At 27.3% G+C, this 57671-nt stretch carries 50 protein-coding genes and 1 riboswitch (1 of these 51 running past the window's edge); of the genes, 4 read left to right on the top strand and 46 right to left on the bottom strand.

Going from position 1 to position 57671, the window contains the following annotated elements:
* Window positions 1–35: 35 nt before the first annotated feature.
* Window positions 36–1070, bottom strand: a complete 1035-nt coding sequence (locus H8891_RS01665) for a P1 family peptidase (protein WP_187004918.1) — start codon at window positions 1068–1070, stop codon at window positions 36–38.
* Window positions 1071–1248: 178 nt separating this feature from the next.
* Between H8891_RS01665 and H8891_RS01660 the strand changes: the two genes are divergently transcribed.
* Entirely contained in the window at window positions 1249–2106 is an 858-nt protein-coding gene (locus tag H8891_RS01660) for a potassium channel family protein (RefSeq protein ID WP_243207790.1), read from the top strand.
* Between the two features lie 189 nt (window positions 2107–2295).
* On the opposite strand, the gene H8891_RS01655 is transcribed toward H8891_RS01660, so the two are convergent.
* The 20 genes from H8891_RS01655 to H8891_RS01560 form a co-directional block, all read right to left on the bottom strand.
* Window positions 2296–3219 (bottom strand): LCP family glycopolymer transferase, encoded by a 924-nt coding sequence (locus H8891_RS01655; RefSeq protein WP_187004916.1) that lies wholly within the window; start codon window positions 3217–3219, stop codon window positions 2296–2298.
* Window positions 3220–3316: 97 nt separating this feature from the next.
* On the bottom strand, window positions 3317–4192 hold the full coding sequence (locus H8891_RS01650; RefSeq protein ID WP_187004915.1) for an FUSC family protein: 876 nt from the start codon (window positions 4190–4192) through the stop codon (window positions 3317–3319).
* Window positions 4193–4425: 233 nt separating this feature from the next.
* Window positions 4426–5616 carry a methionine adenosyltransferase gene (metK, locus tag H8891_RS01645; RefSeq protein WP_187004914.1) on the bottom strand — a complete coding sequence of 397 codons (1191 nt, stop codon included), beginning with the start codon at window positions 5614–5616 and terminating at the stop codon, window positions 4426–4428.
* A 19-nt stretch (window positions 5617–5635) separates the two neighbouring features.
* A complete protein-coding gene (speB, locus tag H8891_RS01640) occupies window positions 5636–6517 on the bottom strand; it encodes an agmatinase (protein ID WP_057554467.1) in 882 nt (293 codons plus the stop codon).
* Entirely contained in the window at window positions 6507–7358 is an 852-nt protein-coding gene (gene speE / locus H8891_RS01635; protein ID WP_055334767.1) for a polyamine aminopropyltransferase, read from the bottom strand. Before speE ends, speB begins: the two co-directional genes overlap by 11 nt.
* 167 nt (window positions 7359–7525) lie before the next feature.
* A complete protein-coding gene (gene speD, locus H8891_RS01630; RefSeq protein WP_021128823.1) occupies window positions 7526–7951 on the bottom strand; it encodes an adenosylmethionine decarboxylase in 426 nt (141 codons plus the stop codon).
* A gap of 31 nt (window positions 7952–7982) precedes the next feature.
* Window positions 7983–9482, bottom strand: coding sequence for an aminotransferase class I/II-fold pyridoxal phosphate-dependent enzyme (locus H8891_RS01625; protein ID WP_187004913.1), 1500 nt, complete (start codon window positions 9480–9482; stop codon window positions 7983–7985).
* Window positions 9483–9933: 451 nt separating this feature from the next.
* Window positions 9934–10701 (bottom strand): ABC transporter ATP-binding protein, encoded by a 768-nt coding sequence (locus tag H8891_RS01620; protein WP_187004912.1) that lies wholly within the window; start codon window positions 10699–10701, stop codon window positions 9934–9936.
* Window positions 10701–11801, bottom strand: a complete 1101-nt coding sequence (locus tag H8891_RS01615) for a FecCD family ABC transporter permease (protein ID WP_330604945.1) — start codon at window positions 11799–11801, stop codon at window positions 10701–10703. Before H8891_RS01615 ends, H8891_RS01620 begins: the two co-directional genes overlap by 1 nt.
* A gap of 18 nt (window positions 11802–11819) precedes the next feature.
* Window positions 11820–12842, bottom strand: a complete 1023-nt coding sequence (locus H8891_RS01610) for an ABC transporter substrate-binding protein (RefSeq protein WP_187004911.1) — start codon at window positions 12840–12842, stop codon at window positions 11820–11822.
* Between the two features lie 14 nt (window positions 12843–12856).
* A riboswitch (cobalamin riboswitch) is annotated at window positions 12857–13033 on the bottom strand.
* A 133-nt stretch (window positions 13034–13166) separates the two neighbouring features.
* The gene (gene deoD / locus H8891_RS01605; protein WP_147546071.1) at window positions 13167–13877 is read right to left on the bottom strand and encodes a purine-nucleoside phosphorylase; all 711 of its coding nucleotides are present in this window, start codon (window positions 13875–13877) and stop codon (window positions 13167–13169) included.
* A gap of 344 nt (window positions 13878–14221) precedes the next feature.
* Window positions 14222–15847 (bottom strand): Na/Pi symporter, encoded by a 1626-nt coding sequence (locus H8891_RS01600; protein WP_187004910.1) that lies wholly within the window; start codon window positions 15845–15847, stop codon window positions 14222–14224.
* 278 nt (window positions 15848–16125) lie between these two features.
* Window positions 16126–17058, bottom strand: coding sequence for a carbamate kinase (gene arcC, locus H8891_RS01595; protein WP_207723525.1), 933 nt, complete (start codon window positions 17056–17058; stop codon window positions 16126–16128).
* Between the two features lie 3 nt (window positions 17059–17061).
* Window positions 17062–18054, bottom strand: a complete 993-nt coding sequence (argF, locus tag H8891_RS01590) for an ornithine carbamoyltransferase (protein ID WP_187004909.1) — start codon at window positions 18052–18054, stop codon at window positions 17062–17064.
* 23 nt (window positions 18055–18077) lie between these two features.
* On the bottom strand, window positions 18078–19310 hold the full coding sequence (gene arcA / locus H8891_RS01585) for an arginine deiminase (RefSeq protein ID WP_187004908.1): 1233 nt from the start codon (window positions 19308–19310) through the stop codon (window positions 18078–18080).
* A gap of 194 nt (window positions 19311–19504) precedes the next feature.
* Window positions 19505–19693, bottom strand: a complete 189-nt coding sequence (locus H8891_RS01580) for a hypothetical protein (protein WP_147545762.1) — start codon at window positions 19691–19693, stop codon at window positions 19505–19507.
* A 96-nt stretch (window positions 19694–19789) separates the two neighbouring features.
* Entirely contained in the window at window positions 19790–21166 is a 1377-nt protein-coding gene (locus H8891_RS01575) for an aldehyde dehydrogenase family protein (RefSeq protein WP_187004907.1), read from the bottom strand.
* Between the two features lie 120 nt (window positions 21167–21286).
* Window positions 21287–22669 carry a tryptophanase gene (locus H8891_RS01570; RefSeq protein WP_187004906.1) on the bottom strand — a complete coding sequence of 461 codons (1383 nt, stop codon included), beginning with the start codon at window positions 22667–22669 and terminating at the stop codon, window positions 21287–21289.
* A 188-nt stretch (window positions 22670–22857) separates the two neighbouring features.
* Window positions 22858–24417: an oligosaccharide flippase family protein gene (locus H8891_RS01565; protein ID WP_243207741.1), complete on the bottom strand. Its 1560-nt coding sequence runs from the start codon at window positions 24415–24417 to the stop codon at window positions 22858–22860.
* Between the two features lie 73 nt (window positions 24418–24490).
* The gene (locus H8891_RS01560) at window positions 24491–26059 is read right to left on the bottom strand and encodes a ClC family H(+)/Cl(-) exchange transporter (protein ID WP_187004905.1); all 1569 of its coding nucleotides are present in this window, start codon (window positions 26057–26059) and stop codon (window positions 24491–24493) included.
* A 186-nt stretch (window positions 26060–26245) separates the two neighbouring features.
* Here H8891_RS01560 and H8891_RS01555 point away from each other — a divergent pair, with 186 nt between their 5' ends.
* The gene (locus tag H8891_RS01555) at window positions 26246–26794 is read left to right on the top strand and encodes a metal-dependent hydrolase (protein ID WP_187004904.1); all 549 of its coding nucleotides are present in this window, start codon (window positions 26246–26248) and stop codon (window positions 26792–26794) included.
* 26 nt (window positions 26795–26820) lie between these two features.
* Here the strand turns inward: H8891_RS01555 and H8891_RS01550 are convergent, their stop codons facing one another.
* The 3 genes from H8891_RS01550 to H8891_RS01540 form a co-directional block, all read right to left on the bottom strand.
* Window positions 26821–28368: a PAS domain-containing sensor histidine kinase gene (locus tag H8891_RS01550; RefSeq protein ID WP_195366024.1), complete on the bottom strand. Its 1548-nt coding sequence runs from the start codon at window positions 28366–28368 to the stop codon at window positions 26821–26823.
* Complete coding sequence (locus tag H8891_RS01545; RefSeq protein WP_187004902.1) at window positions 28349–28690, bottom strand: hypothetical protein; 342 nt, start codon at window positions 28688–28690, stop codon at window positions 28349–28351. The genes H8891_RS01550 and H8891_RS01545 overlap by 20 nt, the downstream gene beginning before the upstream one ends.
* A gap of 96 nt (window positions 28691–28786) precedes the next feature.
* A complete protein-coding gene (locus tag H8891_RS01540) occupies window positions 28787–29932 on the bottom strand; it encodes a sensor histidine kinase (RefSeq protein WP_207723211.1) in 1146 nt (381 codons plus the stop codon).
* 315 nt (window positions 29933–30247) lie between these two features.
* Between H8891_RS01540 and aspD the strand changes: the two genes are divergently transcribed.
* Complete coding sequence (gene aspD / locus H8891_RS01535) at window positions 30248–31879, top strand: aspartate 4-decarboxylase (RefSeq protein ID WP_187004901.1); 1632 nt, start codon at window positions 30248–30250, stop codon at window positions 31877–31879.
* Window positions 31880–31942: 63 nt separating this feature from the next.
* On the opposite strand, the gene H8891_RS01530 is transcribed toward aspD, so the two are convergent.
* The 4 genes from H8891_RS01530 to H8891_RS01515 all read right to left on the bottom strand — a co-directional run bounded on the left by H8891_RS01530 (window position 31943) and on the right by H8891_RS01515 (window position 37219).
* On the bottom strand, window positions 31943–32770 hold the full coding sequence (locus H8891_RS01530; RefSeq protein WP_187004900.1) for a hypothetical protein: 828 nt from the start codon (window positions 32768–32770) through the stop codon (window positions 31943–31945).
* Between the two features lie 177 nt (window positions 32771–32947).
* Window positions 32948–34489, bottom strand: a complete 1542-nt coding sequence (yjeM, locus tag H8891_RS01525) for a glutamate/gamma-aminobutyrate family transporter YjeM (protein ID WP_147545785.1) — start codon at window positions 34487–34489, stop codon at window positions 32948–32950.
* Window positions 34490–34795: 306 nt separating this feature from the next.
* Window positions 34796–36238: an adenylosuccinate lyase gene (purB, locus tag H8891_RS01520; RefSeq protein ID WP_187004899.1), complete on the bottom strand. Its 1443-nt coding sequence runs from the start codon at window positions 36236–36238 to the stop codon at window positions 34796–34798.
* A 72-nt stretch (window positions 36239–36310) separates the two neighbouring features.
* Complete coding sequence (locus tag H8891_RS01515) at window positions 36311–37219, bottom strand: tyrosine-type recombinase/integrase (protein WP_147545791.1); 909 nt, start codon at window positions 37217–37219, stop codon at window positions 36311–36313.
* Window positions 37220–37353: 134 nt separating this feature from the next.
* Between H8891_RS01515 and H8891_RS01510 the strand changes: the two genes are divergently transcribed.
* Window positions 37354–38166, top strand: coding sequence for an undecaprenyl-diphosphate phosphatase (locus tag H8891_RS01510; protein WP_147545794.1), 813 nt, complete (start codon window positions 37354–37356; stop codon window positions 38164–38166).
* Window positions 38167–38196: 30 nt separating this feature from the next.
* Here H8891_RS01510 and H8891_RS01505 read toward each other — a convergent pair whose 3' ends face one another.
* The 18 genes from H8891_RS01505 to H8891_RS01420 form a co-directional block, all read right to left on the bottom strand.
* Window positions 38197–39978 (bottom strand): DEAD/DEAH box helicase, encoded by a 1782-nt coding sequence (locus tag H8891_RS01505; RefSeq protein WP_187004898.1) that lies wholly within the window; start codon window positions 39976–39978, stop codon window positions 38197–38199.
* Between the two features lie 157 nt (window positions 39979–40135).
* Complete coding sequence (locus H8891_RS01500) at window positions 40136–40417, bottom strand: hypothetical protein (RefSeq protein WP_147545800.1); 282 nt, start codon at window positions 40415–40417, stop codon at window positions 40136–40138.
* A gap of 126 nt (window positions 40418–40543) precedes the next feature.
* Entirely contained in the window at window positions 40544–42085 is a 1542-nt protein-coding gene (gene rny / locus H8891_RS01495) for a ribonuclease Y (RefSeq protein WP_187004897.1), read from the bottom strand.
* A gap of 136 nt (window positions 42086–42221) precedes the next feature.
* Window positions 42222–43274, bottom strand: a complete 1053-nt coding sequence (gene recA, locus H8891_RS01490; RefSeq protein WP_187004896.1) for a recombinase RecA — start codon at window positions 43272–43274, stop codon at window positions 42222–42224.
* 225 nt (window positions 43275–43499) lie between these two features.
* The gene (gene pgsA / locus H8891_RS01485; RefSeq protein ID WP_187004895.1) at window positions 43500–44042 is read right to left on the bottom strand and encodes a CDP-diacylglycerol--glycerol-3-phosphate 3-phosphatidyltransferase; all 543 of its coding nucleotides are present in this window, start codon (window positions 44040–44042) and stop codon (window positions 43500–43502) included.
* A complete protein-coding gene (gene rimO / locus H8891_RS01480) occupies window positions 44029–45363 on the bottom strand; it encodes a 30S ribosomal protein S12 methylthiotransferase RimO (protein WP_187004894.1) in 1335 nt (444 codons plus the stop codon). The genes pgsA and rimO overlap by 14 nt, the downstream gene beginning before the upstream one ends.
* A complete protein-coding gene (mnmH, locus tag H8891_RS01475) occupies window positions 45364–46413 on the bottom strand; it encodes a tRNA 2-selenouridine(34) synthase MnmH (protein WP_187004893.1) in 1050 nt (349 codons plus the stop codon). It lies immediately after the preceding gene.
* 2 nt (window positions 46414–46415) lie between these two features.
* Window positions 46416–48767: a DNA translocase FtsK gene (locus tag H8891_RS01470; RefSeq protein WP_187004892.1), complete on the bottom strand. Its 2352-nt coding sequence runs from the start codon at window positions 48765–48767 to the stop codon at window positions 46416–46418.
* 136 nt (window positions 48768–48903) lie between these two features.
* Window positions 48904–49665, bottom strand: a complete 762-nt coding sequence (locus H8891_RS01465) for an ATP-dependent Clp protease proteolytic subunit (RefSeq protein WP_187004891.1) — start codon at window positions 49663–49665, stop codon at window positions 48904–48906.
* A gap of 30 nt (window positions 49666–49695) precedes the next feature.
* The gene (locus H8891_RS01460; RefSeq protein ID WP_187004890.1) at window positions 49696–49854 is read right to left on the bottom strand and encodes a hypothetical protein; all 159 of its coding nucleotides are present in this window, start codon (window positions 49852–49854) and stop codon (window positions 49696–49698) included.
* Between the two features lie 61 nt (window positions 49855–49915).
* On the bottom strand, window positions 49916–51127 hold the full coding sequence (gene dapG, locus H8891_RS01455) for an aspartate kinase (protein WP_187004889.1): 1212 nt from the start codon (window positions 51125–51127) through the stop codon (window positions 49916–49918).
* Between the two features lie 9 nt (window positions 51128–51136).
* The gene (locus H8891_RS01450; protein WP_147545824.1) at window positions 51137–51382 is read right to left on the bottom strand and encodes a YlmC/YmxH family sporulation protein; all 246 of its coding nucleotides are present in this window, start codon (window positions 51380–51382) and stop codon (window positions 51137–51139) included.
* A 66-nt stretch (window positions 51383–51448) separates the two neighbouring features.
* Window positions 51449–52693 carry a M16 family metallopeptidase gene (locus tag H8891_RS01445; RefSeq protein ID WP_187004888.1) on the bottom strand — a complete coding sequence of 415 codons (1245 nt, stop codon included), beginning with the start codon at window positions 52691–52693 and terminating at the stop codon, window positions 51449–51451.
* A 132-nt stretch (window positions 52694–52825) separates the two neighbouring features.
* Complete coding sequence (locus tag H8891_RS01440) at window positions 52826–53569, bottom strand: polysaccharide deacetylase family protein (RefSeq protein ID WP_187004887.1); 744 nt, start codon at window positions 53567–53569, stop codon at window positions 52826–52828.
* A gap of 206 nt (window positions 53570–53775) precedes the next feature.
* The gene (gene pnp / locus H8891_RS01435; RefSeq protein WP_187004886.1) at window positions 53776–55905 is read right to left on the bottom strand and encodes a polyribonucleotide nucleotidyltransferase; all 2130 of its coding nucleotides are present in this window, start codon (window positions 55903–55905) and stop codon (window positions 53776–53778) included.
* Window positions 55906–56096: 191 nt separating this feature from the next.
* Complete coding sequence (locus H8891_RS01430) at window positions 56097–56792, bottom strand: DegV family protein (protein WP_187004885.1); 696 nt, start codon at window positions 56790–56792, stop codon at window positions 56097–56099.
* A gap of 179 nt (window positions 56793–56971) precedes the next feature.
* On the bottom strand, window positions 56972–57226 hold the full coding sequence (gene rpsO, locus H8891_RS01425; protein WP_147545838.1) for a 30S ribosomal protein S15: 255 nt from the start codon (window positions 57224–57226) through the stop codon (window positions 56972–56974).
* Between the two features lie 107 nt (window positions 57227–57333).
* Window positions 57334–57671, bottom strand: partial view of a bifunctional riboflavin kinase/FAD synthetase gene (locus tag H8891_RS01420; protein WP_187004884.1) — the final stretch only. Its footprint extends 586 nt past the window's final position; the window shows 338 of its 924 coding nt (coding positions 587–924); the start codon falls outside the window, past its right edge; the stop codon is at window positions 57334–57336.

Below are 57671 nucleotides of genomic sequence, written 5' to 3'. Positions count from 1 at the left end.
TTATGATATTATATATATAACCAACCTAAGTATTTTTAAACAGTTTTATTTAAATATTCCAGTATACTTTTTCTTGTATTATTTTTTCTTCCTATAGTTTCTTTTGAGTTTATCATTGAACTAATAATAGATTCTTCAACAGATTCTATTAAAGCTCTAAATACTAAATCTATTTTATTTTCATTTATTATGTTAATGTCTACTATATCTCTTTTTTCATAATGATTTATTTTATTTCGTGTTGTAAATGTAACAACTATATCACCACTTCCATTTCCTAAATGAGATCCTGTTCTTCCAAGTGATATACTAGCTCTTTTTGATAATCTCTTTAATTGCCTTTCACTTAGTGGTATATCTGTTGCTATTATAATTATTATAGATCCTTTTTCAAGTTCTAAAATTTCATTGTCAAATGTCTCTTTTATTAATTTTTCTCCATTTATCATTAAATCTTCTTTAAGTCCAAAATTTGATAATACTAAACTACCTAATGTATATTCTTTTTCATCTAATTTTATAATTCTTGAAGATGACCCTATGCCTCCTTTAAGTTGATAACAACTCATTCCTGTTCCAGCCCCTACTGATCCCTCATCAAATATTTCTTTTGCATTTTTTATAGCATCTAATACATGCTCTTCTTTTAAAGAAAATCTTCTTATATTATTTAAAAATCCATCATTACATTCTAGTACTATAGGATTTACAGTACCAGTTGTATCACCTATATCTTCATTTTCACTTAGCATATACTTAATAAGTCCATTACAAGCTGTCCCTATACTTAAAGTATTAGTTAGTATAATAGGAGTTTCTATATTTCCTAATTCCTCTATCTGTATAAGTCCCATACTTTTTCCAAAACCATTTATTACATAAGAAGATGCCATTACTTTTTCTTTAAATATATTTTCACTATGAGGAAGTATAGCCGTTACTCCAGTTTTTATATCTCCTTTATCCAGTGTAACATGACCTACTTTAACTCCATCTATATCTGTTATTAAGTTATTTTTACCTTTTTTAAAGTTACCTATTTTTATATTGTATTTACTATCAATTCCCACATCTATCACCTCTATATAGTCTTTATATTCCTTAATTTTAAATACTTTTATATAAATGTATATTATTTGAAAAACATATAATTCCTTCTTTTGACAGTCTACATATTTTAATTTAAAATATGTAGTATATATTATTTAAAATTAAGTAGATAGAATGGAGATATGAATTTTGATAGTTATGACGAGAAAAAAACGCATTATTTATAATATAACTATGGCGTTTCTTTCACTGGCAATTGCTACTATTTTAATAGTTCAATTAACACTAAAATTAGGTTATAATTCGGAAATAATTTTAACAAATATAGCCTATACAATTTGGGCAATATTCGTTATAGATTTTGTAATTCGCTTTTTTATAAGTACTGATAAAAAAATATTTATTAAGAATAATATAATAGATTTAATCTCTATTATACCTTTTCATACATTTTTTATACTACTATCTAATTTAGGAGTTTTTCATTTAGATAGTAAATATATAATTTTATTAAAGTTAGTTATGGTGTTGAGGATAGTAGCTATAGTAAAAAGAAGTAATAGTAATTTTTATAGATTTATGAGAACAAATAATTTTAGTTATACTTTATTTATAGCTTTGATTATAATATTTTTAAGTTCTATTGCTATGAGTTATTTTGAAAAATGGAATATAGGTGATTCCCTTTGGTGGAGTATAGTTACTGTCACTACAGTTGGATATGGATATATTTGCCCAAAGACTTTTTCTGGCAGAATTGTTGCATCTATTCTTATGATATTTGGTATTGGCTTTATAGGCTCTTTGACTTCTACTTTATCTACATATTTTATAAAGAAAGAAAATATAAGGCATCATCACCATAAAAAGAAAAATAATTATTCTATCTTAGAAGATAGTATAAAAGATGTATTTATTGGTGCTAGATTTAGTAAAGATGAATATAAAGATATGGTTATACTTGATATCGTAAATAGATTAGAAAACTTTGATGATTTAAGCAAGGATGAAATAAGTACAATGTGTAATGTGCTTAATTCATTAAAAGATAATTAGAATCATATAGATATACTTAAATTTAAATATTAAAATACATTTATTATTTATAGAAAATTTTTTGTATATAAATATAATAATTGTCTATAATGTTAATATAATTTCAAATAAATTTTTAATTATATCACTAAATATACTATACTTATTTCTCCTTTGGAAAAGACGAGTGCTCCACTGACACTCGTCTTTTTATTTTAGATATTCATGAATTTGTTTGATATTTTCTTGCATATTTGCATCTATTACCCATTTTTCATCTATAATTTTAGTTTCAAAACTTCCTTCAAATGGTATCATATGTTGATTTATAGTAAAATCTTTGTCATTTAAGATTTTACTTTGTAGCTCTTTTATATCATTTATAGGTATATTAGTAGTTACTTGAGACATCATCTCCATACTTACTTCAAACCTTTTACCTGAATCTAACTTTTCATATTTTACAAGTATAGCTTTTAATACATTTCTTTGTCTTTGAGTTCTTTCGTAATCTCCATTACCTACTTTTCTTATTCTACAATAAGCCACAGCTTGTCTACCGTTTAAAGTTTTTAAGCCACTCCCTTGTATATAATCAGTTCCCGCTGGTAATTTTTCTATGTTATTTATTTCATTTAAGTTTTGATTTATTTGATTTGCTTCATAATCTTTTAAATCTATATCTACTCCACCTATTATATCAATTACCTTTGCTAAACTAAAAAAGTCTACACTTACATATTTATTTATATCTAAGTCAAAATTTAAATTTATAGTTTCCATTGAAAGTTCAGGTCCTCCATAAGCATATGAATGATTTAACTTATCTCTTCCATGACCTTTTATATCTACTAAGGTATCTCTAAGTATGGATACTAGGTTTATTGTTTTTGTTTCAAAGTTTATATTTGCAACCATTATAGAGTCTGCTCTTGATTTTTCTTCTTTACTTCTTCTATCTAGTCCAAATAAAGCAATATTCATAGATTTTTCATTTTTTAAAGCTTCTTGTTTTGCTTCTTTCTTTGAGATTTGTTCTTTTTTATGATTTTCTTTTATCATAAATGTTAATATTCCTACTGGAATAAATATAATTAGTAATAAGATTACTATAATTTTTTTATTAATTTTCACAAATTCACTTCCTTACATTTTATTTATGCTCGCTATAATTATTAACAATTTATTATTATAACATAAAAATTCCTAAGCTTTTAAAAGCTTAGGAGTTTTATTCAATAGATTTATTAAATTCTTTTAAGGTTTTAATTTCTTCTATTATTTTGCTTAGATGATAATTAAATACAGGACTTTTATTTTCTTCAACATCAAAACTTATTTCTTCTGTATTGTATAACTCTCTTAATGCATTATAGTTATCTTTATTTAAATACAGTTTACTTTCTAGTAATTCTATTGATTGCATGTGAAAATAAATTTCTCTACATATATTTATTGATTTTTCTAAATTTTCTATATCCGCATCATGCTTTCCACCATAATCTAGTTCATCTGTTAATTTTGAATATATTTTATCAAGTTGTTGTATATTTTTCTTAAATAAGTTTATGTCTAAATCTTCCTCGTTTACGATTTTAGATTCTATAAGTTGTATTGCAGATTTTTCTATATTTTTAAATTCAGCTATTGTTTTTGCTAAATAATTGGGTCTGGCTATTAAGTAGTTTGTTACAACACCTATAATTACTCCCACTGAAGTATCTATAACCCTGTGAACTGAGTAATATGCCGGATTATATGTACCAACACCTAAATGTATTGCTAAAAATGTTACACAAGATACTACTACTGAACTTATTTTTAACATATTACAAGTATAAATTGTAAGCATTATACCTATACCACATAAAATAGGCTCTCCTGGTTGAATTAAAGCAAATAAAAATCCGATTATCCCACCTACAATTGTTCCTTTTACTCTATTTAATCCTACTTTCATAGAACCCTTTACTGTGTCTTGAACCGAAATTACACAAGCTATTGCACAGTAAAATAATTTTTGAACAAGGAACTTTCCTAATAACAGACATATCATTATTGCTATACCTGTTTTTATAGTCCGCATCCCCATTTTTTTTAACTTCAATGTCTTTACCTCCTAGTATATATCCGATTAGTCTAATTTTTATGTAATGTATATTTATATAGTATAATTTATTCTTTAAAATTTTGGTATACTTAAATTTTTTTATTTTACAATTTATTTCTATCCTATTTATATATATGTAATCATTTCATAATATTATTCAGCAAATCTCAAAATTCAAGTAAAAAAGGATGTCAAATTTAATGACATCCTTTTTTATCTAAATTCTATAATTATATTCCAGCTTGTTCTTTTAAAAAGTTAGCTTTATCAGTTCTCTCCCAAGGTAAATCCAAGTCACATCTTCCAAAATGTCCATATGCTGCAACATTTTTATACATAGGCTTTCTTAAGCCTAAATCTCTTATTATTGCTCCTGGTCTTAAATCAAAGTTTTTATTAACTAAATCAACTAAAACTTCATCACTAACTTTTCCAGTTCCAAAAGTATCTATAAATATAGATAAAGGTCTAGCAACACCTATAGCATAAGCAAGTTCTATTTCACACTTATCTGCAAGTCCTGCAGCAACTATATTTTTAGCAGCATATCTGGCAGCATAAGCCGCTGATCTATCAACCTTTGTAGGGTCTTTTCCAGAGAAAGCTCCTCCACCGTGTCTAGAATATCCACCGTAAGTATCTATTATTATTTTTCTCCCAGTAAGTCCTGTATCCCCTTGAGGTCCACCTATAACAAATCTTCCTGTTGGATTTATGTATATTTTAGTTTCCTCATCTAATAAATCACTTGGTATAACTTCTTTTATAACTTTTTCTATTAAATCTCTTCTTATTGTATCATTGTCTACATCTTCTCCATGTTGAGTAGATATTAATACAGTATGAACTCTAATAGCTTTATCTTTATCATATTCAACTGTAACTTGAGTTTTTCCATCTGGTCTTAAATAACTTAACTCTCCATTTTTTCTAACTTCAGTTAATCTTCTTGCTAACTTATGAGCTAAAGATATTGGAAGTGGCATTAATTCTTCAGTTTCATTACATGCAAACCCAAACATTATTCCTTGGTCTCCCGCACCTATTTTCTCTATCTCATCTTCACTTAATTCTCCACTTCTATTTTCTAAAGCTTCATCAACGCCCATAGCTATATCTCCTGATTGTTCATCGATAGAAGTTATAACTGCACAAGTATCTCCATCAAATCCAAACTTTGCTCTAGTATACCCTATACCTTTAACTGTTTCTCTAACTAATTTAGGTATGTCAACGTAAGTATTAGTACTTATTTCTCCCGCTACTAGTACTAATCCTGTTGTAACTGTAGTCTCACAAGCAACTCTTGCTAGTGGGTCTTTTTCTAAAAGTGCATCTAATATTGCATCTGATATTTGATCACATATTTTATCTGGATGCCCTTCTGTAACTGATTCCGATGTAAATAAGTGTCTTGCCATTTTTAAATTCCTCCTAAGTTTATCTATTTATTTTATCGCTTACTATAAGTGCTAATTCTCTTAAAATCTTGCATGCAACAACTGTGGATACATTTGTATTATCATAATCTGGGCTAAGTTCTACAATATCTAATCCTACTAAATTTATATTTGAATTTTTAAGTACCTTAAATACCTCTTCAAATTCTCTATAACTTATACCTCCCGGCTCTGGGGTTCCAGTACCTGGAAATATCGATGGATCTAATACATCTAAATCAATAGTTAAATATACATTCTTACCTTCTAAAGATTTAACTATATCTAAAAAAGTATTTATTGTATGAGTTTCCATGTATGTATGCTTTTCTTTTAAAGCAAAATCAAACTCTTTTTTAGTTCCAGATCTTATTCCAAACTGAAATATTTTTTCATCTCCTACAATGTCCCAAATACGCTTTATAACTGTAGCATGAGAATTTTTGTTATTATTATACTCGTCTCTTAAATCTGTATGCGCATCAAAATGAAGTACATATATATCCTTGTATTTTTCATAAACTGCTTTAAATGATGGTAAAGTTACTAAATGTTCTCCACCGATCATAAAAGGAACTTTCCCATCATCCACAATAGCTTTCGTTCCTTTATATATTTCATCTAAAACCTTATCCGTATTTCCTATACTAAGTTCTAAATCTCCAATATCACAAATTTTATAATCATCCATATCTAAATCAAGAATTGGGCTATATGTTTCAAGTCCGTAAAATTCAGGTCTCATAGAAGATGATGCAAATCTAGTTCCTGGTCTATTTGAAGTAGTTCCATCAAAACCTGCTCCAAATACTATAAGTTTACTTTCATTGTAATCATCTTCCATAGACATAAATGTTGGTGTATTATAAAACTTATTTTTCATTTAACATATCCACTACATATTGAGGTAACATAAATGCTCCACTATGGATGTTACTGTTGTAATATTTAGTTTTTAAACCTAGTTTTTCCCAATCTTCTTTATTTTGATCATTTATCGGATCGTATTTCTTAGATGCAAATCCAAATAACCAATGTCCTGATGGATAAGTTGGTATATGAGCTTGGTAAACCTTAACTATAGGGAATAAATTTTTAATTTTTTCATTTGCTCTTTTCATTTCTTTAGCATTAAAGTCAAAGTATGGACTTTCATTTTGATTTACAAGTATTCCTTCATCACTTAGTACTCTGTAGCAGTCTTTATAAAAGTCAACTGAAAATAATCCTTCTCCAGGTCCTATAGGATCTGTTGAATCAACTATTATTAAATCATAAGATTTATCTTTTGAATTTTTTACAAAAGCTACTCCATCTTCAAAATATAAATTAACTCTAGGATCATCTAACTTGCAAGCACATATATCTATATACTCTTTAGATGCATCTACTACCATTTTATCTATTTCAACCATATCTATTTTTTCTATTTGAGGATATCTAGTAAGTTCTCTTACAGTACCACCATCACCGCCACCTATAACTAATACTTTTTTTATATTCATATTAGTAGCCATAGGAACATGAACTATCATATCGTGATATATAAATTCGTCTTTATAATTTACCATCATTAACCCATCTAATGTTAAAAACTTTCCAAATTCCTTACTATCAAATACATCTACTCTTTGAAAGTTTGATTGTTCACTAAATAAGTGTTTATCTACCTTTATTGAAAAACGTACATTATCTGTCCATTCTTCTGTATACCAAAGTTCCATAACCTAAGTCCTCCAAATTTTTGAATTTAATTTTTTATTTTATTTATATTTATGTTTTTATTTGTCTATTTTACTGGTCTTTTGACCATATTTTATTTGTATGTTATAATTTAATTTGAATTTAATTTTTTATTTGTTTATTTTTATTTAATTTAGGTGATTTTTATTTATATAGCTTCTTGATCTTCTTGTGGCTTATGAGTAATATTGCCTAAATCTTTTTTTGCAAATTTCTGTATTTTAGAAGTTAAACCTCTTGGTATCTCTGTTGATTCACTTCTTTCTGCTTGTAACAATTCTTCTAATAGTTCAAAACTTTTCCAAGGATCTATATCTCCACAAGTGAAAAAATCAGCTGATGCATATCCGTATTCTGGCCATGTGTGTATAGTTAAATGAGATTCAGCTATTATAACAGCTCCTGAAACCCCCCATGGATTAAAGTGATGAAATACCGAATCAACTATTGTAGCTTTTGCATTTAGCGCCGAATCGTTCATGAATTTTTCTATAAGCTTTGGATCTCTTAATATATCCTCATTACAGTTGTAATACTCTACTAATATATGTCTTCCTAAAGTTTCAAATTTCATAGTTGCACTCTCCTTATTCAGTTTTTTGAATTTAATTTTTTGTAACTAATATATAATCTAAGTTTTTATCTTTCATATCACATAAATATGCATTATTTTTCTTTAGTAATTTTATGTAATCAATTATTTCTTTTGTAATTTCTTCTCCAGGCGTTACTATTGGTATTCCTGGTGGATAAGCCATTATAGATTCACCTGAAATCCTACCTACACATTCATCAATTAAAATCATTTCTTTATCTTTATAAAAAGCATCTCTTGGATTTAATTTCTGTATTGGATTTATTTGCTTAGTTTTTATAACTTTCATTTTTTCTTCTTTTTTATAAATATTAGATATTGCTTCTAAAGAATCAATCAGTTTATCAACATCCTCTTTTGTAGTCCCAATAGATATAAGTGCAAGTATATTATATAAATCTCCAAGTTCTACTTGAACTGAAAACTCTTGATAAAGCAAATCATATACTTCATGACCTGTTAAATTAAGTTTTGATACATTTATGCAAAGCTTAGTTTCATCTATAAACTTAACTCCATCATTTCCTAAATTTTCAGTAGTAACAACTTTAATTCCTTTTATTTTATTTATTCTTGCTTTTGCATATCTTGATAAATTAAGTGCTTTTGATAATTGAGCATCTCCATTTAAAACTAAGTTGGATCTTGCTCCATCAATACTTGCCATTAACAAGTATGATGCCGATGTAGATTGAATCATATTTATACTTTGCAATACCTTACTTGATTCTATACGTTCATTATTTAAAAGTAATGCAGAGGCTTGAGTTAAAGCTCCTCCAGTTTTATGAATACTTATAGCTGACATATCAGCTCCTAAGCTTATACTTGGAGGTGGTAAGTCTTTATGAAATGGAAAATGTGCTCCGTGTGCTTCATCAACTAAAACTAAAACATTTTCCTCATGACACAACTCAATTATAGCTTCTAAATCACTACATGCTCCATAGTAAGTTGGATTTAGTAAAAATAAAGCTTTTATATCTTTATGATTCTTAAGTTCATTTTTTATATCTTCATAAGCTACATTTAAACTTATTCCAAGTTCATCATCAAATCCTGGTTGTATAAATACAGGTTTTCCACCAGTAAGTATTAAAGCATTAATAACCGATTTGTGAATGTTTCTTGGAAGAAGTATCTTATCTCCTGGATTTATAGTGCTTAAAATCATAGCATGTATAGCCGATGTAGTCCCATTTGTTATGAAAAAAGCATCGTCTGCATTATAAGCATTTGCTAATAAATCTTGAGCTTTTTTTATAATTCCACTTGGATTTGAAACATTATCCATAAGAGGCGATGAATTTATATCCATTTTCATAATATTCTTACCAAAATACTCATTTAAAACTTCTACTCCTTGATGTCTAACATGACCAGGAACATCAAAACAAGCTATATCTTTATTAGAATAATCTTTCAGAGAAGTAAGTAATGGAGTTTGTCTATGACTTAATGTAGAGTCACTAAAAAAATTAGCTTCTAACTTTTCTCCAATAGCTTCCATTTTAATCCTCCTTTCTATATTTTAAAATCAAATCTAAAAGTAAAGATTATTATTTCTATTCATAAAATTTAGTTTTATTAAACTTACAATATTTATTATATTAAGTTTTTATTTTTTTGCAAGCAATTTTTTTTATATTTTTTAACTTTTTTATTTTTTTTGTTTTTAGTATTTTCAATAGTTTTATATCTAACTTTATATTTTTGTTTATATTAATTTTTCTTAAGTTTAGTATTTATTAACTTTTGTTTATATTAATTTTTCTTAAGTTTAGTATAACTAACTCATTTTTTAAGTTTTATCAATAGTTTTATTTTGATAATATATATTTTTGAGTATATCATTGCTAAACTTTTGAAAATAAACATATTTTACCTTTTTTATAGAAACGTCATAATCTTTTCATTTTTAAGACAAAAAGAGGTGATTAAATTTAATCACCTCTTTTTTACTATCTACAACCTTTATATATAATATTTATAGAATCATCATCTTCATCTTTTATAACTTTTGCATCAACATCATAAACTTCTTTTATAAACTCTTTTGTCAAAACATCTTTCGGAGTTCCATAAGCTACTATTTCTCCACCTTTTAAAACGTAAATTTTATCACAGTACATAGCTGCTATATTCAAGTCATGTATAGCTGCTATAACTTCAATACCTAAATTTTTTACAATTTCCATTAACTGCAATTGATATTTTATATCTAAATGATTTGTAGGTTCATCTAAAATTAGACACTTAGTTTTTTGTACCAAAGCTCTTGCAAGAATCACCCTTTGTTGTTCTCCTCCAGATAAGCTATTAAAACTTCTATTTGCTAAATGTCTTATATTTACTTTATCAATAGCTTCATAAACAATATCATAATCTTCTTTTGTATCTCTATCCATAAGTTTTTTATATGGGCTTCTCCCCATTAAAACCATATCAAGTACTGTAAAATCAAAACTATGATGATTATGTTGTGCTAAAACTCCTATTTTTTTAGCACTTTCTCTAGTAGATATTTTTCCAATTTCTATCTTATCTATATATATACTTCCACTACTTGGACTTAAATTTCTGTATAAACACTTTAGCAAAGTAGACTTGCCACTTCCATTTGGTCCTATAACTCCTATAAATTCTTTATTTCCTAATTCTATATCAATACCTTTTAAAATTTCATTTTTATTTAATAAGACTTTAAGGTCTTTAGTTTCCAAATTCATTAATTACAACCTCCAAAACCATAACTTTTTCTTATCATTAGATATACGAAAAATGGAGCACCTACCATAGATATTAAAATACCTATTGGAAGTTCTGCATTTTCTATTATAATTCTAGAAAGTACATCTGCCCATACTAAAAATATAGCACCTAAAAGAGCTGATATCGGGATAAGTTTTTTATGGTCAGTTCCAAAGAAAATCCTAACAATATGAGGTATAATAAGTCCAACAAAGCCTATCATTCCCGCTGAATAAACTACTAATCCAACCATCAAAGATGTTATAACTAAATAAATCTGTCTATAGATATGTAAATCAGTTCCTAGAGTTATAGAAACTTCATCTCCTAATAACATTAAATTTAAAATTCTATATTGACTCATAAAAAATAATAATCCAATTATTATAAGTGGAAGTATAAAAACTATCTCTTCCCACTTAGCTCCACCTAAGCTTCCCATAAGCCAAAATGTAATACTTTTCATTCCTTCAGCATCATTTTTTATATAAACAATAAAACTTGAAAATGCACTACAAACCGAACTTAAAGCCATACCTGCTAACAATAATTTAGTAGAGTTTGGCCTACCTCCAGCATTAGAAATTACCAAAACTAACATAGAAACTACAAAGGCTCCTATAAATGCAAATACCCCTATAGCATTTCCATTTAAAAATGTAGTTAATCCTAGCATTATAGCTAACGTTGCTCCCAAAGAAGCTCCTGATGAAACCCCTAAAATATATGGGTCTGCCAATGGGTTTTTAACTATGGCCTGCATAACAACTCCAGTTACAGAAAGACCTATTCCCACACATAACGCTAGAATTATTCTAGGTAATCTTATAAGCCAAACCACATCATGAATTGCTCCACTTGATAGACTTTTATCTGCTATATTAAATAATCTAAATACAATCACATCATATACTTGTTTTATAGATATATCACTTGACCCTATAGTTACAGCTATTAATATAGACATTATAACTAAAAATATCAATAACATTATAACTAAAATATATAAAGGCTTTGATTTAACAAAGCCTTTCTTTTCCTTCATATCATAATTTTCTAAGCTTTTAATTGAATGCATCTGTAAATATCCTTCTTTCTATTTTTGATCTGGATAAAGTCCATTTGCAAATGTTTCAATTCCATCTATAGTTCTTACCCCACTACAATACATTTGTCCAAGTTCAATTGGGTAAACTCTATCATTTTTTACAGCATTTAAACTTTGTAATGCTTTATCTTTCATTACTAAATCTTTTGTTTCACTTGCTTTATTATCGTCTTCTCTATTCATGTAAACAACAAATATACTATCTGGATTTAATTTTACTAAATCTTCTTTACTTAATGAATTTCCATCTTCATTTAAAAGTTTAGCACCTAACTTAGTAACCATATCTCCACCTAAAGTTGTTTTTCCATATCCACTAATTTTACCATCAATTAACTCTATTATTAACGTTGTTTGTTGTTTTTTACCTTTTTCTGATTCTACAATTTTATTTACTTTGTTATTTATATTATCAACTATTTTTTTAGCTTTATCTTCAACATTAAATATTTTACCTATATTTAATATATCGTCACACTCATTTTGTATAGTTTTTGGTTCAACTGCACCACTGTTTAGTGCCATATATGTATTTACACCTTTATCTTGCCAATAACTTACATCACCGATTGCTTTATCTGAAAATAATGAATACCAACCTAATATTAAATCTGGTTGTAACATTGTAACAGTTTCTTTAGAAGGTGTAAATTCATCTAAGTATTTAACCTTTTTAAAGCTTTCTTTATACTCATCTTTAACCTTGTGATCAAGCCCTGCTGCAGCTACCATATTATCTTCAAGTCCTAATGCAAGCATAGTTTCAATAGAATCTTGATATACAGCTAATACTTTCTTAGGTTTTTCTTTAAAAGTAACTTTTATTGCTTCTTTTTTGCTGTTATGAGAAGTTATTGTAACTGGATAATATCCATCATTTTTCTCAGTGTTACTTTCAACCTTTGTGTTTTTAGCTTCTTCTTTTTTTGTTTCAGTTTTTGCACAACCGGCTATACTTAGTCCTACCACTAAACTAAGTAATCCTACTTTAATTTTTTTTGAAATTTTCATTTTTCCTCTCCCTCCGAAAGTTTGTAATTTAGGCAGGTCTCCTGGCTCATACTTCATCCTAATCTTTTCCTTCCCAAAGAATAATCTTTAGTGGTTTTATAAAGACTCGTCCATATTTACAGTAGCGGGGGCTGCTAGTGATTTACACACTATTCCCTTTTAATATTAAAACCTAAATTTTTCATATTTATCATTATAATATTAGCATAATTTTATATACAATTCTAGAAAATAAGAGTTACTACAATAAAAAAAGCTCGTATTTGTAAAATATCTTTCAAATTCGAGCTTTTTATCTTATTTTATATAACTTTTAAATATATATTAAGCTAATTCTAAAGCTATATTCATCATTCTTGTAAATGCTGTTTGTCTTTCCATAGCAGTTGTAGCTTCACCTTTAAATGGACAATCTGATATTGTTAATATGCAAAGTGCATTAACACCAGCTCTAGCAGCATTCATGTAAAGTGCAGCCGATTCCATTTCTACAGCTAATACTCCCATTTTAGTCCATTTTGCTAAACCTTCTAATCCGTCATCTCCGTAGAATACATCACTACATAATATATTTCCTACTTTAGGCTCAACACCTTGACTCTTAGCTACATCTACAGCTTTGCTAAGTAACTCATAACTTGCTATCGGTGCATAAGTACCTGGTAAGTTATATTGTGATGCGTAATTAGAGTCTGTACATGATCCCATACCTATAACTATATCATGCATTTTTAAATCTTCATGTAAAGCTCCTGCTGAACCTATTCTTATAAGATTTTTTACTCCATAAAAATGTATTAACTCATATGTATATATTCCTATAGATGGACATCCCATACCTGTTCCTTGTACAGATATTCTTCTTCCTTTATAGTAACCTGTATAACCATTCATTCCCCTTACAGTATTGTATTGAACTACATCTTCTAAAAATGTCTCTGCTATAAACTTAGCTCTTAGAGGATCTCCTGGTAATAATACTGTTTCTGCTATATCTCCTAATTTTCCGTTATTATGTGGTGTTGGTGCTCCCATTGCCATAATCTTTTTCTCCTTTTAAATTTATTTTCTTAAAACTAATATTTTAATAATATATTATCTTCTTTTTTAATTAAATAATTCATTTACATTTGAAACTGATATACTATTTAACTTTTATTAAATTTTATGAAGAAAAATACATATATATACATATGTTATCACTTCAATTATTCTACACTTTTTTAATTTATTATACACTATATCATATATATATTTTACATTTTTTTACTTAATAATACAATACTTTAATTTAATTTTTAGAATTTTTATAATATAATTTTATTTTTTAATTTAAATAAATTAAAACCTTGCATCTTGGCAAGGTTCTATTATTTACTTTATGCTAAATTTTTATTACTTTCTTTTATAACTTGTTGAGCTATATTCGCTGAGTGATCTGCAACTCTTTCTAAGTTACTTAATAAATCTAAGAAAATAACCCCAGCATCTATATTACAAGAATTTTCATTTAATCTTCTCATGTGATTTAATCTACAAGTTTTTTCCATTATATCCACTTGTTCTTCTAGTTTTATAACTCTACAAGCTAAATCTGTATCAGATTTTTCCATACACTCTAGTGCTGTATTATAAGTTTCTATAACTTTTTCATATAAATCTTTTAATTCTTTCTCTCCATCTTTAGATACATTTAAGTTATTTTCTATAGTAGATATTGCAAGTTCAGCTATGTTCTCAGCATGATCTCCAACTCTTTCTATATCATTTACAGTGTTAAATAATAAATCCACACTTTCTCTTGAATCATAATTTAGTGAAGTTTTAGATAATTTTAATAAAAAATTTAATATACTCTTTTGCAATTTATTTATAAGCTTTTCTTCTTCAAAAGAAGCATCTACCTTAGATTTTGACTTTTCTAAAAATCCTTCCATTGCATTATTTAAACTTAATTTAGCTTTTTCACCCATTCTTAAAGTTTCTTTTACAGTGTTTGATAAAGCTATCGATGGAGTTTCCATCATTCTTTCATCTATATAAAACACAGTTTTATCTTTTTCTTTTTCACATTCTTTTTCTGGCATAAGTTTCATAGTAAGTTTAACTATATATTTTGAAAACGGTAATAATAATATAACATTTATTACGTTAAATAATGTATGAGCATTTGCTATTTGTCTACTAACATCTTCTGGATTTAAATACTGAACCATCATAGTTATTGGCTTAGTTAATATTAACATAAATACAATCGTTCCTATTACATTAAATACCAAATGCATTAGCGCTGCTCTTCTAGCATTTATACTAGCACCTATACTAGATATTAATGAAGTAACACAAGTTCCTATGTTTTCTCCATATAATATAGGAAGCGCTGCAGCTAAAGGTATTAACCCTTGAGATGCAAGTGCTAATAACATACCCATAGATGCACTTGAACTTTGAACTATTGCAGTTATACCAAATCCTAATAATATACCTAATATTGGTTTATTACCAAAAGCTACTAATGCATCAGTAAACCCTTTGTACTCAGCTAATGGCTTTACTGCTTCTTTCATAAAGTCCATACCAGTAAATAATATACCAAATCCAATTAATATTTCTGCCATTGTCTTAGTCTTTTGATTTTTAGAGAATAAGTATATAACAATACCTATACCTAATGCTAAAGGTGCTATTCCAACTAAATCAAGTGATACTAATTGTGCTGTTATAGTTGTACCTATATTTGCACCCATTATAACCCCTATAGCTTGGGGTAATGTCATAATTCCTGCATTAACAAATCCTACTACCATAACTGTAGTTGCACTACTACTTTGTATAATTGCTGTAACCAAAGCTCCAACTAGAACCCCCATTAATACATTGCTAGTTAAAAGCTCAACTATTCTTTTTAATTTTTCTCCTGCCGATTTTTGAAGCCCATCTGCCATAAGGTTCATACCATATAAGAAAAGCCCCAGTCCTCCCATTAAACTTATTGCTATTTGCACTTAATTTTTTCCTCCTTGATATATAAATATAAAAATTTAATTTACCTCTTTCGTTATTTTAATTTTACCAAATATTTTGTCAATTTTAGTTAAGTTAATGTTAAGAAAAACAACCATCTGTTAACTAAGTGTTAATATATTGTTAAGAGAATGTTAACTATTAAAAAACAATTAAACTTTAGTTAAAAATCAAACTTTTACAGTTAAAAAATCGTTAATTTTGTTAAAAAACAACAATAAAAGCGAGTAAATTGTTAATTTACTCGCTTTTTATCTATTTATCTATTGATTATTCTTGTTCCTGTACATCCGCTCAATGCTTCTTTTGCCTTTTCTAAGGAAGTTATTATAGCTTTAGCATTTTTATTATTTTCTACAAATTCTATACAAGCTTCAATTTTTGGAAGCATAGATCCTTTTGCAAAGTATCCTTCTTTTATATATTCCTTTGCTAAATCTATATCCATAGTATCTATAGCCTTTTGATTTTCTTTGTTGTAGTTTATATATACCTTCTCAACAGCTGTTAATATTAAAAGCGTATCCGCCCCTAAATCTGTTGCTAGTTTACAACTCGATTTATCTTTATCAATTACAGCATCTACTCCTATATAAGAATTTTCTTCTTTTATTACAGGTATACCTCCTCCACCTACAGCTATAACTATACATTCTTTTGATAGTTTTTTTATTACATCAACTTCTAAAATTTCCTGTGGTTTAGGAGAAGGTACTACTCTTCTATAGCCTCTATTACTATCCTCTATAAATTTATATCCTTTTTCATCGCTTATTTTTTTAGCTTCTTCTTTACTATAAAACATACCTACTGGCTTTGTTGGATTAAAAAAAGCTTCATCCTTTTTATCAACAATAACTTGTGTTATTAAACTTACAATATCCATTTTAATACTTCTTTTATTTAACTCTTCCTTTATAGATTGTTGAAGATGATACCCAATATAACCTTGACTCATAGCTCCACATTCAGCAAAAGGAAAATTAGGCGTATTCCCTCCATTATTCGAAGAAAAATCCATAGCGAAATTTATAACGCCTACTTGAGGTCCATTTCCATGACTTATAATTACTTTATATCCTTCTTCAACTAAATCCACAATTATTTTAGAAGTATTTTTCACTAATTCTAGTTGTTCTTTAGGATCTTTTCCTAAAGCATTTCCTCCAAGTGCTATAACTAAATTTTTCATAATCTAAACTCCAAGTGTAGCTAATATCAAAGCTTTTATAGTATGCATTCTATTTTCTGCCTCATCAAATACAACAGAATTTTCAGATTCAAATACTTCATTTGTTACTTCCATTTCCGATATGCCAAATTTTTCATATATTTCTTTTCCAACTTTTGTATTTAAATCATGAAATGCTGGTAGGCAGTGCATAAATATAGCATTTTCTTTAGCATTTTCCATGACTTCTACATTAACTTGATATCTTTTAAGCTTATTAATTCTTTCTTTCCATACTTCATCTGGCTCTCCCATAGACACCCAAACATCAGTATATATTACATCAGCATTTTTACTTCCTAAATATATATCATCTGTTAAAGTTATAATAGATCCACTTTCTTTTCCTATTTCCCTACATTTATCTACTAATTCTTTTGAAGGGAATAAATCTTTCGGAGCACAAGCAGTAAAGTTTAATCCCATTTTTGCACAACCTATCATCAATGTGTTAGCCACATTATTTCTTGCATCTCCCATATATACAAAATTTACTCCCCTTAGCTTACCTATTTTTTCTTCTATAGTTAATAAATCAGCTAATACTTGTGTAGGATGAAATTCATCTGTTAATCCATTCCAAACAGGAACCTTTGAAAATTCACTAAGTTCATTCACTATTTCTTGAGAAAACCCTCTATATTCGATACCATCATAAAGTTTTCCAAGTACTCTGGCTGTATCTTTTATTGATTCTTTTTTCCCCATTTGAGATCCACTAGGACCTATATAAGTTACCCCTATTCCCAAATCCATAGCAGCTACTTCAAAAGCACATCTAGTTCTAGTTGAATCTTTTTCAAATAATATTGCTATATTTTTCCCTTCTAATTCTTTATGCGGTTTTCCCATTTTTTTAGCAGTTTTATAAAGTTTGGCCAAATCTAATAAATATCTTATTTCCTCTTCTGTATAATCCAATAAAGTTAAAAGTGATCTTCCATTTAGATTAGTCATTTTAATACCCCCTAAATTTATGTCTATTCTTCTCTGATTAATGGCATCGACATACATCTTGGACCTCCTCGCCCCCTTGATAACTCTGTTGATGATATTTTGTGAACTTTAATCCCATGTTCTTGCAATAACTTATTAGTTATATAATTTCTTGAATAAACTACAACCTCACCTGGTTTAATGCATAAAGTATTTGATCCATCATTCCATTGTTCTCTTTTAGAAATTATTTCATCTCCTCCACCGCAAGGTATAAGAGTTACTTTTTCTAAATTTAAATAATTTTCAAGTACTTTATCAAGTTCCATACTAATTTTTTTAATATTTAAAGTCATATTGTCATTCTTTTTTATTTCATATATATTAAGTGGTCCTTGTATTTGAGGATGTACTGTAAATTTATCATAATCAACTTGAGTAAATACTGTATCTAAGTGCATAAATGCTCTACATTTTGGTATATCAAAGGCTAAAATTGTATTTACTTCACAATCTGAGCTTGAATAAAATAATTCTTTAGCTATTTTTTCAATAGCCTCAGGCGTAGTTCTTTGAGATATTCCTATTGCAACCACTTCATTATTTAAGTTTAAAATATCTCCGCCTTCTATTGAAAATTCAAAACTTCTATCGTACCACTTTTTTATATTTTTAAAATCTTTATGGTATTTGAATATATATTCTGAGTATATAGTTTCTCGATTTCTTGTTTTTGAATACATTTTATTCATACTTATCCCATTTGAAATACTCGAAAATGGATCTCTGGTAAAATATAGGTTTGGCATTGGATCTGTTAAAAATGGATAATCATATTCTATATGATTTCTAAGACTTAAACCTTTTATTTCATTTTTTCTTATACCTGCCATAGTTTTTCTTATTAAAACTTCATTATCATCTATATCTTTTAAATACATATAAACTAAACTTTTTATCTTTTCATCTTTTATGTCTGCTTCTTTTATAAATTGATTTATAAAAATATCTTTTAAATTGTTATCATTTAAAACATCTTTCATTAATTCATGTAAGTAAACTACTTCTACTCCATTAGATCTTAATATATCTGCAAATTCATCATGTTCTTTTTGCATAACTTCTAGATATGGAATGTCGTCAAATAATAGGAGCTCTAAAGTTTCTGGTGTCAAATTCTCAACTTCTTCTCCAGGCCTATGAAGTAATACCTTTTTAAGTGTGTTTATCTCGCTTTTTACATTAATGTTGTCTTTGTTAAATAAATTGCTTTTCATGTGAAATTTCACCCCTCTTATATAAAAAGCCCTTACTCTATTTTACTAATGAAAACAATTGAATGTGATATGTTTTATGTTATCCTATACGATCAATCTATACAAATTATGTATTTTTTTTGTTTTTTCATATAATTTATGATATAAAAATAAAAAACCTTAGTATAAACTAAGGTTTTTTCATTAATAAAAATTTATTTAAACATATCATTTATATCATTTGGCTTATCAGGTCCAGCTCCAGCTTTATAGTAAGTAGTTTTATTTCCATACTTATCAATTTCAACTATCTTTTCTCTATCTGTATTAGTATTTTCACTTTCCATATAAAACATTTCTTTAAAAAATCCTTTTACTCCACTCAAAAATGAATTATTTTTCAAAATAAGCACCTCCAACTAAAATTTTTAATTTAACTTATTAATCATTTTTAGTTTTCTCTTATTTGAAAAACAAATACAGTAAATTTTTTCATAAATCTATTTCATAACTTTTTTTATTAATTTTAATTTATCTTTGTATGGTGGAAATATTAATTTTATATCTATTTTGCTATTTCTTTTTACTATTCCTTTTTCATAAGTAAAAGTTTTAAAACTATCATATCCGTGATATCTTCCCATTCCAGAAGTTTTAACTCCACCAAAAGGTAAATTTGTAGATGCAACATGAGTTATAGTATCATTTATACAACCTCCACCAAAAGTAAAGTTTCTCATAATGTATTCACTAAAATCTTTATCTTCACTAAATACATATAAAGCTAGCGGAGTTTTATAAAGATTTAAATAAAACTTAATATCATCTAAATCACTATATTTTATTATTGGCATTAATGGTCCAAAAATCTCATCTTCCATAATAGCATCATTATAGTTAACATCCGCTATTATAGTTGGTGAAATATATCTTTTTTCAAGGTCTATATCTCCACCAAATACTATTTTTTCATGATCTTTATCTATTATATTTTTTAATCTATTCATATGGCGATCATTTACTATACGTCCAAATTCTTTATTTTCTTTTATATTTTCTCCATAAAAATCAATTATAGTATCCTTTAATTTCTCTATAAATTTATCGTAAATTTCTTCATGAACTAATAAATAATCTGGAGCTACACAAGTTTGCCCTGCATTTGTAAATTTCCCCCAAACTATACGTTTTGCACTTACATCTAATTTTGCAGTTTTATCTACTATAGTTGGAGATTTCCCACCTAATTCTAAGGTTATTGGAGTTAGGTGTTTACTCGCTTTTTCCATTACAATCTCACCAACATTTACACTACCTGTAAAAAATATATAATCAAAACTTAAATCTAATAACTTACTATTTACATTATAATCCCCAATTACAATATCTACATATTTAGCTTGAAAACACTCTTTTATAATCTTAACTAATATCATCTCTACACTTGGAGTAAATTCTGAAGGTTTAATGACAGCTGTGTTTCCTCCTGCTATAGCTCCTATTAATGGTTCTATAGTTAATTGAAATGGATAATTATAAGGTCCTATTATTAAAACACTACCATAAGGACAATTATATATATAAGATTTGCCTGGTATCTGAGCTATATCATTTCTAACTCTTTTGACTTTATTCCATTTTTTTATATTTTTTAAAGCATGATTTATAGATCTATATATAAATCCAACTTCTGTTGTGTAACTTTCAAATTCAGATTTTCCTAAGTCTTTATAAAGTGCATCTATTATATCTTTTTCATACTTTTTTATTGTTAATTTTAAATCTTTTAAAGATTCTATTCTATAATCTACACTTATAGTTCCAACTGAATTTAAATACCTTTTTTGAGTTTCCAATATATCTATATAAGTTTTCACGTTATCATCTCCAATTAAGTTTTATAAGTTCATTATATATTATTTTTATTACTTATATAGATTTTTACCCTAAAATTAATAAAAGCAAGCATAGTATAAATTATGCTTGCTTAGAATTTTTTATTTTATAGGTTTAAGCTTTGATGTAAAGTGTCTTAAAACTTTAGGTTGCCAAGTTATTTCATATCCATTTATTTCACTAGCTCTTTCTTTTATAGAGATTAAAGCATCTACTATAACATCTAAGTGAGCTTGTGTATATACCCTTCTTGGGACTGCAAGTCTCGTAAGTTCAAGTTCTGATTGACGTTGCTTACCTGTAACTGGATCATTGTCTAGCATATATGAACCTATATCACAAGATCTTATTCCCGCTTCTTTGTATAGCTCAATAGCTAACGCTTGTGCTGGGAATTGGTAATATGGTATATGTGGTAATAATTTTTTAGCATCTATAAATATTGCATGGCCTCCAACTGGAGATTGATAAGCTATTCCTGCTTCATCTAATCTATTTGCAATGTATTCCATTTGTCCTATACGATATCTTAAATAATCGTAATCTATTCCTTCATATAAGCCAACAGCTAAAGCTTCTAGGTCACGCCCTGCTAAACCTCCATAAGATACAAATCCTTCAAAAGATATTGTACGAGCTTTTATATTATCATATAATTCTTCATCATCTTTAATTCCTATAAGTCCTCCCATATTTACTATGGCATCTTTTTTAGAACTCATAGTCATCATATCTCCGTAACTAAACATTTCTCTAACTATTTCTTTTATAGTTTTATCTTCATAACCAACTTCACGAGTTTTTATAAAGTAAGCATTTTCTGCATATCTAGCAGCATCTATAAGTACAGGTATATTATACTTTTTAGCAACTTCATATGTTTCTCTCATATTTTTCATAGATACAGGTTGCCCACCAGCAGTGTTGTTAGTAACAGTCATTATTATTACTCCAACATTTTCTGGTCCAAATTCCTTTATAAGAGCTTCCATTCTAGCTACATCCATATTTCCTTTAAATGGAGCATATTTTACAGTATCTAGCGCTTCTTCTACTACACAGTCTACGGCTTTTGCTCCTGTAAGTTCAACATGTGCTCTAGTTGTATCAAAGTGCATATTTGAAATTGCATATTTCCCAGTTTCAGCAAATAAAGGAATTAAAACCTTTTCCGCTGCTCTACCTTGATGCACTGGTTGTATGTATTTATATCCAAAAATATCTTTAGCTGCATCTACTAATTTAAAGTAGCTACTAGCCCCTGAATATGACTCATCTCCTAGCATAACTGCTGCCCATTGTTTTGAACTCATGGCACCAGTTCCACTATCAGTTAATAAGTCTATGTACACATCATCTGCTTTTAATGAAAATAAGTTATAATTTGCATTTGCTATCTTTACTTCTCTTTCTTCTTTTGTTGTCATCTTGATTGGTTCTACCATTTTGATTTTAAATGGTTCTGCTATGTATTTTCTACTCATAATAAAGACCCCCATGCTTTTAATAGTTTAACTTTATTTATGATGTATTTAAAATGTCATTGATATGATGTTGATTTGTCTTTCTAACTTTAATCTTATCAAATAAACTCTCTTGTATCAATACATATATAAAAAATATGAAAGCTTAATTTTTTATGCTAAATTAAACTTTCATATTTTTATTTAAATTATAAGTATCGATCACTATATAGTTTTATACTATTTACATTTATATCTCTTATCAATCTAAAGCTATCTATTACCCAATTAAAATCTTTAATTCTTATACACTTAGTTAAAATTAACATTATAAAATATATAAACATAGAAATAATTATTTTATTTACAAGGTTACCACTTAAATATGTAGATAAAATCACAGCTAAACTTACACATATAATAGGTTTTAAAACCCAGCTAAACAACTTAAATTCTAATTTAGTTGATTTTAAAACATTAATCATATTAAGTACAAAGTTTAAAATATTACTAGTAAATATAACTATTATAAAGCCTTCAATTCCCCTTGTAGGTATTATAAAATATATTATAAGTATCCTAATTATCATATCAACTAAATTAATTTTTAAAAGTGTTACCTGTTTATTTAAAGAATTTAATATTCCATCCATAATACGTTCTAAATACATTATAGGAATTACAGGTGCTAAAATTTTTATTATTGTACCTATCTCATTGTTATTATATATAATCCATCCAATTTCATCAGAAAATGCTATGAATACTCCTGATGCAAATATAGATATTATAAAAGTTATTCTAAATACGTTTGAAATAATAAAATTAACCATTTTATTTCGATTAAGGGAATATGCTTCTGATATTTCAGGTATTATTAAAGTTGCAAAAGAGCTTAAAAATACTGCTGGAAAATTAATTATAGGTAAAGCCATTCCTTTTATCATGCCAAATATAGATAAAGATGTTGCTACAGAAGTACCTGACATTCTAAGGGCATTTGGTATTAATATATCCTCTATAGTTCTAAGTCCACTTTGTATATATGAACTTGATGCTATAGGAAGTGCAATCTTAGTGATATCAATAATTCTACATTCATCATAATTACCATAGGTTACTGTTCTATTTAAGGTTCTTGTTTTAAATGTACACAATATATATGCGTATATACAAGATATTATTTGCCCTAAAGCCATACCAACACAAATTAAAGCACATATTTTTTCTATATTAGTATCTAAAAATATATTTATCGATGCAACTACAATAGACATCATTATTAATTGTTCTATTATTTCTGTTGAAACTGACTTTATTACTTCCCTAGCTCCATAAAAATAACCACTCAAACAAGAAGATATTCCTATAAATGGTAGACTATAGGATAGTATTTTTAAAGATGTAATAGATCTTTCATCTTTTAGTAATACTATACCTATATATTCAGACCCATAAAAAAGTACCAAAGATGTAATTAAACTAAAAAACAAACTGTATATACATCCTTTATTTACTATTGACCTTATAGAATTTTTATTTCCCCTTCCTACTTGTTCTGCTACAAGTCTGGTAATTGCTATTCTAATTCCTGCACTTGAAAATGTAATTGCCATAATATATACAGACATTATAAGTTGATACAATCCCATTCCTTCAGCACCTATTTTTTTGGATAAATACACCCTAAAATACATAGAGACAAATCCAAAAATAATTGTAGAAAAAGTCATTATTATAGCATTTATTATAAGTTTTTTTCTTCTCATCTAATCACCCATCATATACTAAATTTGTACCTTATACATTTTTAATATATATGTGATTTTTAGAGATAAAATTCTATAATAATTTTATATTAGATGTTAAGCTCGTTACATAATCTAATGCACAAGCTGCATTTTCTTCATTTGCCATTATAGTTAAATAATCTCCACCTATTAATGTTGTGTTTCCTCTTGGTATTATTTCTTTTCCACCTCTTGTAATAGAAACTATTAAACAGTTTTCTGGCCAAGTTATATCTTTTATTTGTTTATGATCTATTTCACATCCTAATTGAACTACAACTTCCATAAGGCTCTTTCTAACTTGACTTGGTGTAAATTTATGAGAATCTTTTTCTATCCATCTATGAAGAAGACTTTCATATATAGGTTCAGATTTAAGTAAATCTGATGTTATATACGAAACTACACACACTATAGCTAAAGCAAGAAGATGATCAAAACTCCCTGTCATTTCACAAATTAATATAATTCCTGTTATAGGTGCTTTTACAATAGATGCAAAATGTCCTGCCATAGCAAGTATTATAAAGTTTAATATATACATGCTTGGAATATCAAAAACATTTGTTGCCACTATTCCAAATATATTACCTATTAATGAACCTAAAACTAATAATGGAAAAAATATACCTCCTGGAACTCCAGACCCAAAACAAACAAATGTAAATATAAATTTAACAAATAAAAATAATAATAGCATCTTTAATGTTATTGAATCATTCCCTAAAGACATTATAAGTTCATGTCCTCCCCCTAATAATATAGGTGCTGTCAATCCTATAAATCCAGTTATTAAAAATGGGATTATGACTTTTATTTCTGTGCTTAATTTAGATTTTTTAAACATTGATTGAGTTTTTAAAATACCACTATTAAATATAACACCACTTATTCCTACTGCTATTCCTAATATTATTAAAAGCCAATAATATTTTAAATCCATTGGCTTAACCCCAACGAAACTAAGAGACTTTCCAATTCCTAAAATATTTTTAGTAACAAAGTCTGACATTAATGCAGATGACATTACAGATAGTAAAACTAATGGCGAAAAGTTTTTATGAACTTCTTCTAATGCAAACATCACTCCAGATATAGGTGCATTAAACGCTGCAGCTAAACCAGCACTTGCTCCACTAGTTATTAAATACTTTTCTTCTACGCTAACTCTTTTAAAAATCTTGGCAAAACCTTCTCCAATACTAGCTCCCATTTGCACAGATGGGCCCTCTCTGCCAAGAGATAAACCTGCTCCTAAAGCTATAAGTCCACCTACGAATTTATTGATCAAAATTCCAAACCAGTTTCCTTTTAGCTTTTGCATCAATATACCTTCAACTTGTGGTATACCACTTCCACCTATCATAGGTTCTTTTTTAAGCATTAAAGCAACTAAATAACCACTTATTATTAAAACTCCAAACACTAAACCTGTACTTAGTATATTACCTTTACTATAACTATAAAACGCAATAAAAATAGCCGATAGTTTCTTTAACAGTATTCTATGAAGTACTATAGTTAATCCAACTAAAGCTCCTATTATTGCACTTTCTAGTATAAGTTTAAATTTTAAGTTTTTAGTATGCCTTAATAAATTACAAGTTCTTTCTTTATCCATCTAAAGACCTCCTTTTTTAGTCATATATATTATACTACTAAATCTAACTTTTTTAAATTGTATACAATATGTAAAATTCTTTATTTTTTATTTTTTATAAAAATATTTTAACTTTGTTCGATTCCATATTTATTTTTTTTAATATATAATAAAATTTAATAACCAATTATTAGAAAGGGTATTTTAATGACAAAAGAAACACATTCATCTGGAGGGTATCTATTTATAGCATTAACATTTTTCAAATTTAATAGTATGTATTTAAATGGTTATAGTATTTTATATAAATTAATACTTTTTGCAATTTGTTTTCAATCTGCTAATCTAGGATCATTACTTCCTGATTTAGATACTAGAAAGTCATACATAAGTAAAAAATGGCCTTATCTATCAAAATTTATATCAAAAAGATGTAAACATAGAGGCTTCACTCACAGTCTTTTATTTTTATTAATTTTGTTAGAGTTTCTAAAACTAATAATTTCAATAGGCGAAAATAATATTATATTGATTTGTATTTCTTATGGAATCCTAATAGGATATATTTCCCATATAATATTAGATGCTTTTACTTATGAAGGAGTAGATTTATTTTTTCCTTTAGGTTTTAATTTAAAACTTTCAAGACTTAAAACTAGCTCAAAAGGTGAAAGACATGTTTATAAAATTATAAAATTTATCTCAGTAAATCTAATACTTTACAATCTGTACATGTTGTTAGAATTAAAAATATAGCCCTTACTAAAGTAAGGGCTATATTTTTAATATATATCAGAAAACTCAATTTGAATTTTTTTATTCATATCTATAGATTCATTTATAATAGAATTTATGTTTTCATCTTGAATTATTGTTTTATTAGGTATTCTAACTTTAAATTCAGTTCCTACTCCAACTTTACTACGTACAATTATTGTTCCTTCATGTAATGCTACTAAAGATTTGACTATTGATAGGCCTATTCCACTACCTTCACTTATTTTTGTTAATCTATTATCTACTTGCTTAAATTTTTCAAATACATCATTTATTTTATCATTCGGTATACCTATGCCAGTATCTATAACACTTATATCAATATAATCATTATTACATTTTATTTTCACATCGATTTTTCCAGTATCTTTATTATATTTTATGGCGTTAGATAATAAATTTAGTATTATACGCTCCATTTTATCACTATCAAAAGATATTATTTTTTCTTCTTCATCTGTATCAAATATAAGTTCTATATGTTGTAATTTGCTAAACTCAACAACTGAATCACAAATATTTTCAACAAAATTTACTATATCTCGATTTTCTGGGTTATAATCTAAGCATCCTGAATCAATTCGTGTTGAATCAATTAAGTTATTTACTAACTTTAAAAGTCTCATTCCATTTTGCTCTATTATATTCAAATATCTCATCAATACACTTATATCTCCAGATTTTATTTTAGTTATACTTTGATCAATTAATTGTACTGATGAAAATATTAAATTTAATGGAGTTCTAAACTCATGAGTCAAATTTGAGAAAAAATCCAACCTAAGTTTTTCTAGTTCTCTTTCTGTAGCTTTTTTCTCAGTTAAATCGATTACAATTCCAATAATACCTATAACTTCTTTTTTATAATCCCATAAAGGCACTTTTGTAACTTCTATAAATTTATCACCTTTACTTCTTTCCATATAATCTTCAGTTAATGTAGTTACCTTATATTTTATAACTTTGTTGTCAGACTGTCTATATATATCTACTTTTTCTTCATCTATGTTTAAATCATAATCTTTTTTACCGATAATTTTATGTCTATCTAATTCTAGTAACTCACCAAAAGCTTCATTACAATATAAATATACACCTTGAATATCTTTATAAAATATTGGTATTTGCAAATTATCAACGATTATCTCTAACATTTTATTTCTATTTTCTATACCTATAGCAGTTTTTGAATTTACATAGTCATAAACTTTAAATCCATAAGTTCCTATAATATTTTTATCTTCGTCAATCATAGGATGTATAAACATGCTAACCCATTCATTATCTTCAAAAATAACCTTTTCAATACTACTTCTCATTTTATTTAGCACAAGCTTTTCATATTCCTCAATGTATTTAAATTCATTATTAACATTGATTTGAGAATCTTTTTTTCCTATTATTTCAGACTTACATATGCCAGTCATTTCTTCAAAGTTTTTATTAACTTTTATATATCTACCATTTATGTCTTTTATCCATATCATAGCTTTTAAATTATTTTGTATAGCTAAATTATAGTTGCTATTTAGATTATAAATTTGAAACCACATATAAAAAAACGCTTTCATTAACTATATTTAAGGTTATTTTATATGTGTCTTTTAAGTTACATACATACTGATACTTTGTAAACTTACCGTCTTTTTCTTTAGAAAATAAATTTAATTCTTCTTTTGACATCCCTAAAACACTAGTTAAGTCTTTATTTATTATTTCATATTCATTTTCAATATTTAGCTTTTTAAATAATAAATCATTTCCCCCTTTAATTATATAATCTGTACTTTTAGATTCTATGTCCCCTGTATATTTACCCCATATATAAGGTATAGGACAGATGTCTAAAATTTCTTTGCACTTATGAATCTCCAAATTCATCTCCCCTTATTATCTATACCGATTTATTTATTATAATTATAACAAATAAATACAAAAATCTCGATTATAATTTATAATCGAGATTAATATTTATGCGTAAATATCCGAAAATTCTACTTTTATTTTTTCTATATAAGAATTTTGTAGATTTTTTTCTGCGATAATACATTCAGAATCTATTACTGTTTTATTTGGGATTTGTATTTTAAATATTGTTCCCTTATCTATTTCACTATCCACTTCTATATTACCACCATGCATATCAACTAAACTTTTAACTAAATATAATCCAATTCCACTGCCTTCTCCTCTTCTAATTATATTGTTATCTACCTGTTTAAATCTATCAAATATTGAACTTAACTTATGAGGAGGTATTCCTATTCCATCATCTGATATTTCTATTTCTATCATATCTTCTATTTCTCTTGTGTATATTTTTATAGATCCATTATCTTTACTAAATTTAATTGCATTTGATAATATATTTAATATAATACGCTCCATTTTATCAAGATCAAATGAAATAATTTTTTCTTCAATATCTGTATCAAATATAATTTCTATATTTTTGTATTTTGCAAAATCTACGATAGATTGACAAATACCTTCTACAAAGTTAATGATATCATAATTTTGAGGATTGTAATCGAAATACCCTGATGTTATCTTATTAGAATCTATTATATTATTTACTAACTTGAGTAACCTATATGTATTTTGAGTTGCCATATTTAAATATTTTGATATAGACTCCTCTTCTTTTATTCCGCTACTTTCTACTTTTAAATCTAGTACTTGTAATGAACTAAATATTAAATTTAATGGTGTTCTTAACTCATGGGACAGATTAGCAAAAAATTCAGACCTTATTTTATTTGAATTTTCAAATTCTAGTTCTTTTTTTATATCTATTAACCATATAACATACTTATTACCTTCTATGTTTTTAGATACAAATTCATAGTTTTGTTTAAAGTTTTTTATATGTGCTCGTGTATTTTTTTGCTCAAATATTGATTCTAAAATTTCATTACTATTATCTAATATAAACACTTCATTTAATTCTTTTCCTATAATATCATTTTTTTCTATGTCAAATAATACTTCGAATGTATCACTTATTTTTTCTATCTTGAACGAATAACAACTATTTGAACTTTTTTTTAATTCACCAAATATATATGGAATCGGAGATGATTTCAATATATATTTTTCAAAATAATTGGATTTCATAATAACCCCCACCTCTAAAACAAAATAAAAAATAATTATATTAAAATTTCTATTTATTTACAACTTTTTCCTTTTATATTTCCTTATTTTTTTTAGACATTTTATTTAAAATATATAATTTTAAAGTTTTATGTTATTTTTATGTTATTTAATAAAGTTTTAATATATTTAAACTTTATTAAATTTTCTATATATTTCATATATCCTTTTATTTTTATTATTTTTTATTATAATATAAATATATATTAATTACGTAAACTTTTAATATTTTGTTGTTTTATATATTAATTACAAATAACATAGGAGTGTGTGTATATGCGTAGATATAACTTTAAAGAAATTAATGATATGTATGGAAAGATTAGTCCCTTTGAATTCAAAGATAAATTAATCAAATTGGCAAAGTTTAGAGCCATGGAAAGTGGTAGAAGAGTACTAGATGCTGGTCGTGGTAATCCGAATTGGACAGCTGCAACACCTCGTGAAGCATTTTTTACATTTGGTCAATTTGCAGTTAGTGAAACTCGTGAAACGTGGAATGAAAACGATTTAGCAGGTATGCCTAGAAAAGAAGGTATAGCTACACGTTTTTATAAGTATATTTATGACAATTTAAATATGCCAGGAGCTAAATTAGCTAAAGATATAGTAGATTATGGAATAGAAAAATTTGATTTTGATCCAGACTCTTGGGTGTATGAATTAGCTGATGGTATAATAGGTGATAATTATCCATCTCCTGATAGAATCCTTACTCATATAGAAAAAATAGTTGCTAAATATTTAATAAAAGAGATGAAATATGATACTAAAAAAGGTGGCCCTTTAAGTATATTTGCTGTAGAAGGTGCAACAGCTGCTATGTGCTATATATTTGATTCTTTAATGGCTAATGAGTTACTAAGAAAAGGTGATAAAATAGCTATTATGACACCTATATTTACACCTTACTTAGAAATACCACATTTGCCAAGATATGATTTCGATGTTATCCATATAAATGCTGATGAAGTTGATGAAAATAACCATCATACTTGGCAATACTCAAAAAAAGAATTAGAAAAACTTAGTGATAAATCCATAAAAGCATTATTTTTAGTTAATCCTAACAATCCTGCATCTATAGCTATAGATGAAAATAGTAGTAATAATTTAGTTGATGTTGTAAAAAATACTCACCCTGATTTAATGATAATATCAGATGATGTTTATGGTACATTTGTTAATGGATTTAAATCTATAATGGCAAGTCTACCTTATAATACAATAGGTGCTTATTCTTATTCTAAGTATTTTGGTGTGACTGGATGGCGTTTAGGTACTTTAGCGCTTCATCATGACAACGTGTTTGATAAACTTATAAATGAATTGCCTGCTGATTTAAAAACATCAGTAAACAAACGTTATAGTGATATGAGTTTAAATCCAGATAAAATATCATTTATGGATAGAATAGTAGCTGATAGTAGACTTGTAGCTCTTAACCATACTGCTGGTTTATCTACTCCTCAACAAGTTCAAATGGCATTTTTCTCTGCATTTGCATTAATAGATGATAAAGACTCTTATAAAAAGGTTAATATGTCTATATGTAAACGTAGACAAAAACTACTTTATGACGCTTTAGATGTAGATGTGAAGAAAGATATACATGATGCTTCTTATTATGTAATATTTGATATAATGAAATGGGCTACTAATAATTATGGTGAAGATTTTGCAGACTTTATAAAAACTAATTATAAACCAGCTGATATGTTATTTAAACTAGCAAACAACTATTCAATTGTATTGTTAAGTGGTCAAGGATTTTATGGTCCAGAATGGTCTGTAAGAATATCTCTAGCTAATTTAGACGATAATTCTTATACATTTATAGGTAACTCTATAAAAGAAGTGTTAAGTTATTATGTATATACATGGAAAAGAACAAAAATAAATAGTTAAAATTATAAATATAAAGTAAAAAGGCTTCTATTTAAATAGAAGCCTTTTTACTTTATATTATATCTATCTTCTTAAACTATACTTTATTTCATATCTTCCAATTTTACAATTTCCTAATTTTAATCTAGATACTATTTCTGATTTGTCTTTTTCAAAAAATTTTGCACAGTCTTCTATAGACTTAAATACTTCAATAACCTCATTTTTTTTATCAATTAGCTCAATTCTTTTTTTACCACCACGTCTAATTATTTTTCCATAAATTTTAAAATAATCATCATATTCATAATCCATAGATTCAAATTTATAATACATATGTATTGGTTCTATTTTATTACTTGATAATATTTCTTCTCTTTTGTCTTCTGACATATCACTATTCCATAACTCATTATGTAAAAAATTAAACACTTCAACTATATTCATATTTCCTATCTTTTTAGGTGATACATCTACTTTAAGCTTCTTATTCAAAAACTTTATAGCTTCTCCAAAATAATCAGTGTAGCCATATTGTAAATTTTCTTTTATATATTCTATAGGTATTCCTAGTTTTTTACTACACTCTTTATATGTTTCAAATATAGTTTCTTCATTTGTATAAACATCTATTGCTTTTATCCTTTTTTCTCTTTGAATTTTAACTAGCTTTATGTAATCTTCTTCTTCTTTTGTAAGAATTTGTTGTTTTATATAATTTTGATTTTCTGATATTTCTTCTTTTATATGTTCTTTTTTGATTTCAGATTTAGAAGTGATTTCTTGATTTATATTTTGATTATCTTTTTTTATATTATCTTCTTTTTCTTTAATGTTTATAACTTCGACTTCTTCTTTTTGTGTTTTATTTTCCTTATTAATTTTTATAAAATTTAATAACTTCTTTAACAAAATTGTTCCTCCTATATCTTTTGTCTAATTCTCTAATTAGCTTTTAATACTATTATAGTATACTAAAAAATTGTATATTTATATATATAAATATACTTATTTGTCAAAATAAGTATATTTTTATATATAAATACACCTACCAAATTGGTAGGTGCAAAATTTATAGCTTAACTAATACTAGCTCGCTTTTTTATTATTATTGTCTTTCTTTACATGTTTCTTTTCATATACAGTATATAATATAAATCCTATTATAGCAAATCCTAATGGTCCACCTATCATAGTTAAAGACTTACCTATACCTGCTGGAGATGATAATGTTGGTTCTATTACAGTAAATACGTTAGCGAATCCAACTAATATACCTATTATTACAGCAAAAGTTAATGCCATTCCAAAACTCTTGTATACTACGAATGGTTTTTCAACTTTACCTTCTAATTGTTTCTTCTTAAATGCAGGGAATGCACTTGATAAGAACATATATGGTATTGTCATCGCAACATTCGTCATAAGAACTAATATTTTAAAGAACTCTTCCGCATTACTACCACCAAATGATACTGCAAATATCATAACTATAACTATTATAGCTTGAACTATCATAGCATTTATTGGCATACCATTTTTTATTTCTCCTAATTTACCAGGCCATATTTGCTTTGGTGCACCTTCTATAAGAGTTTTTAATGGAGAATAAGTTAATGTGAAGAATGCTCCTGATAATGCTAAGAACATTGATAAACCAACGAATCTAGCAATCCAAGCACCTATTACTAATGAAGTAGCTTCACTTGCTCCAAATGCAACACCTAATTGATATCCTAAATTTTGCATTAATACATAAGCAACGTTAGCCATATTTACATCACTTGATGATAATATATCACTCCAGTTAGTAAACATACCACAAGCAAATATACCTATAGCGTATCCTACAGATATTACTATAGCTGCTAAAGTAAGTCCTTTAGGGAAAGTCTTTTCAGCATTTTCAGTTTGGTCAACTAATCCACCTAAAACTTCTAATCCTCCAAATGCAAATATTGCAAATGTTAAGAATGATAATATAGTTACTGGAGTTTGATATCCTGGGTTTGGAGAATTTGTAAATGCTTTAGCTACATTGTGTATAGGCTCTGCAAATTCACCTTTATTCATAGCTAAAACTGCAACCCCTCCTATTAATAAAACTAAGTTTAATGCTGCAACTGCAGTACCACCTACAGAAGTTACTTTAGTTATCTTTTCTATACCTTTAGTAGATACATAAGTAACTAATATTATCCATAATATTCCAAGTATCCCTAATGTTTTAACTGAACTTAATCCAAATAAAGACCAAGTAGCAGTAGCATCATATCCAAATATCGCATTTGAAAATGGTATCCATAAACTTGAAGCAACATTTACCATCCATACAATATAAGATGCATACCACATGAATGTTCCTATGAATGCATATTTAGGACCTACAGATTTTTCCATCCAAGAATACATACCACCTGATTCTTTTTTGAATGCAGCTCCGTATTCAGCCATCATGAATGCATATGGTATGAAAAATAAAATTGCACTTAATATATACCAAGGTATAGCTGCATATCCCATTAAGAAAAAGGCTCTTGGCATATTCGCGAACCCAAATACTGATGTAAATATCATAAGTACTAAGGGAACTAATGTTAGTTTTTTAGCATTGTTAGTGTTTCCAGCCATTTGTTTTCCTCCTGATTAAATTTTGTTAATGCTTTTTACTTCAAAGGTTAGCTAATCTTTCTTTTTTAACCAGTTTAACCTTTTCCACTTTACATATAATATCATAATTCTACATTTTTTCCAATACATTTTAAACTTTATTAAATTTTTAGATTTTATAAATAATTTCAAAAAATATCTTAATAAATATAGTGATATCATTTATTATTACCTTAATGATATTAAATATTTATATTAAAGTTTTTGTTATTTTTTAACTAAATTTCTTATTTTATGTATAAAAAATAGAGGTTATAACCTCTATTTTTATACATTTAAATCAATTTTCATTCCAATTGAATCTTTATATTCATTTATAGCTGGATTAACTATTTCTTCAACAAATTCAACTACTTGAATAGGAGCTCTTCCTACGAAGTTTTTAGGATCCATTATAGATAATATTTCTTCTTTACTCATCTTGAATGTATCACAATCTTCAAGTATTAAATCTAGTAAATTATTATCTTTTCCTTCTTGCTTAACTCTCTTAGCAGCTTCCATAGAGTACTCTCTTATTACCTCATGTAATTCTTGTCTATCTCCACCCCTTTTTACAGCTTCCATAAGTATTGTTTCTGTTGCCATAAAAGGTAATTCTTCATTTATGTGTTTATTTATTATGTTTTCATAAACAACAAGGCCATCTGTAACGTTTATACCTATTTCAAGTATGGCATCAACTGCCATGAATGCTTGAGGTATAGCTAATCTTTTATTTGCAGAGTCATCTAAACTTCTTTCTAACCATTGAGTAGCTTGTACAAGTGCTGGACTTAAAGATTCTGCTATAACATATTTAGATAGTGAAGCTATTCTTTCACTTCTCATAGGATTTCTTTTATAAGCCATTGCAGATGATCCTATTTGATTTTTCCCAAATGGTTCTTCTAATTCTTTTAAACTTTGTAATAATCTTATATCATTAGTCATTTTATGCATACTTTGAGCTATACCAGATAATATTGATATAACTTGATAATCTAATTTTCTAGTGTATGTTTGTCCACTAACTGCATAAGATGCTTTATATCCCATTTTTTCACAAACTAACTTATCTAATTTTTTTACTTTTTCATTATCATTTTCAAATAGGCTTAAGAAACTTGCTTGTGTACCTGTTGTACCTTTAACACCTCTAAGTTTCATATTATCTATTCTAAAGTTTAAATCTTCTAAATCTATAACTAAATCTTGTGCCCAAAGACAAGCTCTTTTTCCTACTGTTGTAAGTTGGGCAGCTTGAAAATGAGTAAACCCTAAAGTTGGTATATCTTTATTTTTAAGTGCAAATTCTTTTAAGTTGTTTATTAAGTTAACTAATTTTATTCTTATAAGCTTTAATGCTTCATTCATTTGAATTACATCTGTATTATCTCCTACATAAGCACTAGTAGCTCCTAAGTGTATAATTCCTTTTGCACTGTCACATTGTAAGCCATAAGCTTTAACATGACTCATTACATCATGTCTTACTTCTTTTTCTATTTTTTTAGCTTCTTCAAAATTTATATTATCTATATTAGCTTTTAATTCATTTATTTGCTCGTCTGTTATGTTAAGTCCTAATTCTTTTTCTGATTCTGCTAAAGCAACCCATAATCTTCTCCAAGTTGAAAATTTAAATTGTGGAGAAAATATATAACTCATATCTTTACTGCAATATCTATCTATTAATGGATTTGCATATGTACTATATTTACTTTCCATATTAACTAGCACCTTCCTTACACCTTTATTTATTATAAATTTATTATATATAATTTAACGAACAATAACAAGTTATTTTTTATTTATGTTCATTTTATCACTACTCATAATATAATCTATACTTTCACTATCTACAAAGTTTAATACATATTTATACCTAATTGCATAATATTTATCACTCCATCCTAACTGATTTTTAATATCTTCTTCTCCTGCTCCCAGCCTTAAACTTATCGCAGCAAATGAATGTCTAAAATCTTTAGCTGAGTAATTGCTAAGTCCAGCTATATCTAAAGCTTTCTTTACTATTATCCTTACATTTCTATCAGTTATAGAATTACTTTTTTGACTTATAAATACAAAATCATCAGTTGGCATTATAGCTTCAGGTAATCCTAAATAATTTCTATAATCTTCTATCATAGAAAAACAATATGGATGAAGTTTAACAACTCTTTCTTTCTTATTCTTTCCAAGTCTTACATATCCATTATCTTTTTCATCTAACATTAAATCTTTCCATTTTAAATTTACAAGTTCATTTAATAAACACCCTGTAGTTATTAAAAATACCATAATTAATCTATCTCTCATATTTAATCTTGGTAGAGCATCTATAAGTTTGTTTATCTCTTGAATACTAAGCACATCATCTTTAGTTTTTATTCTACTTACTTGTGGTTTTTTTACTAGTTTAAAAGGATTACTTTCTATATATTCTTCCTTTTTCATAAAATTATAAAAGCTATGTAAATAGCTATAAATTTTTTCTGATGTTGATTTTGCATAGTTATCTCTCACAAATTCCATAAATCTATCACAGTTTTCTTTTGTTATGCCTGTTAAATCCTTATTTTTATTAAACTCTTTAAATAATATAACTTTACTTAAATAATCATGCCTAGTGGCTGGATTATGTTTTTTAGAGAAATCTTTAAAAATTTCAAATTCATATTCATTTAATAAAGTTTTTTCTTTCATTTTTACCCCCTATTTTAAAATTTCTTAAATTTCTTAATTATTACTAAATACGATCCTAATATATTGAATATATTCATTAATATTGATATACTTTATTTTACGGGTAAAATATATTTAATTAGGAGGTATTAAAATTGCTAGAAATTTTTAGAGCCATTATACTTGGTATAGTTCAAGGTATAACGGAATGGCTACCTGTAAGTAGTACAGGACATCTAATTTTAGTTGAACAATTCGTAAAATTTGATTTTTCAAAAGTTTTTGTAAGTACTTTTATGGTTGTAATACAACTTGGTTCAATACTTGCAGTATTAACACTATATTTTAAAAAATTAAATCCTTTAGACAGTTCAAAAACTGAAAAAGAAAAAAAGGATACTATAAACTTATGGATTAAAGTTATTATTGCTGTTATACCATCAGGTATATTAGGTTTATTATTCGATGATCAAATAGATGCTTTATTCTTTAACCCAACTACAGTATCAATAACACTTATAGTCTATGGTGTTATTATGATAGTACTTGAAAATAGAAACAAAAAACCTAAGGTTAATGATTTTTCTCAACTTACATATAAGTTAGCATTTGGCATAGGTATTTTCCAATGTTTAGCTCTTATACCCGGAACATCAAGATCTGGTGCGACTATAATCGGTGCTGTATTGTTAGGAGCATCAAGATATATAGCTGCTGAGTTTTCATTTTTCTTGGCTATACCAACAATGTTTGGAGCAAGTGCTTTAAAACTTTTAAAAACAGGTACTGGTTTTAATGGTTTTGAATGGTCAGTTATAGCAGTAGGTTTTATAACAGCATTTATAGTTTCTGTATTTGCTATTAAATTCTTAATGGATTATATTAAAAAGCATGATTTCAAAGCATTTGGTTATTATAGAATAGTACTTGGTATTATAGTAATAACTTACTTTAGCTTCATAGCTTAATGTAAATAAAAGAAGCACAATGTGCTTCTTTTATTTTTTTGACTCTACTAGTAGCTTTATTATATCACTTGCACTTTCATTAAAAGTCGTTATTATACTTAAATAATCAGTTGCTCTATTTATAGCTAAATAAACTTTATTCAAATCTCCTACAAAATCATTAACTTGGTAATCTTGTGTAATATCGTTTATGCTATGATTATATAACATTTCTAACTCACAAAATATTATAGCTTTATACTCTAAGTTTTTAATTGAGTATATATTAGATATAGTTACTCCTGCTTTTTTAGATATATTAGTTAATTCATCATCTCCATAAACATATGGAATATCATTTTCTTCTAAATCCTTTTTTAGCATATATTGAAAATATATAGTTTTACCGTTTTTTAATCTTTTTTTATTAAAAGGATAAACTACAGCTATATCTGAATAATTTAGCCCTTTTTTATGAGTTAAGTATTCAATTTCCCAAAGAATAGAACTTATCTGCTCTTCTATATCAGAAACTTTTATTATATCAACAGCTTTATTACTTTCTCTTATAGGATTAGATAAGTAATAAATATCATCGTTTACATTAGATCTAATACTTTTTATATATTCATTTGAATTTCTATCAAAGTTATTCACAAATTCAACCAAGTGATTACTTTGTCTATAATTTTTGGTTAAAGTAATTATATTATCAAACTTTATATTACTCCATGAATCTTTAAATATACTTAAATTACTTGATATATTAAGCCCTTTACATTCAAACCCATTGAATATAAATTTTGATTTATATAAAAACTCACGTATAAAATCTAATTGACTACTTTCAAAGCTTTCTATTTCATCTATAAAAATTCCTTTAAACATACTCCTATTTTTTATAGTATTTTTAGCTTGTAATACAAGACTTTTATAAACCTTTTCAGGAGTATTTTTAAGTGTATTATAGTCAAATACCAAATTATATATTTTAGCTAATTTAAATAAAAAAGAAGTAAATGTATGTACCTCAATATTATTGTTATCTTTATATAATATATCCAACCTTTCTTTTATTTCATTTCTAAGTTGTTTAGTATGTGTAAATATTATAAATTTATGATGAGGATAAACTCTAGCTAACTTAATTGCTCTAGATAATAATATAGTTGTTTTACCACATCCAGATGGTCCTTTATATAAAGTATTCCCATATTTTATAGATACTATATCCTCTATCTGATCTCTTTCTAGCATAGTAGCTGTATATCTATAGTCTTCATTTGAAAAAGATATTTTCTTTAATTTCTTGTTTAAATTTAAATTATCATTTATAACGTAATATTCTGGACATACTTGTAGTAAAAATAAGTTGAGTAAAATTTCATCATTGGATTCACTTAAATATTCATCTATGCTCATTTCATAATTCATCATTTTGTAAAGTTTATTTTTATCTATTATATTATTTTCTACAAAATCATTATATTCTTCATTATCGTATATAGTTACGTATGGCATCACAAATACATAGTTATAATTTATGTTATTTCCTATTTTACTCATCTTTTTCCTTAAAAGATCGTATTCCTCTTCCATTATTTCTAAAAGTTCATCTTCTAAGATCATAAATAAATCTTCTGTTGTGTCCATAAACTTTATAAATAAAACACGCTCATCTTTTATATATAAAAGATCTGTATTTATTCCTTTAAAAGGAGTTACCTTTGGCACTACATTTGCTTCCTCTTTCATATTTTGATAAAAAATTTCTTCAAATTCTTTTATCTTTAATGCATCTAGTTCGGAATTTATATTTATGTACTGGCTCAATTTCTCATCCCCCTTATTTTATATAATTATATCATTTTCATTAACTTTTTTCTATATTTGATATATTTAATATATTATTTCCATCATATACTACAATTAATCTATTAATTTTAATATAATATATAAAAAGGGAAACTTTAATAAGTCTCCCTTAAATTTACATTTTATAATTATTTTGTAGCCATATATTCATTTTTCTTCTTATTTCATTTTTCTTTACTTCATTAAAATCAGCATCATTAATATTGTAAGTTTGAACTAATTTTTCAACATTAGGGGGATACTCTAAGAAATTTCCATTTTTATTTTCAAATCCAATGCTCATTATATCGTAACTATTTTCATTTGTGTTTATTACAACTCCATATTCAACAGGCTCATCAATTTTAGTGCTATTTGATATTTTTACATATTGATTTTTAGATAAACTACTAAGCATATTTACTCTCCTTTCATCTTTTAAATTTATTATTATCTTTTTAAGTAAATTTTATTATATAGATAATTAAAATTTATATTAAAAAAAGCGAATATATCAATTGATACATTCGCTTACATTATTTTCTTATTTAGCATATTCTATTGCTCTTGTTTCCCTTATTATACTAACCTTTATTTGACCTGGATATTCTAATTCATCTTCTATTCTCTTAGTCATATCTCTAGCTAATAAATGTATATCTTCGTCACTTACATTTTCAGGTTTAACCATTATTCTTATTTCTCTACCTGCTTGTATTGCAAATGATTTATCTACACCTTCATATGAATTAGCTATTTCTTCAAGTTTCTCTAAACGCTTAATATATGCTTCTAGAGTTTCACGTCTAGCACCTGGCCTAGCCGCTGATATAGCATCTGCAGCTGTAACTAAAACAGCTTCTATAGTTTGTGGTTCATAATCTCCATGGTGAGTGCTCATAGCATGAATTACATCTTTAGATTCTTTATATCTTCTAAGTAAATCCATACCTATCTCAACATGAGTTCCTTCCATTTCATGGTCAACTGATTTACCTATATCATGTAATAGCCCTGCTCTTTTAGCTAATTTAACATCTGCACCTATTTCTGCAGCCATTATACCTGCTATATGTGCAACTTCTATAGAGTGTTTAAGAACATTTTGTCCATAACTTGTTCTATAATTTAATCTACCTAAAAGTCTTATTAATTCTGGATGTAAGCCATGTACCCCTGTTTCAAATGCAGCTTGTTCTCCATATTCTTTAATAATATTATCTACTTCTTTTCTAGCTTTTTCAACCATTTCTTCGATTCTAGCAGGATGTATTCTTCCATCAGCTATAAGTTTTTCTAGTGCTATTCTTGCAACTTCTCTTCTTATAGGATCAAATCCTGATAGTATCACAGCCTCTGGAGTATCATCTATTATTAAATCTATTCCAGTTAGAGTTTCTAGTGTTCTTATATTTCTACCTTCTCTACCTATGATTCTTCCTTTCATTTCATCATTAGGTAAATTAACTACTGTAACAGTAGTTTCAGCAACATGGTCTGCTGCACATTTTTGTATAGCATACCCTATTATTTCTCTAGATTTCTTGTCTGCTTCTTCTTTAGCTTGAGATTCTATTTCTTTTATCATTATAGACATCTCACGTCTTACATCTCTTTCTGCATTAGTTAATATAATTTCTTTTGCTTTGTCAGAAGTTATACCTGATATACTTTCTAACTTTTCTAATTGTTGAACTTTTATAGCTTCGATTTGTTCTTCTTTTTTATCAATCTTTTTTAACTTATCATTAAGAACATACTCTTTGTTTTCTAATGTCTGAAGTTTTTTATCTAAAACCTCTTCTTTTTGTATTATTCTTTTTTCAAATCTTTGTACTTCAATTCTTCTTTCTTTATTTTCTTTCTCTGCTTCATTTCTCCATTTATGGATCTCTTCTTTTGCTTCTAATAGTTTTTCTTTTTGTAATGTTTCTGCTTCTTTGTTTGCTTTATCTATTATATCATCAGCCATCTTTTCAGCTTGGCCAATTTTAGCTTCAGATATGTTCTTTCTTACAAAGTAACCAACTATAATACCCACAAATATTCCCAATAAAGCGCCTATTATTGCCTCTATGACATCCACCTCCTTTGTTAATGTAAACCGTCAACTACAGTATTTATAACATATGTTTTTATAAACTAAATAAGAATATTTCATTCTCATTTAATTTTATAATTTTTTCTACTTGGTGTCAAGTTAATAGGAGGTATACAGACTATTATTCTCCAATATTTTCTATTGAGTCTTCGTTTTCTTGTTCGATTTCTCTATTACCATCTAATTTATAATATTTTCTTACTAAAGCTTCTATTTCTTCTGTTAAATCAGGATTATCTGATAAGAATTTTTTAACATTTTCTCTACCTTGTCCTAACTTAGTATCATTATAGCTATACCAAGCCCCTGATTTTTTAACGATATCTATATCTGCAGCTATATCTAATAAATCTCCAACTTTAGATATACCTTCTCCGTACATTATATCAAACTCACATTGCTTAAATGGAGGAGCTACTTTATTTTTAACTACTTTTACTCTTGTTCTACTTCCCATTACTTTGTCGCCTTGCTTTATAGTATCTATTTTTCTAACATCTAATCTTACTGAAGAGTAGAATTTAAGAGCTCGTCCACCTGTTGTAGTTTCTGGACTACCAAACATTACTCCAACTTTTTCTCTTAATTGGTTTATAAATATAGCAACACAATTAGATTTTTTTATAGATCCTGTTAATTTTCTTAAAGCTTGCGACATAAGTCTTGCTTGAAGACCCACATGTGAATCTCCCATATCTCCTTCTATTTCAGCCTTAGGTACTAATGCTGCAACAGAGTCCACTACTATTATATCTATAGCCCCACTTCTTATAAGAGCCTCAGCTATTTCTAAGCCTTGTTCCCCTGTGTCTGGTTGTGAAACTATTAAATTATCTACATCAACTCCTAATGCTTTTGCATATACTGGGTCTAATGCATGTTCTGCATCTATGAAGGCTGCTATACCACCTTGTTTTTGAGCCTCTGCTACTGCATGTAATGTAACTGTTGTTTTACCTGAAGATTCTGGCCCATATATTTCAACTATTCTTCCTTTTGGAAGACCTCCTATTCCAACTGCTATATCAAGACCTATAGATCCAGTCGGAATTACATCTATAGCCATTCCACCAGCTTCACCTAACTTCATTACTGATCCTTTACCAAAATCTTTTTCTATTTGAGATAGCGCTGAATTTAATGCTTTTAATCTTTCTTCTTGTATTCCTGCCATTTATAATACCTTCCCTTCTATAAATCATTTATATTATCTTTAAGTTATAATCAAACATTTGTTCTATATTTATTATATCTTTTTTACTACTTAAAGTCAATTAAATAATATATTATTAATAGTATTAACTCTAATTATATCAATTTATACATATTTTCCCATAAGTTTAATTAATTACAAATAAAAAAGTGAGTATATTCAATATATACCCACCTTTTTATGTACTTACTTACTTTCCATAAATAAGTTTCTATTTTTATATATATACTCCCACCCAGAGTAAAGAGTAAGTAATGTTGCTATTAATATAATTATTTTACCTGTATCTAAAAGTATTATATTTCCAGTTTGTGCAGCTAGTAAAAGCACAACTATTGCTATCATTTGTGAAATAGTTTTTAACTTACCTCCAGAGCTAGCTGCTATAACTTTTCCATCAGCTGCTGCGATAGCTCTTAATATACTAACAGTAAGTTCTCTTGCTACTATTATAATGACCATCCATGCTGCAACTAAATCAAATTCTATCATAGTAGTTAGTGCTGATATAACAAGTAACTTATCCGCAAGTGGATCCATAAATTTCCCAAAGTCAGTTATTAAATTATATTTTCTAGCTATATGACCATCCATAGCATCCGTGACAGAAGCTATTATAAATATCATACAAGCTATTAAAAACTTGTTAGGCATATTTATCATCATTACTATTATAAATACAGGTATTAAAAATATCCTAAATAAAGTTAATTTATTAGGCAAGTTCATTAACTACATCTCCCATCAAATCATACTCTAAAGCATTATTTATTTTAACCTTAACAAAATCTCCTGGTTCAAGTTGATTTTCAGATTTAACGTAAATTATACTATCTATCTCTTCAGCATCACCTTGAGTTCTTCCTACATAAACTTTATCTTCTATTTGTTCTTCTATTAAAACTTCATATTCATTGTTTATCTTTTTAGCATTTAATCTTTGAGATATTTCTTGTTGAACTAGCATAAGTTTGTCTCTTCTTTTTAACTTTATATCTTCCTCTATATGATTAGGTAATTTATCAGCTGCGGTATCTTCTTCTCTTGAATAAGTAAACGCTCCTAATCTATCAAATTCTACATCTTTAGCAAATTGTACTAATTCATTAAAATCTTCTTCAGTTTCTCCTGGAAATCCAACTATTATAGTTGTTCTTAATGTCGCATCTGGGATATAACTTCTTATCATATCAACCTTAGACTTTATATCTTCTTTAGTTGTATGTCTGTTCATTAATTTTAAAACTTTATTACTTGCATGTTGTATTGGCATATCAAAATAGTTACATATGTTATCATATTTCTTTATTACTTTTACAAGCTCTTCTGTTATTGACTCTGGATATGAATACATTATTCTTATCCATTTTATACCTTCTATTTGCGCAAGTTCTTCTAATAATTGTGGCAATTTAACTTCACCATATAAGTCAAGTCCATACTTAGTAGTATCTTGTGCTATAACTACAAGTTCTTTAACTCCATTAGATGCTAATTCTTTAGCTTCTCTTATTATGTCTTCCATTTTTCTACTTCTATATTTACCTCTTAATTTAGGTATTATACAGTAAGTACAGTGATTGTCACATCCTTCACCAATTTTTAAATAAGCCATATAATCAGGAGTTGTAACGTATCTTGGAAGATCTTCATTATATGCAAATTCTATATCATTTAAGCTTATTATATTATTTTCTTTTTCAAGTCCTGCTATTATTTCATCTATTTGTTGATAACTTCCTGTTCCAACTATTGCATCTATTTCTGGTATCTCTGCTTGTAATTCATTAGAATATCTTTGTGCTAGACATCCTGTTACAATAAGTAATTTTAAATTTCCAGTTTCTTTTAATTGTGCTAAATCAAGTATTGTATCTATAGATTCTTGCTTTGCTGATTCAATAAAACCACAAGTATTTACTAAGATTATATCAGCCTCTTCAAAATCTCCTACTAGTTTATATCCTTTTCTATTTAAAATTCCCATCATTATTTCTGCATCTACTAAGTTTTTCGAACATCCTAGTGACTCTAACGCTATCTTTAACATTTAATTTGCTCCTTCCTTTGCTGCTTTATGAAAATCTATTAGTTCTAAAAGAGATTGTTCCATATTATCACAATTTATAACTTTATTATATTTATATTTATCAACTGAATGCCCATATAATGCATCGTAATATTCTACTAAATAGTGTTCTACAAGTTGTTCATATTTTCCTTCATTAAATAATTCAATATAATAATCAACTTTAGCATTACCTAATCTTTTTCTAAATTTATTTATACATTGTATTAAGGCTTCAAAGTTTTTATTTTCCGTGTATATATAATCTCTACATAATCTATCTACTCTAGATTTAATACTACATTCTAATAATATATGATAGCCATCTCTTATTATACCTTCATATATTTCATTTGGAACATTAACATGACCAACTCTTTTACTTTCACTTTCTATAAATATATAATTACTATTTGAAAAATATAGTTTTTCAAATATATTAGTTTCAAACTTTTTCTGTGTTGGAGGCTTTTCATTAAACATTATAAATCCAAAAGTAGAACCACTATTTTTAGCTATTCCTTCTAAATCTATAATATCTATACCTTTTTCTTCTAACATTAAAAGCATATCTGTTTTACCAACACCTGTTAAACCATGAAGTACTATAAATTCTTTAGTATCCATAACAGTTTTAAAATAATCTAATACAAAATTTCTATAGGCTTTATATCCACCTTCTAATTGATATACATTTACACCTAAAGTAGCTATCATATTTGCTAAACTTCCGCTTCTCATTCCACCTCTAGCACAATATATAACTATGTTTTCATATTCATTGGCTAAACTTAAAACTTCCATATACATATGTTTTAATTTATCTTTAACATAATCAAATCCTTTTTGTATAGCCTCATGCTTTCCTTGCATTTTATATATAGTACCTATATCCTTATGTTCATTATCACTAAATAATGGCATATGAAAAGCATCTAATATATGATCTTCATTAAACTCTGCTTCTGTTCTAACATCTATAAATATAGTGTTTGGTAAATTTAATGCATTTTTTACACTTATTGTTTTCAAATTTATTCACCTTCTAAATTTTCTAAATCTTGTTTACTTATTAAAACTTTTCTCGGCTTACTACCTTCGCTCTTTCCAACAATTCCTCTTTCTTCCATAGAATCTATAAGTCTTGCCGCTCTATTAAATCCGATTTTAAACTTTCTTTGAAGCATTGAAGCTGAAGCTTGTCCACTTTCAACAACAAATTCTATAGCTTCACTTAAAAATTCATCTACATCACTTGATTGTTCTTTTGATATTTTACTTATACTATCTACAATGCATTCTTCATATTTAACTTCATCTTTTACTTGACTTTTTACATAATCTATAACTCTTTCAGATTCAGATTCAGATATAAATGCCCCTTGAAGTCTTACTGGTTTTGCAGCCCCTAATGGGTAAAATAACATATCACCTTTACCTAAAAGTTTTTCAGCTCCACCCATATCAAGGATTGTTCTTGAATCTGTTTGAGATGAAACGGCAAATGCAATTCTTGAAGGTATATTAGCTTTTATAACTCCAGTTATGACATCAACTGATGGTCTTTGTGTAGCAACTATTAAGTGCATACCAGCAGCCCTTGCCATTTGAGCCAATCTACAAATATAATCTTCAACATCATTAGCACTTACCATCATAAGGTCAGCAAGTTCGTCTATTATTATAACTATTTTCGGAAGTTTCTCTTCACTCTTTTCATTGTAACTAGTTATATCTTTTACACTTGATTCTGCAAATAGTTTATATCTTCTGTTCATTTCTGTAACTGCCCAATTAAGTGCATTGGCAGCTTTTTTAGGATCAGTTACAACAGGTATTAATAAATGTGGTATACCATTGTAATTTGCAAGTTCAACAACCTTAGGGTCTATAAGTAAGAACTTAACTTCATCAGGATTTGATTTATATAATATACTATTTATTAAAGTATTTACACATACACTTTTTCCTGAACCTGTAGATCCCGCTATAAGTAAATGAGGCATTTTGCCAATATCAGCTATTATTGGCTTTCCTGCTATGTCTTTTCCAAGCCCCATAGCAAGTGGTGATTCAAATTTATTAAATTCATCACTTTCAAGAACTTCTCTTAAAGTAACCATTTGTGCTTCTTCATTTGGAACTTCAATACCTATTGCACTTTTACCTGGTATTGGAGCTTCTATTCTTATACTTTTTGCGGCTAAACTAAGTGCTATATCATCTGTTAAATTTACTATTTTACTTACCTTTACTCCTGGACTCGGTTGAAGTTCATATCTTGTTATAGTAGGTCCTACTGTTACTTGATTAACTTTTGCTTCAACTCCAAAATCAGATAAAGTTTTTTCTAATAAAGATGCATTTTTTAATACTTTTTTCTTACTCTTATCATCAGGCTTTGAGTCTATTTTATTTAACAAGTCAACACTAGGTTTTTTGTAATTTTCATAACTTGACTCTGTTTTTATACCCATAGGTTGAGTCTTTTCTAAGTTATCATTTTGCTTAATTGAAGTCTCTGTTTTTTGATTAGGTTTTGCTTTTTGTAATTCTTTTAAAACTTCTAACTCAGGCATACTTTGAGTGCCTTCTAGAATTTCTAAATAGTCATCATCTGCTTTATTAAAACCTACTATCTTTATTGTTTTGTCATTTTCATCATCTTCTATACTATTTTCACTTATTTCTTCTTTTTTAGATTTACCTCTTAATCCAGTTTTTGTAACCATAGTATTTTCATCAACTTCTTCAGTAACCATATTAACCATAGCATCTTTTAAGTTTAAGGCTTTTTCTTTAAAAGTAAGATTACTATTTTTGCTTTTTTGAGTTTTTACTTTTATCTTATATATTAAATCTTTTAAAGATATATTAAATGTAAATAAACATGTTATTAGTAATGCAAATATACTTATTAACCATGCACCAGTTACCCCAAATATCTTAGTTACATAGTATGTAATAACTGTAGCTATAAGTCCACATCCATTTCCTTGTACAGCTTGTTTAGTTACCTCTTTAATTACATATGAATTAGTAGGACTATCTATAGGTAAATTTTTTGCGTTTATAAGTCCGTAAAATATGAATATAAAAATTACACCTACATAATATAACTTAGTACTTTTAATTCTATAGATATATTCATTCTTTTCAAAAAATCCTAAAACACCACTAATAATAATTATAAATGGTATAGCTATTGATAATTTTCCGAACAATCCTAAAAATATATTTTGTATAACTGTACCTAATAATCCCATAGAACTAGAGTTTAAACTATATAATAAGAATATACCTATAAATATAGTTATCAGGTTATTGTATTCAGCTTTAAAACTTGATTCCATATTTTTTTTCTTTTTAGATTTTTTCTTAGCCATCAATCTCACCTCTTAAAAATAAATTTATACAAGAATTAATAAACTCCAAAATCATAGCAAAAAGTGCTAATGTATTTAAACACTAACACTTTTATATCTTCTAATTATAGCATATATTCTATTATTTAACCAAATTTTATTTGATTACATTTTTGTTATCTTCATTACTCTCTTCATTTATCAATTCTCTTAATTTAATCATCGCTTCTTTTAATCCACCAACTTCATTTATAAGTCCACAATCTACTGCTTCTTTACCTATTAATACACTTCCAACATCACTTACTAATTCTTCTTTAGAATACATTAGTTTTTCTAAATCTTCTTTTTCTATATCTGATGTTCTGATTATAAACTGAGTTATACGCTCTTGCATCTTTTTAAAGTATTCAAAAGTTTCATTAACTCCAATAACTAAACCGTTAGTTCTTATAGGATGAACTATCATAGTTGCAGTAGGTGCTATGAACGAATAATCTCCAGCTGTTGCAAGTGGAACTCCTATACTGTGACTTCCTCCTAACACAAGAGTAACAACTTTTTTAGATACACTGTTTATAAGTTCTGCCATTGCAAGCCCAGCTTCAACATCCCCACCTACTGTATTTAAAATTATTAAAACACCTTTTATATCTTTGCTTTCTTCTATTGCAAATAGCATAGGTATTATATGCTCATATTTTGTAGATTTTTTTTGTGGATTACCTGCAAAATGACCTTCTATTTCACCTATTATAGTTATACACTGTATATCTTTAATATTTTGTTCTGGAATACTTGGAACTCCCATTTGTTTAATATCTTGTATATTTTCAGTTTGCTCATTATCATTTTCAGTTTCTTCTGATTTTAAATTGTTTTTTTCATTTGTATTCTTATCATTATATAAAAAGTTCATATGTAGCCTCCTTTTAAGACTTACTTTAATCTATTTACCTTTAGGGTGTTTACTTATTGGTCTTGATGTATTTTGAGCTACAGAACCACTTTTTTTAGGTCTTAAATGTGCTGGTAAACTTAATTCTTCTCCAAACTCTAATTTAAAATGTGGTTGATTATTGTTTGTTTTTTTATTTTTATTAGACATAAAAACATCCTCCTTTAAGGTTTAACTTTACATATAAGTTAACCAAAAAAGGAGGATATTATTAATTTAATTTAAATTCTTCATGAATTGCATGAATAGCATTTTTCATATCTTTTTCTTCAACCAAACAAGATATGGTCATATTTGAATCTGAAGTTTGTAATAAATTTATTTTAGCTTTTGATAATGCTCTTACTATTTTTGCCATGACTCCTGGTGTTCCAGTCATTTTAGATCCAATTAAAGTTACCTTAGCACAATTTTCTTTTACTTTATAATCAAGTTTATGTGCTTTAAGTATTTCTGTTAATGAATTTAACTTATCATGATCAATTACAAAAGCTTTTTCTTCTATAAAAAAGTTTATCATATCTAAACTTATTCCATTTGTTTCTATCTCATCCATTATATCAGTAAATATATCTTCTCTTGATTTAACTTTAATTTGAGCAACTCCACTTGTATGAGCTACTGCTGTCATAGTGTTTATAGATTTTTCTTCTTTGTTTACTTCAAACTTAGGACTCATGCCACTTATTTTAGTTCCTGGATGCGATGGATTTAAAGTATTTTTTATATTTAAAGTAATTGCTCCACTTTTTGCAATTTCAACTGCTCTTGGATGTATTACCTTAGCACCTTTATCTGCCATTTGAAATACTTCTTCATAATTTATATAATCTAAAACCTTAGCTTCTGGCTCAACTCTTGGATCTGCTGTCATTATTCCATCAACATCTGTATATATTTCAACATTTTTACATTCTAGTGCTTTACCTATAGCAACTGCTGAAGTATCACTACCACCTCTTCCAAGAGTAGTTACTTCTCCACTTTCTGTTGTTCCTTGAAAACCTGCTATAATTACAACTTTACCTTCGCCTAATTCTTTATATATTCTTTCTGGCTTAATATCTACTATTCTAGAGTCAGAAAAATTTCCATCAGTATATATACCAGCTTGACTACCTGTTAAAAATACAGCATCTATACCATATCCTTTTAACATGTTAGTAAGTATAGTTCCTGATATTATCTCTCCACAAGACATTATTAAATCTAACTCTCTCTTAGATGAATCATCATTAACACCTTTACATAAATTTATCAATGTATCAGTTGCATAAGGTGCTCCTTTTCTTCCCATAGCTGAAACTACAACAACTAAATCTAATCCTTTGTCCTTATAGTCTTTTATTATATTGCAAACTTGTTGCATTTTTTCATTAGATTCCACAGATGTCCCACCAAATTTTTGAACTACTATTGTCATATTATCCTCCTAATACATGCCTTCATGTTCTATTATAATCATGTCATTACCAATTTTTTTTACATTTCTCCACGGTACTTCAAGTACTGATTTATCTTTCCTAAATCCAAAAAATCCTCTTTCTCTAGGAATTAATAAAGCTAATATTTTCCCTGTAGTATCTTCAATTATAAGGTCACACTCTCCAACAACTCCCAATCTTTCTCCGGTAACTAAATTTACAATCTCCTTACCTGCTACTTCAGATAAATTCATAAGTATCCCCCCATATAAACTAATATATCTTTATTATAGATAAGCTTAATTATATGTCTAATCTAATTAGTCTAAAGTTATATTCTCTACATCTCTTCCTACAATACATACTCCAATATTTTCTTTATTAAATACCTTGTCTATAATTAAGTCTATTCTAGCTTTATCAATATTATTTATACTTTCTATAATATCATTAGGATTTTTTACTTTCCTAGTTAAAATCATAGCTTTACCAATTGACATCATTCTACTGCTAGTACTTTCTAAACCTAGAATATAACTTCCTTTTAACTGTTCTTTACTCTCTTTTATCTCTTTATCTGTAAGATGATTTTTTCTTAAGTTATCAATTTCTTCTAATACTAAATTATATACTTTTTTTAGATTTTCGTTACTCATGCTTGCGTAAATACCAAGCTCTCCACTTTTTCTATAAAGACTAGGTGCTGAATATATAGAGTAAACAAGTCCTTTACTTTCTCTTATATTTTGAAATAACCTAGAGCTTATACTTCCTCCAAATATATTATTTACTATAGATAAAGCATATGCATCTTCTCTATCTTCTAGTGGTATTGCTTTTAAGCTTATAGCCAAATTAACTTGTTCAGTATCCTTATTTTTAGCTATAAAGCAAGGATTAAATTCTGGTGTTGTTATTTCTATATTTGCATTTCCTTTAGGTAAATCTTTAAATTTATCTTCTATTAATTTGACCATTTCTTCAAATTTAAAGTTACCACTAATTGATATTACAGAGTTACTAGCTACATAATATTTATTAAAATAATCTTTTATAGTATCTTTATTAATATTATATAATGATTCTTTAGTTCCTATTATATTCATTCCAAGAGCATCTGTTTTGTATATTCCCTCCATAAGTAAGTCATATACTAAATCTTCTGGAGAGTCTTCATACATTTTTAGCTCTTCTAATATAACTTGTCTTTCTTTTTCTATATCTTCTTTATCAAATAATGGATTTAAAAACATATCACTTAGTATATCTAATCCTATATTTATATGCTCATCTAATAATTTAACATAATAACATGTACATTCCTTACTAGTAAAAGCATTTATTTGCCCACCTAAATTATCTATTGTACTAGCTATTTCTTTTGATGTTCTATTTTTAGTTCCTTTAAATAGCATATGTTCTATAAAATGTGATACTCCACTTAATTTTTCACTTTCTATTCTAGAGCCTGCATTTACCCATACTCCTAACGTTATGGATTTTAAATAAGGTATTTCTTCTCCTACTATTGTAAGTCCATTTTCTAACTTGTGTATCTTATACATACTCATCCTCCAATTTGATTTGTGCATTATAATATTTATGATAATCATTTATATTTGTATCTTAGTTAATGTCCTTTAAATTATAATTTAGTAAAATAAATTATTCAACATCAAAATAACTTAAATAAACTTTTAAAGCTCAAATACATCACTAAGTTTTCCTGGTTTTAAATTTTTACTTTCAATTATCCCTATAATATCATCAATGCCTTCAGCACTTGCATGCGTAGGATGCATAAGTATTATACTAGAATCTTTCATATCTTTTGACTTAACTCTATTTATAATAACTTCTGGTTCTTGTCTATTTTTCCAATCTATTGTGTCTATATCCCATTTGTAAGGCGTGTATCCTAAATCAATAGCCGCTTTTACAGTATCTTTATTAAATGAACCTCCTGGTGCTTGAAAAAATTTAGTTTCTTTTTTTATTATATTTTCTATTATTTCTTTAGATGTTTTTATTTGTTCATAGTTCTTATCGTAGTTTAATGTAGCATAATCTAAATGCTTATATCCATGATTAGCTATTTCATGTCCTTTTTTTTGAATTTCAAGTAGAAATTCAGGGTTTTCTTCAGCCCATCTGCCTGTTACAGCAAAAGTTATCTTAGCATTTTTTTCATCTAATACTTTAAGTATCTTTTCTATATATTCACTTTCCCATCCTAGGTCTACGTTGCAACTTATTGCAACGTGACCACTATTGGATTTTGTTCCATTGTAATATGGTTCCTCTGCTTTATAAAACATATTAATTGTAGGCGTCGTCCCTTTTTTAGACATAAATATAATTCCTATAATTGCTAGTACTATAACTAGTGATATTATTAAAATTTTTTTTACCTTCTTTTTATTAAGTACCATCATTATCATAAAAAACTTCCTCCCAATATGTACAATTTACTCTCATTAAATTGTATTAGGTAGTCTAACTTTTTATGCATTTATATTATATATTGTATTTTAAAATGCTTATATAACTTAAAGTGCTTTTACTATTGTAAAAAATGCTTATATATTTTTTGCATAATAAAACACCCTCTTATATTTTACTTGAGGGTGTTTTGTTTTATAAATTATTATTTATCTTCATTCTCTTTATTTTCTTTAACTTCTTTTTTCTCTGGTTTTGGTAAAAGAGCTTTTCTAGATAAATTAACTCTTCCTTTTTCATCTATCTCAGTTACTTTTACTGTTACTTCATCTCCTATATTTAGTACATCTTCAACTTTATTAACTCTTTCATGTGCTATATGAGATATATGAAGTAATCCTTCTTTTCCTGGAAGTATTTCAACAAAAGCACCAAAGTTCATTATTCTTGTTACTTTACCTGTGTAAGTTTGTCCTACTTCAGCTTCAGCAACTATATCATGTATAAGTTGTTGTGCTTTTGCTATCATCTCAGCATCTATTCCACTTATAAATACTTCTCCTGTTTGTTCTATGTCTATTTTAACACCAGTTTCATCTATAATCTTAGTTATTATTTTTCCACCAGGTCCAATTACATCTCTTATCTTATCTGGGTTTATATTCATTGTTACTATCTTAGGTGCATACTTAGAAAGTTCTGGCTTAGGAGCATCTATTGTCTTTCTCATTTCATTTAATATGTGTATTCTACCTACTCTAGCTTGTTTTAAAGCTGTTCTTAGTACTTCTTCATCTATACCAGCTATTTTTATATCCATTTGTATAGCTGTTATACCATGTTCAGTTCCTGCAACTTTAAAGTCCATATCCCCTAAATGATCTTCCATTCCTTGTATATCTGAAAGTACTGCAACTTTATTATCATGTTTTATAAGACCCATAGCAATACCTGCAACCATATCTTTAATTGGTACACCTGCATCTAAAAGTGATAATGTAGATCCACATACACTTCCTTGAGAAGTTGATCCATTTGAACTTAAAACTTCTGATACTACTCTTATTGCATAAGGGAACTCTTCTTTTGAAGGTATAACAGGAAGTAATGCTCTTTCAGCAAGTGCACCATGACCTATTTCTCTTCTACCTGGTCCTCTTGATGGTCTAGCTTCACCAACACTATATGCTGGGAAATTGTAGTGATGCATATATCTTTTACTTTCTTCTTCATCAAGTCCATCAAGTATTTGAACATCACCTAAAGCGCCAAGTGTTGCTATAGACATAACTTGAGTTTGACCTCTTGTAAATAATCCAGAACCATGAGCTCTTGGTATAAATCCATTATCACACCATATTGGTCTTATTTCATCTGGCTTTCTATTATCAGGTCTTATATTTTCATGAACTATAAGCTTTCTTACTTCTTCTTTTATTATAGAATGTAACGTTTCCTCTATATCTTGTCCGAACTCTTCTACTATGTCTTCAAAATGAGCAAAAGTTTCTTCTTTTACTGCATCCATTTTTTCCATTCTTTCAAGTTTTTCTACAGTTTTAACTGCTTCTTTCATTTTATCTGTAGCAAACTCACGAACAGCTTTTTCTACTTCTTCATCTATTTTATAAAGAGTAACCTCTATTTTTTCTTTCCCAACTTCAGCAGCTATAGTTTCCACGAACTCAACAACTTTTTTGATTTCTTCATGTGCAAATAATATAGCTTCTAACATTAATTCATCTGGTATTTCTTCAGCTCCAGCTTCAACCATCATTATCGCATCTTTAGTACCTGATACTACAAGATGAAGAGAACTTTTTTCTCTTTGTTCTGCTGTTGGATTTATAACAAATGCTCCGTCTACTAACCCTACTAACACAGAACCAGTTGGTCCATTAAATGGTATATCAGATATAGATAACGCTACAGATGATCCTATCATAGCTACTATATCAGGAGTACAATCTTGATCTACTGATAAAACAGTTGCAACTACTTGTACATCATTTCTAAACCCTTTAGGAAATAGTGGTCTTATAGGTCTATCTATAAGTCTTGATGTAAGGATAGCTTTTTCTGAGGGTTTACCTTCTCTTTTTAAGAATCCTCCTGGTATTTTACCCACTGAATATAATTTTTCTTCATAATCAACACTTAAAGGGAAGAAATCTATTCCATCTCTTGGTTGAGCTGATTTTGATACGTTTACCATAACCATAGTTTCTCCGTACTGAAGAATAGCGCTTCCACTAGCTAGTTCGGCAATTTTTCCTATCTCAACAGAAAGTTCTCTTCCTGCAAAATCCATCTTAAAAACTTTATGTTCAAACATTAATGCTTGTACCTCCTCTTTATTAAAACCGCGTTTAGTATCCTATGTACTATCTTATCAAAAATACTATAATTTAACAACATAAAAGTAAATTACTGGCTTGTATTGATATGTTTTAGAGATACAAAACGTAACTTAGCAAATATTTTATTTTAACTTATTATTTGCTTAATATGTAAAATTTAATACATTTAATTTGAACAACTAATAGCTATTATATCTGGTCCTGTATGTGAGCATATACAAGCTCCACCTCTAGTTAAGTATATATTTTTAGCTTTTATTGCCTCTTGAACTTCTTTTTTAAGAATCTCAAACTCATTTTTATTAGCTCCGCAACCTATCATTACATTTTTATCTTCAAAACTTTCATATTGTTCTTTAAGTAAATCTATTAATTTATGTATTACATTTTTTTTACCTCTTACTTTTGTAAGTAAAGATATATTTCCATCCTTTACCGAAAATACAGGTTTTAAACTTAACATATTTCCAATAGCAGCTGTCGTTACAGATACTCTTCCGCTTCCTAAAGATAAGTTAAGTGTATCAAATATATGTATATCTCCATCTGTATCATTTTTCGCCATAACTGCACTTTGATATGTACCTGAAGATTTAGATGAACCACTTATACAAACTATAGAGTATTCATCTTTATATTTATCGAAAGCTTCTTTAAATTGCATGTATGTAGCTTGAGATGTTTTAGGTACAGTTTTTATTTTTTTCATAGTTTCGTAAAACTCTTCCTCGGTCATATCTACACCGTCTTTGTATTCTTTATCTTCTATTATTATAGTTAATGGAATTATTTCTATGTTATGTTTTTCTGCTAACTCCATAGGTATATCACATAAACTATCACACATTAATTTTATTTTCATAGTAAATCCCCTCCTAAAAGAAAAATTTCTATATAAATTATCATTATTCCTTTATATATTTTAATTTAATATTATTATAGTTGCAAATTATTTCTATTTTCAATAAAAACTGTATTTATTTAAAATATTTAAAACAAAAGAAGAAGGTATAAACCTTCTTCTTTATTAAAATAATTAAATTATTTTCTTAATCCTAACTTAGCTATTAAAGCTCTGTATCCTTCTAAGTCCTTTTCTTTTAAGTAAGCTAATAAGTTTCTTCTCTTACCTACCATCTTTAAAAGACCTCTTCTTGAGTGATGATCTTTTTTGTGAACTTTTAAGTGACCGTTTAATTCATTTATTCTAGCTGTTAATAAAGCTATTTGTACTTCTGGAGAACCAGTATCTCCTTCAAATCTTCCGAATTCTTTTATTATTTCAGTTTTGTTCATTTGTGAATACCTCCATTATTTTATTAAATCCCCAATTACTAAGCATTGATTGGAGTGTTCAAATGCCGAGTAATGGTTCACGAATTTTATTTTAACACAAAACATGTCTACTTGTAAACATACTTTTTGTATACAAAGTTAACGTCTTTATGTAATTGAGCTTTTAATTCATCTAAAGAATTAAATTTTCTTTCATCTCTTATTCTTTCTAAAAACTCAATTTTAATTATTTGACCATATATGTCTTTATTAAAATTAAGTATATTAGTTTCTATAGATAAACTTTGTCCATTTACAGTTGGATTATAACCTATGTTAGTGGCTCCATAGTAAGTCTTATCTTTTAAGTATACTTTAACTGCATATATACCACATTTAGGTATAATTAAATTATTATCTATATTTAAATTAGCAGTTGGAAAACCTATAGTTCTGCCTAGTTTCT

Origin of the sequence: Paeniclostridium hominis (assembly GCF_014306135.1) — a bacterium.
In the GTDB taxonomy this organism is placed as follows: Bacteria; Bacillota; Clostridia; order Peptostreptococcales; family Peptostreptococcaceae; genus Paraclostridium; species Paraclostridium hominis.
Note: the sequence above shows the minus strand (reverse complement) of the source record. Positions and strands in the feature narration are given on the sequence as shown.

Excerpts from the sequence above, each read along its gene's own strand:
- speB (WP_057554467.1), bottom strand. The coding sequence starts at position 6,517 with ATGAAAAATAAGTTTTATAATACACCAACATTTATGTCTATGGAAGAT.
- recA (WP_187004896.1), bottom strand. The coding sequence starts at position 43,274 with ATGGCAGGAATACAAGAAGAAAGATTAAAAGCATTAAATTCAGCGCTA.
- H8891_RS01615 (WP_330604945.1), bottom strand. The coding sequence starts at position 11,801 with ATGCATTCAATTAAAAGCTTAGAAAATTATGATATGAAGGAAAAGAAA.
- yjeM (WP_147545785.1), bottom strand. The coding sequence starts at position 34,489 with ATGGCTGGAAACACTAACAATGCTAAAAAACTAACATTAGTTCCCTTA.
- H8891_RS01610 (WP_187004911.1), bottom strand. The coding sequence starts at position 12,842 with ATGAAAATTTCAAAAAAAATTAAAGTAGGATTACTTAGTTTAGTGGTA.
- H8891_RS01550 (WP_195366024.1), bottom strand. The coding sequence starts at position 28,368 with ATGTGGTTTCAAATTTATAATCTAAATAGCAACTATAATTTAGCTATA.
- H8891_RS01450 (WP_147545824.1), bottom strand. The coding sequence starts at position 51,382 with ATGAATTTATCTGAAGTAGCAGGTAAGGAGATTGTAAATTTAGTTACC.
- H8891_RS01570 (WP_187004906.1), bottom strand. The coding sequence starts at position 22,669 with ATGAGTAGAAAATACATAGCAGAACCATTTAAAATCAAAATGGTAGAA.
- H8891_RS01430 (WP_187004885.1), bottom strand. The coding sequence starts at position 56,792 with ATGAAAATAAAATTAATGTGTGATAGTTTATGTGATATACCTATGGAG.
- arcA (WP_187004908.1), bottom strand. The coding sequence starts at position 19,310 with ATGAAAAGCAATTTATTTAACAAAGACAACATTAATGTAAAAAGCGAG.
- rimO (WP_187004894.1), bottom strand. The coding sequence starts at position 45,363 with ATGTTAAAGATAGCGTTAGAGTCACTAGGATGTTCGAAAAACTTAGTA.
- H8891_RS01465 (WP_187004891.1), bottom strand. The coding sequence starts at position 49,665 with ATGAACTTTTTATATAATGATAAGAATACAAATGAAAAAAACAATTTA.
- H8891_RS01540 (WP_207723211.1), bottom strand. The coding sequence starts at position 29,932 with ATGAAATCCAATTATTTTGAAAAATATATATTGAAATCATCTCCGATT.
- purB (WP_187004899.1), bottom strand. The coding sequence starts at position 36,238 with ATGGAAAGTAAATATAGTACATATGCAAATCCATTAATAGATAGATAT.
- arcC (WP_207723525.1), bottom strand. The coding sequence starts at position 17,058 with ATGAAAAATTTAGTTATAGCACTTGGAGGAAATGCTTTAGGAAAAGAT.
- H8891_RS01660 (WP_243207790.1), top strand. The coding sequence starts at position 1,249 with ATGACGAGAAAAAAACGCATTATTTATAATATAACTATGGCGTTTCTT.
- H8891_RS01445 (WP_187004888.1), bottom strand. The coding sequence starts at position 52,693 with ATGTATAAGATACACAAGTTAGAAAATGGACTTACAATAGTAGGAGAA.
- dapG (WP_187004889.1), bottom strand. The coding sequence starts at position 51,127 with ATGACAATAGTAGTTCAAAAATTTGGTGGGACATCTGTGGAATCTAAT.
- H8891_RS01565 (WP_243207741.1), bottom strand. The coding sequence starts at position 24,417 with ATGAGAAGAAAAAAACTTATAATAAATGCTATAATAATGACTTTTTCT.
- rpsO (WP_147545838.1), bottom strand. The coding sequence starts at position 57,226 with ATGAACAAAACTGAAATAATAAAAGAATTCGGAAGATTTGAAGGAGAT.
- H8891_RS01555 (WP_187004904.1), top strand. The coding sequence starts at position 26,246 with ATGACAAAAGAAACACATTCATCTGGAGGGTATCTATTTATAGCATTA.
- H8891_RS01625 (WP_187004913.1), bottom strand. The coding sequence starts at position 9,482 with ATGGAAGCTATTGGAGAAAAGTTAGAAGCTAATTTTTTTAGTGACTCT.
- aspD (WP_187004901.1), top strand. The coding sequence starts at position 30,248 with ATGCGTAGATATAACTTTAAAGAAATTAATGATATGTATGGAAAGATT.
- metK (WP_187004914.1), bottom strand. The coding sequence starts at position 5,616 with ATGGCAAGACACTTATTTACATCGGAATCAGTTACAGAAGGGCATCCA.
- H8891_RS01440 (WP_187004887.1), bottom strand. The coding sequence starts at position 53,569 with ATGATAATGATGGTACTTAATAAAAAGAAGGTAAAAAAAATTTTAATA.
- H8891_RS01470 (WP_187004892.1), bottom strand. The coding sequence starts at position 48,767 with ATGGCTAAGAAAAAATCTAAAAAGAAAAAAAATATGGAATCAAGTTTT.
- H8891_RS01560 (WP_187004905.1), bottom strand. The coding sequence starts at position 26,059 with ATGGATAAAGAAAGAACTTGTAATTTATTAAGGCATACTAAAAACTTA.
- H8891_RS01460 (WP_187004890.1), bottom strand. The coding sequence starts at position 49,854 with ATGTCTAATAAAAATAAAAAAACAAACAATAATCAACCACATTTTAAA.
- H8891_RS01620 (WP_187004912.1), bottom strand. The coding sequence starts at position 10,701 with ATGAATTTGGAAACTAAAGACCTTAAAGTCTTATTAAATAAAAATGAA.
- pnp (WP_187004886.1), bottom strand. The coding sequence starts at position 55,905 with ATGTTTGAACATAAAGTTTTTAAGATGGATTTTGCAGGAAGAGAACTT.
- speD (WP_021128823.1), bottom strand. The coding sequence starts at position 7,951 with ATGAAATTTGAAACTTTAGGAAGACATATATTAGTAGAGTATTACAAC.
- deoD (WP_147546071.1), bottom strand. The coding sequence starts at position 13,877 with ATGGGAGCACCAACACCACATAATAACGGAAAATTAGGAGATATAGCA.
- H8891_RS01500 (WP_147545800.1), bottom strand. The coding sequence starts at position 40,417 with ATGCTTAGTAGTTTATCTAAAAATCAATATGTAAAAATATCAAATAGC.
- H8891_RS01515 (WP_147545791.1), bottom strand. The coding sequence starts at position 37,219 with ATGAAAGAAAAAACTTTATTAAATGAATATGAATTTGAAATTTTTAAA.
- speE (WP_055334767.1), bottom strand. The coding sequence starts at position 7,358 with ATGGAACTTTGGTATACAGAAGAATGGACAGATAATGTACGTTTTTCA.
- pgsA (WP_187004895.1), bottom strand. The coding sequence starts at position 44,042 with ATGAACTTGCCTAATAAATTAACTTTATTTAGGATATTTTTAATACCT.
- argF (WP_187004909.1), bottom strand. The coding sequence starts at position 18,054 with ATGACTAATCTAAATGGAAGATCACTTTTAACTTTATTGGATTATACA.